Below are 57,671 nucleotides of genomic sequence, written 5' to 3' on the forward strand. Positions count from 1 at the left end.
ATAATCTGTTCTTCCGTGAACCTTGATCGTTTCATTCGTCCGTCCCTTTCATCGGGCGGACTCTAGCTATTTCTGGAGGAGTTTCAGGGGGTCACGTCAAAAGGCTTAGTTTACCACAGCGACCGAGGCGTCCAATAGGTCTCGATCCGCTACACCGAACGCCTCGCCGAGGCCGGCGTGCTTCCCTCGATCGGCGGTGTCGGAGATTCCTACGACACCGCACTCGCGGAGACGATCAACGGCCTCTACAAAGCCGGCGCGGTTCAGTTCCGGCGGCTGCGCCAGGCTGGCGTGTTCGAGCTGTTCTTCGAAACCCTGGCATCCCTGAGCCGAACGGCATATCTGGCCCAGATGTTCGATTCCACCGTGGTGCGCGCCTATGTCTCCGCCGCCGGGGCAAAAGGGGGGCAGCAGGGCCAGGTCCGCAGAGCCGTCATCAGGACACTCTCCTCGGCATCACCTGCACGAACATGCCCCCACTATCGAACGACAATCTGGAGACCGCCAATCTGATCCTGCCAAAGTAGTGCTAGGGTCGGTTGGACCGATGTGCGGCGGTCACGGCACTATGGTTCGCTGGGGCATTCCGTTATATGAAGAGATTCTATAGTGATTTTAGAAATCTCCGGACGAGCAGGTCCGCCTCTCGCGGGGAGGCGGAGGCCGGCACGGTGACAAACGGTGAAAAATCCCCCCAATGACGCGAGAGAACCGCTCCCAGGCCACGATCCGCATCAGTCGCACCACATTCGACTGGGGCGAGCGGCGTCTTGTGGTCGAAGGTATTGCCGTTGCGCCGGTGGCGATCTGCGAGGTGATCGTGAGCGTGCCCCAGCCCGAGCTGGACGTCGCCTATGTGGCACAGCGCAACGAGGAAAGCGTGGTCGATCTCGGCGACGGACGAAATTCTTGGGCGTGGCGCATCGAGGCGATTCTTGCGGGGCAGGCATTACCGCAGAGCGTCCGGGTCAGTTTTCAAGGGGAAAGCGGCCAAGGTGAGCACCTAGAAAGGGTGTCGACCGCTGCCGACGTGGTGGAGGTGACGTCGCCACGTGTTTTCCTGAGTTCGGCGGTGTTCGACCGCGAGACGCGCAATGTTCGCGTTCTCGGCTGGGCGGTGGGCGTCTCAGGCAATGATAAATTGTCGCTATTCCTCAACGGGCAGCCCTTCGGACAACCGAGATGGCGCGAGCGGCGGGACGTAGAGCAACGTTTCCCTTGGCTCGCGGGTACCCGCCCGGGCTTCGAGGCGCAGGAGATGGTTTCTGGTAGCGCCGACGCCGATGGGGTGGTCGAAGCGCTCCTGGTGCGCAACAACAAATGGATCGGTTCCGCACGCTTGCCACTGAAGGCCGTTGGAGCCACGGTCGCCAACGCGGCGAAGCTCCCGCGCCACCCGTGGCTTGGTGCCGTTTTGAGCCGAGATGCGTCCGGAGCGGATATCAAAGGCCTCGCCAAGCGCATGACCCCAAGAGGCCGCCGTCGCCTGCTGGCCAGCCGGGCCTTTCAGGCACTCTGGTGCGCACCGTCCAATCCGGCGGCCATCATGAGACGGGCCATTGTGGAAACGATGATCGACAATGACGAAATCGGCGGCCTCCTTGATATCCGCTTGTCCACCGGCCACATTGTAGCTGCCAATCCGAACGAAGATCAGGTGATCGCCCGGCGCTTCCTGCTTGATGGAGGCTATGAGAATGGGGTGATCGACATTTTGCGCCGGCTGCTGCCCCGAGGCGGCACGGCCCTGGACGTCGGGTCGTGTTATGGCCACATCGCCATGGCCATGGCGCAGGCGGTCGGGCGCGATGGCCAGGTGGTGGCGGTAGAGGGCAATCCGGCGATGTCGGCACGCCTAGCGGGAACCTTTGGTCGCAACTGCATCGATAACATTGAAATCATCCCGGCGGCGGTCGGTGCGCAATCGGGTGAAGGCTTCTTTTACCCGTTAACGCAAAACAATGTCGGCGGAAGTCGCGTGATTTCAGCGGAAGGGGCTGCTAACACCGATATCATTGATGAACAATTAAAAAAGATCACTGTGGTGTCTCTGGATCACGCCGAACGTGGATCTTCGGTGCCGTTCGTGAGCGACTGCGGACATCTGTCGACACCCATCCGTGTTCCGATGACCACCCTAGACGAGATCATCGGGCGCACAGAAAAGGTGCCAGATGTTATGAAGATGGACATCGAGGGGTCGGAGCTTCTCGCGCTCCGTGGAGCAAAGAAGCTCATTTCCGGAGCCTTTGGAAAGCAGCCGGCCATCATCGTCGAGTATTCGCTGCTGCTTCCCATGCTGGGAGGAACGCGAGAAGACCTTTACATCATGCTTGAAGGCAACGGCTATCGGGCTCATCGGATGAGTCTGGGCAAGGGTCGCGGCGGCGAACTGACTGAATTGAAATCGATGGATGAGGCCCCCGAACACGACGACCTGGTTTTCCTGCCGCTGTCGCTGCGGACGGAGTGAGCAAGCCCAGAGGGAATAGCGCTTGCTCGTGGCCATATGGTCTTCATGCATCGCCGCCAATGTTTCGCGCACTCCTGCAGGAAAGTGGCACCGGTGCGCGGTGAGCTTGGAGCGGGATGACGTATTCCCGTTCACAGCACTGTGCCACTGCTCAGGCGAGGATGGCGTTGGAGGTGAACGCGCTGCCGTTGTCGCTGACGATCATCTTTGGCCAGTTGCGCTCGACCATCAGCAGATCCAACTCGCGTGCGACACGCGCGCGGGACAGCGATGTGTCCGCAGCCAGGGTGAGGCAATCCCGAGTGCGGTCATCCACCACTGTGGCTGTCAATGGGTACGGAAACCTGACCTCATATCGGCGCCGAATATTGAGCCCGGTCCGGAGCATTGACCCCACTGCCGCGGAGCGTTGGTGTGGCGCAGCGGCAGTGGGGTCAATGGTGGCGGCGGTCAGGCCCGGTTCTTGAAACGCGCGCTCTCGTTTCCGGTCTCGACGACGTCGCAGTGGTGGGTGAGGCGATCGAGGAGCGCCGTGGTCATCTTGGTGGCACTGAAGACGCTCCGCCACTCGCCGAAGGCAAGGTTGGTGGTGACGATGACCGAGGTCTGTTCGGAGAGCCGGCTGATGAGGTGGAACAGAAGCTGGCCGCCGGACGGGGCGAAGGGCAGGTAGCCGAGCTCGTCGAGGACGATGAAGCCCTTGCGGGAGAGATAATCGGCCAATTATTGCGTTCCTTGCGGGCCCTGGCGGCCGGAACGGGCCTCGGCCTCCAGCTTGTTGACGAGGTCGACCAGGTTGAAGAAGCGCCCCCCGACGGGGGGGGGGCTACAATGCCCATCAGGTGAAGGACGCGGTCGCTGCCGTGTCGGCCCTGCGCATGGGAATCGTGAAGCGGACCGACCACGTGTCCGGCTTTGTCGTTCTGTCGCGCCGCTGGGTGGTCGAGCGTACCTTCTCGTGGTTTGGCCGCAACCGCCGGCTCGCCAAGGACTGGGAGAACCTCGCCGAGACGCTGCACGCTTTCGTCGCCCTCGCCCGCGATCCAGCTCAGCATCAGGCGCCCCGCCTGAAGGCCGGCCTTTGAGTCAGGCTCTCACAGTGCAAGCAGGCGAAGGCATTTCGGTGAGCAGTGACCGGGCGAAGTCCGATAGACTATATTTGAAGAGGCCGGGGTCACTGAATTCAGGCGAGATCACATAAAATTTCAGCAAGCGGGCAATATGCTCTAGAAGGCGGCGCTGATTGGGCTTGCGGCTGCCGTCGGCGATCGATTTCTTGACCGCGGATTCCAGCTGCGCGTTGAACAGGGCTTCTCGAACAAGTCCTGATCCGCTCAATTGCATCTTGCCCATGATGACCGTGGGGCGCTCATGCATCACGGACATATAAGCGCTTTGCGACACAATGGTTGTTAAGACGTTAATCAGGGGTAGAAGGTCAAGGAGGTCAATCCTCTTGTCGATGAGCGTCAAATACTCCTCATGTTCGGCGACCGCGGTGATTGCGTGCGTTGTGGAGGGGTGGGGCTTGTAAAGGATATACCAATTGTTTCGCCGTGCCACCCGCAGGAGCGCCTGAAGGCCTTGTTCGGTGCTGATGAAGTCGGCGGCATGAAGGGGAGTGCGCGTGGTGGTGTAGGGTTGCAGGCCGGTCTTGTAATCATTGATTCCGGCATAGAGGATCTTGGGTCGTGGATCGGCGGCCAGTATTTGGCTCAAATCCGATTCGGAGACGGCGGTCATGTCGGTCTTGCGGCTCAGGCGATTGCGACGCGCGTGCTCCAGATAGGCTTGGGCATGGGCGATGTCGGTGCCGTCGATGGGAAGGGCCGCGAACCTGCTCGGCTCGCGTGCGATCCAGCTTTCGGCCATCTGGCCACCGAACTCGAAACACCATGAGCCGGGGAGAACTCCATTTTCTCCGTAGATCACGGGTACATTGTTTCGGCGGCACCAAGCCGCGATGATGTAGTGGTATGCATTAAACTGATGCCACAGGATCACGAGATCCGGCTCAAAACGACTGAGCTCCTCCTCAATGTAGCATTTGTAAAGATAGGCGGAGGCGTAGCAATCGGCCGCCCCCCGTTTGGGGACATCGTAGTTCAGCGTCTGGCCCGCGATCCGAAGAAGCTGATTCTTTGGATCGGCATTCTGTCCGAGCGTAAGGCCTTGTTTTGACGTCGATTGCCGCAGAAAATTTGGAAGTGGCAAAGTGAGTGCGACGCTCTCTATGGGGTGGCGGCTCGTGCGACACACGGCGGCGCCGTTGTCCTTGAGGTGCCTCAGAAGCGCTTCGATGCGTTGGAGCCGAGAGGGCTCCGCGCCGTAATCACTGTAGAAGATGCGTTTCATCGGGCAGCCTCCGGACGCGCGCGCATCGCCGAAAGGGCATCGTCGACCACTTGGACATAGGTTTGATAGCGCTCGGAAATATTCTTGAGCTCGGTTCCGCTCAAGGCGCTGTAGGAGAGATGTGGCTCATGGCAGCCATCCAGATAAACCTGTCGCGCGAGTTCGAATTTTTTAGCCGAAAAGCCCTTGACCGCCCGCGTTCCGGGATCGTCCTTGAAGATCTCCTCCAGCCGCTGGGCGAAGGCGTCGAGGGTGACGGTCTCGCGCACTTTCGGGTGGTCGGTGCGGACGCGGGATTCCACTGGCGTCTGCAAGACCTTTGCGATCAGAGCCCGCATGGCGTCAACGTCGCCCCAGGGTGCGAAATACGCGTGGTCGAGGTTGAACTCCTGCAACACCGGGAGGTCATAGGCAATGCAGGGCGTTCCCATGTAGCCGGCTTCGACGGGTGGATAGCCGAAGCCCTCGAACAACGACGGAAAGATCATCAGTTCGGAGCGTGCAATTTCCTCGAACTTGCGCCGATCTGAGATCATGTACAGGAGCTTAAGGCTGAGCCCCATGTCGTCGAGGCGCGCGCGGAATCTGGCCAGAGTATCCATATCCGGCAAGTCGGCCGTTCCGGCGATCAGGGCGAGGGTATATCCCGCCATCTGCGGTGTCACGAGGTCGAAGATGGCGTCGATGTTTTTGTGTGCGCTCGCGTTGCCAAAGCGGCTGATGAGGATGATCTGCTTTTCACGCGGGTGGTGCTGTTGCCGCACGAGGTCGGCAATGGGACTATTGATGGAGGGTGGCGCGGCGGCAAAGACCGGCTCGTGGAATAAGGTCTTGTAGAAGCTCCGCGCGAACGGGATCGCGGTCTCGGCGGAAGACAGGATGACATCGGAGAAGCAGGCGGAGGCGAACCAATGATCGGCGTCCGCGAGCTTTTTCGGGTCCGGGGAGAGGCCATTGAACCAGTTCGGGCTTTCGAAATTCACGAAGGCGGTTCGCGCACCGCACCGCTGGGCGATCTCGTAGGTCTGTATGTTAAGGCGAGTCAGCCGCGCGCCGTCTGGCACCACCACGACGTAATCGAAATGACCTTCGGGAGCATCGATCCAATCGTTGATGCAATAGCGGACCTTGCCGTGGTAGGGGCTGTACCCGAGATCTCCCGACCAAGGAGGCATGTTGTTGGTCCAGACCACAACGTCGTCGCAGAAGCGGGCGAGCGCTTCCGCCAACATGGTGACGTGATAGCGTCCGCCGGAGAAATGCCGGCGCGTGGTCTGGCTGACCACCAGGGCGCGGCGGCCGGTGCGCGCGGGGGACGTCGCTGCGGGCGTCTTGGCCGCCTGGAGCTTGCGGGGGGAGCCATTGCCGCCCGGTGCGAAGCAATGGGCGGGCGCCGGGCGAGCATGGACCGCCGGTGTATAGGAATCCGCGAGGGCGTAGAAGGACTTGCCCACGACCTCTCCAGCCAGGAAGGCGTCCTCGACGGAGGCGATGAAGCGATCCTCGGTGGACTGTGCGCGATTGACTACGAAGGTTGGATGGGCGAGGTGCCCGGAATCGACAAGGTCGTGGTATTGCGCGTCCTTGGAATGGCCCCAGAAGTCCTCGTTGGCGTCAGGGTCCGGCGCCCGGCCGTCGAGGCCGAGCATGTAGACCGTGTCGCTGAAGGTCGCCGCGATCGGAAGCATGTGGATGTTCAGCGTGCTGTCGAAGCGGGGCAGCGCCCAGATGTTTTCGAGGTTTGTGTTGAGCCCCGTGAGGCGCTGTTCGCACATGATGACCCGGTCGCGGATTTCCGGGTGCTTTTGGATGAGGAAAAAGCCGACCTTGGCCGATGTGAAAAAATGAATGTCACGCGTCGTAATGGCGCGAATAAGATCAGCACGGAAGGTTTCGGCATAGGTGGAAACGCCGAAGTGACTGACTGCATCGCCGGCGCAGATGATGGCGGGTTGGATGTGATCCAGCAACGCATCGTTGGCGACAATGGAGTTGCAGGCTACGGCCAGGCAGTCACTAAAATCGAAGGCGAAGGCATCGTCGATTGAAGGACCTGTTCCAAAAACGGCGCTGCAGGTCTTTCCGGCGGCCCTGTTCCGTTGCAGAAGGCGACGGAAACGTTCCTGGCTTTCGTTCAGGATTTCGGTCCGTTGTTGTTCCGGAGCCAGCAGCCAGGGGATGTTGCAGTAATGACCATATTCAACCGCGCTTGGATCATCCGTGGCGACGGGGACAATATGGGCGCGGGGAAGGATGCGCCTGATGTAATTCAGTAGTCCATGTGGAAGGGGGCGCCAAACCAGAATGACTTCGGCGCGCACCAGCGCGCCGAAGTAAGACGCTCCAGACGACATGAGCTCTAGTGTTGTATCATTGGTGCTTTTGCGCCCGAAATACTCAGGCGGGGGAGGGATGGTGAGGTCCCGTGAATTGATCTCGTCGCCGAGGGCAAATGTGACGCAGGTGATCGGAGAGCCGGTGCCAGTAAGATACCAGCTCGCACGGTGATAGTGGTTCGAAAGGGCTTCCAGTGTGTCGAACGCGGGAAAATAGCAGACTTCCCCCTCCGTCGCCGCGGCCCCAGACGAGGCGTCCACATGCTGTTTCAGGGCGACGATGTCGGCGAGTTGCAGGCTGCCGGGTAGCGGCGCCTCGTTGCGCTGCACCGACTGGCGCATCGCGGCGAGCCGGCGCGGCGAATCCTGGCCGGGTGTGACGTCTTTGGAGGCTTGAAGGCGGCCGAAATGGACGGTGAGGATTTCCCTGTCGTGCAGGCCCGCGAGCGGAATGTTGATTGACCATTGGCGCTTGCCGTCGGTGTCGGTGTCTTCGAGTAAGCTGTAGACGGGTTTGATTTCCGCGCCGGAAGAGGTTGTGACGCGAAATTCGGGTGCCTCCGGCTCTTCACTGCTGATCGTGCCCTCGATCGAGCAGAGGTTGCGCAGCATGCTGTAGGTGCATTTCGCAATTTTGAGTCTGTCGCTTGACATCGGGACGTCAGCGGCCTCGGCGATTGTGATCGGCCAGTCGTGAATGCGGAGCTGCCGGCCCGAGACATAGGTCACGCGGGCGCTGGCGCGCTCGGGCAATTGGTCGAGCTTGAATTGAACCCGCCAGCCGGACTTGACCTGATTGTATTGCGGGTATTTGTCGAAGATGTCGCGGCGGTCTTCGGTCCGAGGGTCGATGGGGGCAACGATGGTGGTGCCCTCGACTTCCAGGAACAAATCGTGGGAGGGCTCGGAGGTCAGGCACCAGCCGTTGACCTCGAGAATGCCCTTGGCGGGGCTGTAGGCGGCGCGGGAAATGCGCAGCTCGGTGTTCAGTTGCGGACGATAGCTCTGAGGCGCATTGGCGGCGGCTTCGGCGCCCAGGGCCAACACGAGACCGAAGCCTGCGCCACCGCCCGGCCCCTCTTGTTCCTGGGCTACGGGCAGGGGCAGCAGCCCGCCCAGGGCGGCAACGGGCGCGCCGGCTCGAAATAGGTAGGCGGTGATGCCGTTGGCCTGCGCTTTTGCCGCGTCGATCTCGACGATGGCACATCCCCGTTTGTCCGGCGTCGCCTCGATCCAGGTCGAACCGTCGGCGCTCACCGCGATCTGATCCGCCGCTTTCGTCGGGTCCAACTCCAGCTCAATGGAAGCGTGGTTCTGCTTTGTACCCAATAGTTTGGCGGTGACCCAGGCGGGCATTGCCGTGTCGGCACCGGTGATCCGCAGGCGGAGCGTGTCGATCGGCGCGCTACTGGAGTCCGCCAGGGTGAGAGACACATTCCCTTCGCTCGTGTCCGGCAGCAGCACCGTCACCCGGGACACGATCCAAGGGCCGAGGGCGTCCAGCGTCCGAACGTGCGGCGCAAGGAGGGGAGCGTCGGCGCCCTCCAGGGCGATGGCCTTGATTGGCCGTGGCGTGGAGCAGATGAAGGAGACGAGGAGGTCGCCACCTGCTGTTTTCGCCACCGAGCGGAGCAGGGCGGGGATGGGCGCCCCTTGGAGCACGCGGCCGTCCGGGATTTCGCCCTCGAACGGGCCCCATTGGGTCTGGGGGAAGGCGCGTGGGAACGTCGCCAGCCCGTCGGAGGCCTGGCGCAGGAGGTCGATCAGACGCGCGCCGACTGTGTCCACCTGAACCAGCGCACGCGCTACCTCGTGCAGCTCCTGACTGCGGGCCGGCTGAGCAAGAGCAGAGGCTAGGGCGGTATTTAAGTCCGTGACATTGCCGCGCTTGGCGAAATGTGCGATGCCGCCCACGGTCTCCTTCAGGACCGGAAGATCATAGCAGGCGCATTCCGTGCCCACATAAGCGGCTTCCGCCGGGAGGTCGCCAAAGCCTTGGAAATAGCTCGGGAACAGCAGTGCCTGGGCCGCCGACAGCAGGGACAGCCGCTCGGCGTCGGTGAGTGCGGTGTGCAGCGTCACGGTGGCACCGAAGCGCAGCCGGAGCAGGGCCGCGAAGGTTTCGTCTGCCGGTTCTGCCGAGACCACGTGGAGGGCGCGCCCTGCGAACAGATGCGGATCCATGTGCAAGAGATCCTGCCCGTCCTGTCCGGTGCCGGAGCCGTTGCAGAACGCGATGACAGATCCATCCTTGGCGACTTCGCGCGCCGCGTCGGCCGCGAGTGAATTGATGGCAGGCGGGCACACTGCAAAGCGCGGCTCGGCGCCCCCCACACCGTGATAGAAGGTTTTGGCATAGCGGTTGGATTCGTCCGTGCTCGACAGAACGAGCCCGCCCGTGGCCACCGCGCGCCGCCAATAGTCCCATACGCGCAGGTCCAGGGGCTCCGGCGAGAATACGTTGAACCAGTTGCCGGAGGCGAAGTTGATGAGCACCATCCGCGCGTTCGCCCTGGCTGCGAATTCGAACGCGGCTTCGTAAAAATCGGGCAGGAAGATGCGGACCGGCGCCAGCACGACGAAGTCAAAGGAGGTCGACGGCACGCCGCTGCGGAAATCAGCGGACACAAGGTAGTCCACCCGTCCCGGAGCAAGGGGATCTAGCCCTCGGCTGAACAGCGGCCGTTCATCGGTGATGACGGTCACATCCGCACCGGCGCGGGCGAGCGCATAGGCCATTATCAGACCATGATACCTGCTTCCGGCGTAAAACTCATGATCCTTGGCTGCAAAGATTGCAACGCGCAGACGCGACGTTTGGGAGTTCATGGCATCCACTTATCTAATTCTGCAAAGAGCTTGCGGGGCGGAGCGTCTTTGGGTGTTGCGGCCTAAGGATGGGGTGAGCCGAATGGCTTCGTGTGATCGCTGCTGGACGGCGTTTTGCGCCAAGTTGACCTGAGGCTAAGAATCAACGAGGAGCGTCGGCTGGCTGGCTCTATCGCCGGCCGTTCTCTGGCTAGGCGCAGGGCGACCAGGACGCGGCTCCCTCGGGGCGCATATTTAAGGACCACGGCGGCCCTCCAGGCAGGACATCAAAAGCCATCCCCTCCATGGAGGCGTCAGCGCCGGATGGCGGAAACTAGCCGACCTGCAGGGCGCTAGACAAGAACCCGCTGGCCGGAGTTCCCGGCATTTGTGGGTGTGTTTGTCGTTTGGGATGTCGGGAAGGGCACCGGTGGGTGCGCGCTACCGCACCGGTGGCGCGGGGGATTTGGAAAACCTAGCCCGGGACGCAACGAAAAGGGGCGCGATCGGGCCCCTTTCGCTGGGGCAGGAGGGGCGGGCGCGGTTGCGCGCGCATCCGCGGTGCTCCGATGTATCCGCATGGCGGCCGGCCGTGGCATATGGGGACTGGGGCAGGTGTTGCCCAATTGTTCCAGTCGGAGGGGACCAAGAAAATGACGGTGCGTCCCATCGTGCAATTTCCCGATCCGCGCCTGCGGGCCGTGGCCGAGCCTGTCATCCGGTTCGATGACAACCTCCGGCTCCTCGCCGCTGACCTGCTCGAGACCTTGCGGGCGGCGCCCGGCATCGGCATCACCGCCCCGCACATTGGTGTCGCAAAGCGGCTGGTGGTGCTGGAGCTGTCCGCGGATGACGGGGTGCGGACCTACGTCAATCCTCGGGTCATCTGGGTTTCCCCTGAGGTTTTAAAATACCGCGAAGGCAGTGTCTCCATGCCCGGCGTGGCGGAGGAGGTCGAGCGCGCGGCGCGGGTTCGCGTCTCGTTCCAGGATCTGGACGGAGCCGAGCGGGCCGAGGAGGCCGATGGGTTGCTCGCCATTTGCCTCCAACATGAGATCGATCAGCTTGATGGGATCTTCTGGCTTCAGCGCTTGTCGCGCTTGAAGCGGGAGCGGGCGATTCGCAGAAGCGCGAAGCAGCGGTCGGTCGTGTCGGGCACCTGACCGGGTTGTCATCGCGGCCGAGCCGGATCAGCGCGCGGGGCCTTGCTCCGGGCTTGTCGGAGGGCCGCGGGCCGGACCGGCGCGATCGCGGCCCGCGACGGCGCCCGGCGGACGTGTGCGGTGTGGCGCAAATGCACGACGTGAGTTTATTTCCTCCCGTTGCGCAATCTCGATGGGCCTCTGCGCAATCCTGGTAGCGGCCCACCCACGTCCTCAGCGAAACCCGAAGCCAGAACGCGAACTCCGCAGGCGATTCCGCGGGGTGATGGCGCGTCGGGCGGCATTCGGGGGGCGGCACCGGAACATGGACCGCCGGACTGCAGACCAATTGGATCAACGCCTCGGGAACCATCTCCAAGGCTTGGAACAGCGGGTTCGCGGTGTTCCAGGGCACGGCCGGCACGGTCACGGTGGACAACAGCGCGGGGCAGGTCTCCACCATCGGCATGCAGTTCGTCGACAGCGGCTATGTGGTGACGGGCGGCGACATTCTGCTGAGCGGCCTGTCGCCGGCTCCCATCCGGGTGGGCGACGGCACAGTCGCCGGCGCGGCGACGGTCGCCACCATCGCCAGTGCCTTCACGGGGACCACCGGTATCGAGAAGAGCGACTACGGCACGCTGATCCTGACGGGTACGAACACCTACACCGGGGACACCACCATTTCCGGCGGCACGTTGCAGCTCGGCAATGGCACCACCACGGGTTCGATCGTGGGCGACGTGGTGGACAACGGCACCCTCTCGTTCAACCGGGCGAACAGCTACACCTTCTCCGGCGACATCTCGGGCAGCGGGGCGCTGGTCCAGGCGGGCAGCGGCACGCTGACCTTGACCGGGGCGAATACCTTCTCCGGCGGGCTGAGCGTCACCTCGGGCACGGTGCGGGTGACGTCGGCCGGGGCACTCGGCACCGGGGGCCTGTCGCTGCGCGGGCCGAGCGCCTTGCAGGCGAGCGGCACCTTCAGCTACGGCGGCGCGGTGGCGCTGGCGCAGGTGAACGGGGCCGGCGGGGGCACCTTCACGGTGGATTCCGGGGCGGCGCTGAGCCTGTCGGGCGTGGTGTAGGGCAACGGCACCCTGACTAAGTCCGGCACCGGCACGCTGATCCTGACGGGTACGAACACCTACACCGGGGGCACCACCATTTCCTCCGGCACGTTGCAGCTCGGCAATGGCGGCACCACGGGCTCGATCGTGGGCGACGTGGTGAACAATGCGACGTTGGTGTTCAACCGGTCGGACACCTACGACTTCACCGGTTCCATCAGCGGCACCGGTCTCGTGACCTTCACCGGTGACGGCAAGGTCAACTTCTCGTCGCCCTATGAAGGGCCGGTGGCGGTCGATCAGGCTCAGGTCGCCTTGGAGAAGGGCACGGTGTCGTCATCACCATTCACCGTCAATGACGGGGGGCGCCTCGGCGGCACCGCCACCATCGGCGGGCTGACGGTGAATGAGGGCGGCATCGCCGCGCCTGGGTATTCTCCGGGAACCTTCACGGTGAAGGGCGCCGTCGCCTTCAATGCCGGGGCGGTCTATCAGGTGGACGTGACGCCGGAGGGTGCTCACGATCTCATCACCGCCACCGGCCCCGTCACCATCTCCAGGACGGCGACGGTCGAGGTGCAGGCGCAGCCGGGGCGCTATCCCGGATCGAGCGCGATGACCATCCTCTCGACGACGGGGACCTTGACCGGCGCCTTCGGGGGCGTGACCTCCGACTATGCCTTCCTTGACCCGACGCTCACCTATGACGCGCAGAATGTTTATCTGTCGCTTCTCTACAGTGGCGTGGACTTCGTGACCTATGCCCGGACCTCGAACGAGGCCGGCGTCGCCGTGGCGGCGCAGGCCCTGGGCGCGGGGAGCTCGATCTACGACACCATTCTCGGCTTGCCGGAAGGAGCGGTGGCCTCGGCGTTCAACGCCCTTTCGGGCGAGGTCTACGCCTCCGTGGACACGGTGCTCCAGCAGGAGTCCATTTATGTCCGCGAGGCGGTCGGGGCGCGCTTGCGGCAGGCCGCTGCGGGGCCCGACGCCCTGGCGCGGGCGGCGCAGGGGAGCGGCCCCGCCACCGCCCGCCTGAGCCAGGACCTCGACGTGACGTTGTGGGCCCATGGCTACGGCGGCTGGGGCAAGAGCTTCGGCGACGGGAACGCGGCGAGCATTGCCAACAGCCTCGGCGGTTTCCTCATCGGCGCGGATGCGGCGATCGGGGCCAATGCGTGGGCCGGCGTGTTCGGCGGGTTCAGTCAGTCCAGCATCGATGTCAACGCGCGGTCGTCGAGTGCCACCAGCGACAATTACGACGTGGGCTTCTATGTCGGCGGGCAGTTCGACGCTGTGGCGCTGCGGGGCGGCTTCGCCTACGGCTGGCATGATGTGTCGGTCAGCCGTTCCGTCGCCTTCTCCGGCTTCAACGAGACGGCGAATGGTGGCTACACCCTGGGCACTACGCAGCTGTTCGGCGAGGTGGGCTACGACCTGTCGCTGGGCGGCTACGCCTTCGAGCCGTTCGCGGGCCTGGCTTATGTGAATGTTGGCGGAGCGTCCTTCTCCGAAGGGTTCAAGGCCGCGGCGCTGTCGGTGGACATGGCGTCCATGGACACGCTCTACAGCACGCTGGGTGTCCGCGCCGCCGCCGCGGTCGAGCTGTTCGGACGCACGCTGACGCCGCGCATGACGCTGGGTTGGCAGCATGCCTTCGGGGACATCACGTCTTCAGCGGCCATGCGCTTCCTGGGGGGCGACACGCCGTTCCAGGTGACGGGCGCGCCGGTCGCGGTCGATGCGCTGCTTCTTGATGCCGGCGTCAGCTACGGCTTGTCCGATACCGCGACGCTGGGGGTGGTCTACACCGGCCAGTTCGCGCCCTCGGCCTCGCAGAACGCCTTCACCGCCCAGTTCTCGCTGAGGTTCTGATTTGCTGAAGGCTCGGTCGGGTGTGATCGAGCCTTCCGGACGCCCTCTGACAAGGACCATGTGAAAAGATGAAACACTTTGTTTGGGTTCTGGCTGGTGCGGTCGGCCTCCTATCCATCGCCGCGGTGCCGACGTCGGCGCAGCAGAAGCCTGCGGCGCCGCCCGCCGCCGGCGCCGCGGCGGTGGGCGCCCAGCCGGGGGCCACCACGGCCACCTACCAGGATTGGATTTTGCGCTGCGTGGTTCAGGAGGAGGCCGGCCGGGTCTGCGAGATCGCGCAGAACCTTCAGGTGTAAGGGCAGGGCATGGTGGCCAGCATCGCCGTGGGTCGCGCCGATGCCAAGGGGCCGGTCAGCCTCGTCGTTCAGCTCCCGCCGGGGGTCTGGCTTCCGGCCGGGGTGAAGGTTCATGTCGATGACAAGGCCAAGCCGCTCCAGCTCGAATTCAAGACGTGTCTTCAGAGCTGCTTCGCCGAAGTGACCTTGGATCAGGCGGCGCTCCAGCAAATGCGCTCGGCCGGCGAGGCGGGAAGCTTTACGTTCGAGAACGGTGCGCGGCGCACCGTGACGCTGCCGATTTCGTTCAAGGGGTTCGCGCCGGCGCTTGACGCCAGCCTGAAGTCCTGAGATCCCAACCGCCACCATTTCGCGTTCAAGCAAAAGGCATCTCCGATGGCCGACACCTCTTCCAGCGTCGCCGCTCCCCATCCCTTGTTCTATCGCGCGCCCACGCTGCTGCGTTTCAATGAGCACAAGCAGTTCGGCTTGCGCCCGCAGGTCAGCTACCGGTTTGCGGCCGAGGCTGCGGCGATCCCGCTGGTGGGGGCCGAGTTCGCGCAGGCCCAGCGCCACTATCCCATCGTCTTCGCAAGCAATGACGAGGCGATGCCGCTTGCCGTGACGGGCTTGACCACCGGTCGCAACCTGTTCGTGGATGCGGATGGCGCCTGGGCGAGCGGCAGCTATGTGCCGGGCTATGTGCGTCGCTATCCCTTCATCAGCATCGCGCCCGAAGCCGGCGGCACCACCATGCTGGGCCTCGACACCACAAGCGCGCGGGTGAGCCCCGATGCCGCGCGCGACGGCGCCGACCCGTTGTTTACCTCGGACGGCAAGCCGACCCAGGTGGGCAGCACCGCCATGGCCTTCTGCGATGCCTATGCCCTGGAATATGAGCGCACCCGCGCCTTCACCGCCGCCCTGAGGGCGCAGGATCTGCTGGTGGAGCGCGCCGCGCGGATCAATCGACCCGATGGCGGGGAACAGGTGGTCCAGGGCTTCCGTCTCATCGACGAGGCGGTGTTCCGTGCTCTGCCGAAAGACGTGGTGGCCGACTTCCATGCCAAGGGCTGGCTGGATCTGATCGTGCTCCACCTCGCGTCGCAGACGAGCTGGCTGGCGCTCCTGGAGCGGGCGGAAGCGCAGGCCAAGACGGCATCGGCCTTGAACTGAGCAGAGAGCGGAGCGCCCTCGCATGATGCACATCTGCGAGACGCACATCAGCGATGTGTGAGGGCGCTCCGGCTCACGGCCTCATCCGGAGCATGTGCGCCATCCGCTTTTGTCGCGGGCGTGCGCTCGGTTTGGATTGAAAACACTCTAGTTTTTCATTCTCGCCGTGCTCAGCGTCTGCGACGGGTATTCGCCAAACTTGTCCAGATAGTATTTTGAGAAATTACCCAGGTTGGTGAAGCTGAAGGCCAGCGCGACATTGGTGACGGTCGTGTCTTCGTTGGCGGCCATCAGCCGATCGCGGGCGGCATTCAGCCTCTCATTCCGGATCCAGGTGATGGGCGTGCAGCCGAAGCGTTTTTGAAAGGCATATTGCAGCGATCGTGTCGACAAGCCGCTGATCTGCTCCAACTCTGTCATGCTGATGCGGTTGTCGAGGTGGGCGGCGATGTATTGGCAGGTCTGTTCCAGGCTCCCCATGATGCCGCTTGTCGCCGGCGTCTTCGCGGTCTCGGGAAAGAGACGCCCGCGGAGCATCATGGCGCAGATGGTGCGGTAGAAGAGGTCGTCGAGGCCCACGGCCGCCGCAGCCTGGCCATTCATCTGGCATGCATCCAAGGCCTTGCAGGCGCTGCGCAGCAGGAGGTCGAAATTCATCTCTCCCATGTCGAGGGACAGCACCGTCGGTCGCTCGAGATCCAGGCGCGCGTCGTCGGAGAGCATGGCGCGCGCGGTCTCCAGCACGCGCGCCTTGCCCCGCTTGGCGACGACGAGGGACCGGGATGAGCCGGTGCCAATCCGCTCTCCTTCCGGCGCCAGAAGCGCGTCGCGGGTGGGGTCGCGGCGGACATGCTCGCCATTCACGCGCGATTGGATGGCGCCACCGTCCACCGGCATGAAAAAGGTGAGCTCGTTCGCATCCACGCGGGTTCGGATCGGCGTGTGTGTCAGGGCCGTGATTTTGAGACCGTTGACCACCACCGAGGATTGCTGGGTCGTGAAAGCCGCACTGTCACCAATGGCGTTGTATTCGGCGTGCCACCCTAACGCGCGCTGCATCTGCTCCTGCATCTGGAGAACGGACCAGACTTGAACCTTGGTCCGGTTTCCGAAGAGCAGAGGATAAAGGGTGGTCTTGGCTTCAGACACCGCGTATCTCCGCCCGCTGGCACGGGTGTTCGGTTCACCTTTGCGGCCGGTGAACATCGGCTTCGCTGCGCGGCGGAGGTGTTGGCGGAATATCTCTTTTCGGCATCCCAAGCCTCGTCTTTGCCTTGATCGCCAGCCGTACTTGCGAGCCTGCCGCAGCTTCGAGAACGGTACCCCATGAAGGGATCTGCAAACAAGGGGTGCGTCGGTCCCTGGAACGCGACCCGCGACAGGCGGCGCGGGGAAAGGTCGCCTGTCGCGGGAGGAGGCCGGGGCTACAGGGTCGCCATGTCGATGACGAAGCGATACTTCACGTCGCTCTTCAGCATGCGCGCGAAGGCGGTCTCGATATCGCCCATGGCGATCATCTCGACATCGGCGGTGATGCCGCGGGCGGCGCAGAAGTCCAGCATCTCCTGGGTCTCGGCGATGCCGCCGATGAGCGAACCGCCGATGGAGCGGCGGCCGAAGATGAGGTTCGCGACCGCGGGCGAGGGGTGGGGCGAGGAGGGCACGCCCACCAGCGTCATGGCTCCGTCGCGCTTCAGCAGCGCCGTGAAGGCGTCCAGGTCGTGCGGCGCCGCCACCGTGTTCAGGATGAAGTCGAAGCTGCGGGCATGGGCCTTCATGTCTTCGGGATTGCGGGAGACCACCACCTCGTCGGCTCCCAGGTCGTGCGCGGCCTGGATTTTCGAGGCCGAGGTGGTGAATGCCACCACATGTGCGCCGAGCGCATGGGCGAGCTTCACGCCCATGTGGCCGAGACCGCCGATGCCGACGATGCCCACCTTCTTGCCGGGCCCGGCCTGCCAGTGGCGCAGCGGCGACCAGGTGGTGATGCCGGCGCACAGCAGGGGGGCGGTGGCGGCGAGGTCGGCCGCGTCATGGCTGATCTTGAGCGCGAAATGCTCGTCCACCGTCACGGCGCCGGAATAGCCGCCATAGGTGGTCTCTCCCGAACCGTCCAGCCAGCCGTTGTAGGTCTGGAGGAAGCCATGGGGTCCCTCGCAATATTGCTCGAGACCGTCATCGCAGGAGAAGCAGTGGCGGCAACTGCCCACCATGCAGCCGACCCCCACCGTGTCCCCCACCTTGAACTTGCTCACGGCGTCGCCGATAGCCGTGACCCGGCCGACGATCTCGTGGCCGGGCACCATCGGATAACGCATGCCAGGCCATTCCCCCCGGGCCGCGTGAAGGTCGGAGTGGCACACCCCGCAATAGAGGATCTCGATGGCGACATCCTTGGCGCCGGGCTGGGCACGCTCGATCATGATCGGCGCCAGGGGAGAGGTGGCCGACTGCGCGGCGAAAGCTTTCGTTTTCACGATTTTGGTCCTTTGCTGCATGTGTAACCCGTCGTGCCGGCTGGCGCATTGGGCCCGCGGCGAGACGCGGATCGGGTGAGGGCGTGGCTCCTGAAGCCTCAATATGACGTGGCGTCGAAGGGGTCCACGGTGTTCGTACCGTTCGCCTGCGGTGTTGCTGGAGACAGGGGAATGGGGGCCGTGTGAGCCGAATGGGAATGGCCCTCAATCTGGCGCGGCGCGCGCCGCCGCACTATCGCGATGGTGCCAATCTTTTGTACGATCCTGCCAATGTGCAGTGCACCGGCTGTTGCAGCGGGAGGCATCGTGCGATCACGGCGCAACGGAGGGCTGCGATGCGCGAGCGTCTTGCAACCATGTGCGACATTGTGGAACGGCACGCCGTTGAGGAGCGGCAGCCGACGCCTGTGGAGGGCCTGACGCTGTTCCGGATGCGGACCAGCCTCCACCCGCTGCATGTTCTCTATTATCCGCGCCTTTGCATCATTCTGCACGGCAGCAAGAGCGTGAGCCTCGGTGACGCGGCGTTCGACATCGATCCGCGCACCTTCTTCCTGGTCGCGGCCGATCTTCCCGTTGCCTCGCGGGTGTTCGTCGCGTCGGATGGGCGGCCACACCTGGCGCTGACCCTTGATCTCGACCGGGTCGTGTTGGCGCAGGTGCTCAGACATCTGCCGGCGCGGGCAGTGCCGGGCCTGCCGCCCGCCGGGCTCGTCACCGCGCCCATGCGGCTTGAGCTGCTGGAGCCGCTCGGCCGCCTGCTGGCGCTGCTCGATCGCCCGGACGCGTTGGATTTCCTGCGCCCTTTGATCCTGCAGGAGCTTTACTTCCACCTGCTGCGCAGCCCGCTGGGCGATACCCTCGTGCAGTTCGCCATGGGCGGCTCGCGCCTGTCTCAGATCGGCCGGGCGACGGATTGGATCAAAGCCCGCTATGCCGAGCCCGTGAGCATCGAGGCGCTGGCGGAGCTGGCGGGAATGAGCGTGACCTCGTTCCACCGCCACTTCAAGGCTGTCACGCTGATGACGCCGCTTCAATACCGCACGCAGATCCGCCTGCAGGAGGCCCGGCGGCTGCTGCTCGCCGAGCGCCTGAGCGCGGGCGCGGCGGGACTGGCCGTCGGCTATGACAGCCAGTCCCAGTTCAGCCGCGACTACAAGCGCATGTTCGGCACCCCGCCCGCCAGCGACACGGCGCGCCTCGTCGCCGCACAGGCTTGAGCAAAGACCCGTGAGTCAAGTTCACGGGCCTTTGGTATGAGGCGAAGGGGCGCCTGCGGCGTCAGTAGACGCTGTCGTAGATGCGTTCGATGTCGGCGCGGGTCATGTCGCGTGGATTGCAGGCGATCAGCCGGCGGATGCCGGTGTCCACCTCCTCCGCCATGGAGGGGATGGCATCGCGCGGGACGCCGAGGTCGCGCATGCGGATCTCGAGCCCCATGGCCGGAACCAGGGCTTCGACATTCGCCACCAGGGCTTCCGCCGCCTCGGCGTCGGAGGCGAAGCTGCGCCCCGGCAGGGTCTGGCGGGCGAGTTCCGCATAGAGCGGACCAGCCTCGGCCAAGTTGAAGCGCATGATGGGCGCCATGACGATGGCGTTGGAGTGGCCGTGCGGAACGTGATAGCGCGCGCCGAGCGGATAGGCGAGGGCGTGGATGGCGGCCACCGAGGCATTCACGAACGCCATGCCCGCCAGCAAAGAGCCCTGGAGCATGGCGGCGCGGGCCTCCACGTTCCGGCCGTCCGCCACCACCGTGCGGATGTTGGCGGAGAGGAGTTGCAGCGCCTTCACAGCCAGCGCGTCCGCCAGCAGGTTCTTGGCGGTGCGGCTGGTATAGGCCTCAATGGCGTGCACCATGGCATCAAGGCCGGTGGCGGCGGTGATGCGCGGGGGCAGGCCGAGGGTCAGCTCGGGGTCGAGCAGCGCGACGTCGGGCAGGAGCTGCGGGGCATAGATGGCCTTCTTGCGGCCCTCGGCGTCGGTCACCACCGACACCCAGGTGACCTCGGAGCCGGTGCCGGCCGTGGTGGGCACCTGGATCAGGGGCGCGCGGGTGCCCGTGGCGAGGTTGGTGCCGTACATCTCGGCGATGGGCTGCTCGCTCTTGATCATCAGCGCCACCAGCTTCGCCGTGTCCAGCGAGGAGCCGCCGCCAATGCCGATGATGCCATCGGCCGCGAACGCCCGCGCGCGCGCCACGGCGGCCAGCACCACCGCGACCGGCGGATCGGCTGCTACGTCCGAGAACACGTCGACGGCGATGCCGGCTTCGGCCAGGGACGCCTTGGCGGTGTCGGAAAAGCCCAGGGTGACGATGCCGGGATCGCAGACGATGAGCACCCGCGTGGTGCCCAGCTCCTTCATCAGGCCGCCGAGGCGCTTCAGGCCACCGGCCTCGCTGACGATGCGGCGCACGCTTCTGAACGTATAGTTCATGACACTATCCAGAGTTTTGAATGTTGTCGGGCCATCGAAAACAACCGTGCGTCAGTGGATGCCGCCAAGGCACATGTATTTGATCTCCACGAAATCATCGACGCCGTACTTGGAGCCTTCACGTCCGATGCCGGATTCCTTGACGCCGCCGAAGGGCGCCACCTCGGTGGAAATGATGCCTTCGTTGATGCCGAGGATGCCGTATTCCAGCGCTTCCGCCACGCGCCAGATGCGGCCGATGTCGCGGGCATAGAAATAGGCGGCGAGGCCGTATTGGGTATCATTGGCCATGCGGATGGCCTCGTCTTCGGTCTCGAACTTGAAGAGCGGTGCCACGGGGCCGAAGATCTCCTCGGAGAACAGTTCCATGTCCCGCGAGACCTCGGTGAGGATGGTGGGCGCGTAGAAATTGCCGCCGAGGGCGTGGGGCTTGCCGCCCACCAGAACCTTGGCGCCCTTCTCCACGGCGTCCTTCACCAGCCGGTCCACCTTGGCGAAGCCCTTGGCGTTGATGAGCGGGCCGGTGGTGACGCCGGCCTCGACGCCCGGGCCGACCTTCATGGCGGAGACCGCCGCGGCGAGCTTCTCGGCAAAGGCGTCGTAAACGCCCGCCTGCACCACGATGCGGTTGGCGCACACGCAGGTTTGCCCGGCGTTGCGATACTTGGACATCATGGCCCCGGCCACCGCCGCGTCGAGGTCGGCGTCGTCGAACACGATGAAGGGCGCGTTGCCGCCCAGCTCCAGGCTCACCTTCTTCACGGTGCCGGCGCACTGGGACATGAGCAGCTTGCCGACCGGCGTGGAGCCGGTGAAGGAAAGTTTGCGCACGATGGGGTTGGCGGTCATCTCCCCGCCCACTGCGGCGCCCTGCTGGGCCGTCACCACATTGAAGACGCCGGCCGGCATGCCGGCCCGCTCGGCCAGCTCAGCCAGGGCGAGGGCGGACAAGGGGGTGTCCTCGCCGGGCTTCACCACCGTGGTGCAGCCGGCGGCGAGCGCGGGCGCCACCTTGCGGGTGATCATGGCATTGGGGAAGTTCCAAGGGGTGATGGCCGCGACCACGCCGATGGGCTGCTTGATGACGATGATGCGCTTGTCGGCGCCGTGGCTCGGGATCACGTCGCCATAGATGCGCTTTCCCTCTTCCGCGAACCATTCGATGAACGAGGCGCCATAGGCCACCTCGCCCCGCGCCTCGGTGAGCGGCTTGCCCTGCTCGGCGGTCATGATCTGCGCCAGGTCGTCCTGGGCGGCCATGATGAGCTCGAACCACCGGCGCAGGATGGCGGCGCGCTCCTTGGCGGTCTTGGCGCGCCAGGCGGGAAGCGCCTTGTCGGCGGCGGCGATGGCGCGGCGGGTTTCAGCAGCCCCCATGTCCGGCACCTGGGCGAGCTCCGATCCGTCGGCCGGGTTGGTCACGGCGAAGGTCTTGGCCGTGTCGGCTGCGGTCCAGGCGCCGTCGATATAGGCTTTGTCGCGCAGCAGGGCGGCGTCGGCGAGGGTGGGAAGGGACATGGCGTTCAAGCCTCCTCGGCGGATCAAAGGGAAATCGCGGCGACGGCGGAATGCTCTGTCGCGGCGTGTGTCTTCACCATGGCCCGGCGGCGTGCCGCCGGGCCATGTGTCGCGCGGCGCTCAGAGCACCGATTGGTAGATGGCGAAGGCGTCGGCCTGGGTGACGGGGCGCGGGTTGTTCATCAAGAGCCGCTCCACCTTCATGGCGTCCACGGCGAGGCGCTCCAGGTCGGCTTCCGTCACGCCCACCTCGGCGAGGCGCTGGGCGAACGGCATGCGCGCCACCATCTCCTGCATGAAAGCGATGAAGGCATCGGCTGCGGCATATGCGCTGGCGAAGCGCTGGCCCGGCAGCACCACGCCCGCCAGTTCCGCATAGAGCGTGGTCGCCGCTGGCTTGTTGAAGTGCAGCACGGGGGTCAGCACCAGCGCGTTGCTGAGGCCGTGGGGCACATGAAAATGCCCGCCCAGCGGATAGGCCAGCGCGTGCACCGCCGCCACCGGCGCGTTGGCGAAGGCCATGCCCGCCAGCATGGACCCCTGGAGCATGGCGGATCGGGCGTCCACATCGGTTCCGTCGGCGATCACGCGGTCCATGTTGCCGGCAAGCAGGCGCAGCGCCTGGAGCGCGAGCGCGTCGGAGACGGCGTTCTTCTTATGCTTGCTGGTGTAGGCCTCGATGGCGTGCACCATGGCGTCGATGCCGGTGGCCGCCGTCACCGGCGCGGGGAGGCCGAGGGTGAGGCTCGCATCCAGCAGCGCGATGTCCGGATAGAGCAGGGGGCTCACCACGCCCTTCTTCTCATGGGTTGGCGTGGTGACGATGGAAATGGGTGTGACTTCCGATCCGGTGCCGGCGGTGGTGGGCACCTGGATCAGGGGCAGGCGCGGCCCATGGGCGAGACCGATGCCGTAGATGTCCGGCAGGGCCTGGGGCGCGCCGACCAGCAGCGCCACCAGCTTGGCCGTATCCATGGAGCTGCCGCCGCCGATGCCGATGATGACGTCGGCGCCTGCCGCGCGCGCCGCGTCCACGGTGGCGAGCACCACCGCTTCCGGCGGGTCTGCCTGAACGTCGGTGAAGACCTCGACCGGCTGGCCGGCGGCGGCGAAGGCCGCCAGCACCGGCGCCAGCACACCGGACTTCACGAGGCCCGCATCGGTGACGATCATGGGCGCCTTGGCGCCGAGCCCGGCGGCCAGCGCCGGCAGGCGGCTGGCGCCACCGGTTTCTTGGATCACATGGGGCGTGGTTTCAAAGGAGAAGTTCAGGGTCATTTCGGATGCCATGGATGCAGGGGCGGGAACCGGTCAGTGGGCAGTGACCACGCCGCGCTCGATGTGGAATACCTGATCGACGAGATCGGACGAATGGGTCGCGTCGGATTCCGAGAGAAGCACGCACAGGCCCTCGTTGCGCAACGTGCCGATCACCTCGGTGAGGCGGCGCGAGAGCACCGGCGCCACGCCCTCGAACGGCTCATCGAGCAGCAGCAGGCGCCGGCCCGGCATCAGCGCGCGGCCGAGCGCCACCAGCTTCTGCTGGCCGCCGGACAGTTGGAGCGCCTTGCGGTCGCGATACTGGGCGATTTCCGGCATCAGCGAATAGATCCAGTCGAGCCGCGCCGGCGCGTCCTTCAGCTTGTTGGCCCAGGCCGGCATCAGAATGTTCTCTTCCACCGTGAGGGTGGGGATCAGGCGCCGGTCTTCCGGCAGGTAGCTGATGCCCATGCGGGCCCGGTGATGGGCCTCCTTGTCGCCGATGGAGGCGCCGTCGAACACGATCTTTCCGGAAAGGGAGGTGAGCCCCATGATGGAGCGGATCAAGGTGGTCTTGCCGGCGCCGTTGCGGCCGATGAGGCCCACCATCCGGCCCGAGGGAACCTCCATGGAGACATCCCGCAAGATCGGGATGCCGGCGATGGATACGTCGAGATTGGAGATGGCGAGGGTCATGCCACGGAACTCCCCTGCTGGGCGGCCGCGTGTTCGGCACTCTTGTGGTCGGCGCCCTTCTGTTCGGCGCCTTTGTGATCGGAATGCCCGGTGACGAGTTCGCGCACGCGGGCATCCGCGAGCACCGCGTCGGGCGGGCCGTCGGCGATGATCTCGCCGCTGTAGAAAGCAAGGATGCGCGAGACATAGCGGCGCACCACGTCCATGTCGTGCTCCACGAACAGCACGGTCAGGCCATGGTGGTGCACCGCGGCCATCACGGTGTCCATCAGGTCGCCCTTCTCGTCGACGCTGACGCCCGACGTGGGCTCGTCCAGCAGCAGCATCTTGGGGTTGCCGATCATCGCCATGGCGATGTCGATCAGCTTGCGCGAGCCCTGGGGCACGGCGGTGACACGGGCATCGCGATAGGCGCCGACCTTGAACTCGCCGAGGATCTCCTCCGCCTTGGCCACCCGCGCCTTGGTGTGCAGCGGCTTCAGGAAGGAGGGGTGCGGGCTCTCGGCGGCGGCGAGCGCGATGACGAGGTTGTCCAGCACCGTCAACTCGGGAAAGAGCTGGGCCACCTGGAACGAGCGGGCGAGCCCCGAGCGGGTGATGGCGCGCGGGGCGAGGCCCAGGATGGGGCGCCCATCCATCAGGATCTCGCCGGAGGTGGGGGGCAGATAGCCGGTCACCATGTTGATGAAGGTGGTCTTGCCGGCGCCGTTGGCGCCGATGACCCCGACGATCTCGCCCTTCCCGATCTTGACGTTGAGATCCTTGGCGGCGGTGACGGCGCCAAACGATTTGTTCAGCTTGCGGGTTTCGAGAATGGGGGTCATGCGCGGACGCCTCCGGTGCGGGCGTTCGTGGGGGAGGACGAGGGCACGGGCGCAACCGCTCGGCGGGTGAACAGGCTCCACAGGCCCTTGGGCAGGAACACGACGATGCCGAGCAGGGTGAAGCCCAGGATCATCTGCCAGGCGTTGGGCAGGAACTCGATGGCATAGGTGCGCACCAGCGCGAACACGATGGCTGCCAGGAATGGCGCGAACACGCTGCCCGTGCCGCCCAGCAGGGCGATGAACACGAACTCGCCGGAGGTGGTCCAATAGGCCATGTCCGGGTCCACATGGCCGGTGGCGAGCGCCGTCAGCCCGCCGCCCAGGGCCGACACCGCCGCCGCCGCCACATAGTTGGCATAGTTGATCCAGCGCGGGGAGAGGCCGAGGAACTCCACCCGCACCTCATTCTCGCGGATGGCCTCACAGGTCATGCCCATGGCCGAGCGATAGAAGCGATGGAGAATGAAGGCCACCGTCGCCGCCGTGAGCACGGTGAGGATGAACACGGTATGCGTCGCCTGCTCGCCGCCCTCGATGGTGCGGCCCAGCAGGGTCCAGGCCTTGACGTTGAAGCCGTCCGTGGAACCGAGCTCCTGGCTTTTCACCAGCACGCCGTAGAGGATCATGGAGAAGGCCAGCGACAGCATCGCGAAGAAGATCTCGCGATAGCGCGTCAGCAGCAGGCCGAGCACCATGGCGAGCACGACGGCGGCGATGACACCGAGCGCCAGCAGCACGAGGCCGGCATTGAGCCCCAGGAACTGGCCGCCCATGCCCACCGCATAGCCGCCCACGCAATAGAAGAGGCCTTGGCCGAAGGAGACGAGGCCGGCCTTCATCTGCATCACCACGCCCTGCACCACGAGCGCCTTGGCGAGGGCGACGGTGATGAGGAAGATCAGCCAGCCGGGCGCCGCCAGCGTGCCGGCGAGCATCAGAACGACCGCAAGGCCGACCAATGCGAGTTCAGTCTTGTCGAGGCGCATGTCAGATCTTCCTTACGAGCGTGCGGCCGAACAGGCCCTGCGGCCGGATGGCCAGCACCAGGGACATGACGCCGTAGATCACGAACAGCTCGAATTGCGGGGCGAAGTGCACCGCGGCGGCGCGGGAGAGGCCCAGCAGCAGGGCGCCCACGGCGGCGCCCTCGATGGAGCCCATGCCGCCCACCACCACCACGGCGAAGGCGAGCACGATCACTTCCACGCCGATGCCCGGCACGACGGAGATGGAGGGCGCCGTCAGCGCGCCGGCCAGCGCTCCAAGGGTGGTGCCGATCAGGAAGGTCAGCGTGAACATGCGGCGCACGTTCACGCCCATGGCGCGGGCCACCTCCCGGTCATGGATGACGGCGCGCAGGATCTTGCCGAGGTTGGTGCGCTCCAGCCAGCCCCACAGGGCGAGCCCCACCGCCACCGCGATGCCGATCAGCACCAGATCGTAGTTCGAGACCTTGAGGCCGGCGATGGTGGAGCGGCCGAGCGCGGTATAGGGCTGGTAGGCGAAATAGGGATTGACGCCGAAGACGATCTTCATGGCGTCCTCGAGGATCAGCAGCAACGCGTAGGTGATGATGACCATCAAGGTCTCATCGCGCCCGTACATGAACCGCAGCAGGCCGCGCTCCACCAGCGTGCCCACCACCAGGCCGGCGACCAAGGCGGCTCCGATGAGGATCAGGAAGCTCACGCCCGCCGATCCGGTGCCGTCGGCGAAATACCAGCCGATGGCGGAGGCGGCCGCATAGGCACCGATGGCGTAGAAGGAGCCATGGGCCATGTTGAGGATGCGCATGACGCCATAGATCACCGTCAGGCCGGCGGCGACCAGAAACAGCCAGGACGCATAGATGGTGCCGTCGATCAATACGGCGAGGAAGCTCAGCATAGGACCGCATCCGTCAGTGGGGCGAACGGGCCGGCGGCGGGGCGGCCGCCGGCCCTAGGGTCTCGGGGTCAATGCCGGTCAGGCGACCCCGAGAAGCTGCGCGGGATCGCGCCCCCGCTCGGTTGCGGGCGCGCGATCGCCGGCGTTCAGTTGCACTTGGCGCCGGGGAAGCCGGCCTTGATCCAGGCGTCGGAGGCGGTGCCGTCCGGCGGGGTCACGCACTCGCCCGAGAAGGTGATGACATTCTCGATGGTGGCTTTGCCGGTCTTCGGATCGTATTTGTAGGTGCCGTAGGAAATGGGCTGCAGCGCCTGGTGGCCATCGGCGCGGTCCATCTTCACGGTGCCGCTGACGGATTCGAAGGTGGAGCCCTTGAAGGCGTCGGCGATGGCGTCCATGACCGGCACGGTGCCGGCACTGGCGCCGGCCTTCTCCGCGGCGGCCTTCAGACCGAGGATGGCCTGCGCCATCTTGGTGGCCGGATAGGTGGGCGCCATGGAATAGGTGTCGGTATAGGCCTTGACGAACCAGGTGTTCAGGGCGTTCTGCGGCGCGAATGCGCCGAACGGGCCACGGCCGCCGATGATGGTGCCGTTGGGGGCCTGGTCCTTGAAGCGGTCGAGGGCGGATTCACCGCAGGTGAGCACCACGGTGGCGTCGTCCAGCAGGCCGCGGGCATTGGCCTGGAGCACGAAGGCTTCCATGTCGCCACCCCAGAAGCTGGAATGCACCACTTCCGGCTTCTTCACCGACAGCGCCGAGATTTCCGCGCCGTATTGGCCCTGGAACACCTTCGGCATCTGGTTCTCGACCACCTTCACCTTGGGCATGGTCTGGGCCAGGGCGAGGGTGAAATCGCTCCAGGAATCCTGACCCCAGGCATAGTTCTGCTGGATGCCGGCGATCTTGGTGATGTTGGGCTTGGTGGCCGCGAGGTAGCGGGCCGCGCCGATGTTGTCCACCGCGGCGTCGAGGCCGGTGCGGAAGGCGTACTTCGGCTTGCTGTCATCGTTGAACAGGCGCGAGGTGCCGCAATCGTAGAACACCGTGAGAGCCTTCAGCTCCTCGGCGACGGGCGCGATGGCGAGGCAGTCGCCGGAGGAGATGTAGCCGACCACGGCGTCCACCTTCTGGCGCTGCACCAGGTTGCGGAACTCTTCCACCTGCTTGGTGGCGCCGCCAGCCTCGTCGATGATGACGGCCTCGATCTCGGCGCCGTTGATGCCCTTGGTGTTGTAGGGGGCGGGCAGGGCGCCCTTGTTGAGGCCTTCCACGATCGCCTTCGCCGCATTGGCGGAGGGAATGCCGAAGGGACCGGCGGCCGGGCCGGACAGGAAGGTCACGATGCCAATGCGGAACTTGCCGTTCTCGGCGGCCCCGGCGGCACCCGTCAGCATGGTGGAGGCGAGGGCGACGGCGGCGACGCCCGCCGCAAGGCGACCGGGCCGGGGCGTGGTCATGGAGCGCACTGTCTTCACTTGAGGTTCTCCCTTCGTGGACCTGTTTGTCATTGGGTGGGTTGGGCGGCGGCGCGCCGGGCCCGCACGAGGTCCGGCGGCGGACGCAGATCTTCCGCGTCGTAGGCGCGGATGTTGCCGAGCATGGCCTTGGCCGGCGGAAAGCGATCGTTGGCGACCGGTGTCCCCACCGCCTGGGCCTGCATGATCTGGTGGGTGACCGGATCGATGATGGAGGCGAAGCCCTGCGGATCCTCCGGCAGCGACAGGCGCATCCCTTCCAGGACCGCGATCAGGGCCTTGTCGTCGGTGGCGTTGCCCACCTCGGCCACCGCTTTGGCTATGGCGACAATGCCGCTGTATGCTCCTTCCGCCGCATAGGTCGGGTAGCGCCCGGTCATGGCGTGGAAGTCGTCGACGAAGCGGCGGTTTCCGGGGGTGTCGGGCCAGTTGTTGTGATGGCGGGCGGAGAGAATGAGGCCGGGCGGTGGCGATGCGCCAAGCTGCACCAGCACGTCATAATTGGCGCCGGTATCGAAATTGGCCACCCGCATCTGCGAGAACAGGTCTACCGCCGCGGCCTGCTTCAGGAACGCGAGGAAATCCCCGCCCCACAGCGCCGTGACCACGATGTCCGGCTTCAGCTCCTTCAGGGCCTGGATGTAGGTCGAGTAATCGGGCTCGTAGAGCTTGGGCCAGAGCTCCGCCACCACCTCGTATTTCATGCCGAGGCCGTCCATCGCCGTGAGCAGGTCGTCGCGCGAGACGTGGCCGTATTCGTAGTCGGGATTGAGGATGGCGATGCGCTGCCACGGCTGGCTCGCCCGGATGTCGCGCAGGTAGCGCGCTCCGGCGGCGTTGGAGGTCCAGCTGTCGTTCGAAAGGCGGAAGTAGTGGGGGTGCCCGGCCTCGATGGTCAGTCGCGAGGACGCATGGTCCGTGCCGATCAGGATGATGGAGCGGCGGCGGGCGAGGTCGCTCACCGCCTGGGCGACGCCGGAGGAGACCATGCCGCACAGGACGCGCGCATGGTCCTTATCGATGAAGTCCTCCGCGAGCCGCAGGCCGTAGGAGGCCTTGGAGAGGTCGTCATCCACCACCACCCGCAGCCGTGGGCCGGGCGTCCCGGTCACCTTGCCGGAAGCGATGTCGCGCAGGGCAAGGCGGATGCCCTCGACGCTGTCCTCGCCATAAATGGCGGCGCGTCCGGTCATGGGATAGATGCAGCCGACCACCACCTCGGCCGCCTCGGGCGCGGCGCCGAGCACGATGCGTTCGGCGCGGGCCGCAAGGCTGGTGCTCGCCAGTATACCGGCGGCGACCGCGATGCCCCTCAGCGCAGGGCGCAACCCTGGTGTCCTCATGGCGTCTGCCTCCCAGGCGAGCGTTCGCTCGCTTCATTCTTGTTGTCACCCTTTGAGCAAGGGGCGTGCCAGGAGCGCGGGCGGACGTGGAGCCTTGAGGAGTCGGCCGTTTTTTGCAGGGGTGATGAGCGATCAGCGCGGGGCTGAGCGGAAAGCGCTCCTTTGAGCGGCGCGCATGAGCGCTTTCCGCTCAATGGCGCGCGTGTCTCAGAGGCCGAGGCGCTGGAGCCGGCGCTTGAGGGCGTGGCGGGAGATGCCAAGGGTCTCGGCCGCCCGCCCCTTGTGGCCGCTGGAGCGGCTGAGCGCGGCGAGCAGCATCTGCCGCTCGGCCTGGTCCATGTGGTGGTCGATGGTGGCGGGCATGACGGGCGCTGCGCCCGCGCCCGTCGCCGTGCCGGGCTGCGGCGGCACGGCGGCCCCGCGCAATTCCTGGGGCAGGACCGCGGGAGAAATGACCTCTCCCGGATAGAGGATGGTCAGGCGCTCGATCAGGTTCTTCAGCTCGCGCACGTTGCCCGGCCAAAGATGGGCCTGGAGCAGCGCCACGGTTTCCGGCGTGAGCGTGATGGGCGCGCAGGCTTCCTGATGGGCGTAGCGGGCGGCGAAGTGTTCGGCCAGCACCAGCGCATCCCCCGCGCGTTCACGCAACGCGGGCACGGCGACGCTGATGACGTTGAGACGGTAATACAGATCCTCGCGGAATTGTCCCTCGCGCACCAGAGCCGCCAGATCCCGGTTGGTGGCCGCCACCACCCGCACGTTGCCGGCGTGGACGGTTGCCGCGCCCACCGGCCGATAGGTTCCATCCTCCAGGAAATGCAGCAGCTTGGCTTGCAGCGCCAACGGCACCTCGCCGATCTCATCGAGGAACAACGTGCCCCCCTCGGCCACCGCCACGAGGCCGGTGCGTTTCTGGTGGGCGCCGGTGTAGGCGCCTTTTTCGGCGCCGAACAGCTCGGCCTCGATGAGCTGTTCCGGCAGGGCCGCGCAGTTCACTTCCACGAACGGCTGGTCGGCCCGGCGGCTGCCGGCATGGATGGCGCGGGCGACCAGCGCCTTGCCGGTTCCCGATTCTCCATGGATGAGGATGCGCGAGGTGCCGCTGCCCGCCACCCGCTCCACCGCCTCGCGCAATGCGGCCATGGCCGGGCTCGCGCCGATGAGGCTCGCGGTCGAGAGCTGGCGGCTGCGGTGGTATTCGATCTCCTTGTGCATCCGACGCCGGTCGAGGGCCTGGTGAATGCAGTGGATGAGATCGTCAAGCTCGAACGGCTTGGTCAGGTAGTCCACCGCTCCGGCCTTCACCGCCTGCACCGCCGCGCGGGTGTCCCCATGGGCCGAGATCATGATGACCGGAAGATCCGGGGCGAGGGCCTTCAGCCGCGCCAAGGTCTCCATGCCATCCACTTCGGGCATGCGCAGATCCACGAGAGCAAGGTCGATCTCGGTGCCGCGCAGCACCTCCAAGGCGGCGGCGCAGGAGTTGACGCCGGTGGGCTTCAGGCCCTCCTTCTTCAGGGCGTAGACGAGGGACCGCACGAAGGGGGCTTCGTCGTCCACCACCAGGATGGATGCCGGATTCATGACGTGGCCGTGCCTCCTCTGGTTCCGTCCAAGGTCGGATCCGATGCCGGAAAGCTCGATGCCGGAAAGCTCACGGCGATGAGGGTTCCGACGCCGCGGGCGCTCTCTATTCGCATGGTGCCCTCGTTGGCCTCGACCATCTGCTGGCTGATGGTGAGGCCGAGTCCGGATCCGGCGGGCTTGGTGGTGAAGAACGGGTCGGTCACGCGCTGCAGATCCTCTTTCGCAATGCCGTGTCCGTCGTCGGCGATCTCGATCACGGTGCGCTCCCCCTCGCGGCGCGACCGGAACGTGACTGTTCCACCCCGGCCGCAGGCCTGCAACGCGTTGAGCCCCAGGTTGACGAGGATCTGCTGCATGTGATCCGCGTCGCCCAGCAGGCCGACGCTGGAATCGCCGGTGGAGGCAAGGTGCACGCCGCGTTCCGCGGCCACCGGCTTCAGCAGCGTGGCGGTGCGGCGCAACAGCTCGCGCACGGCCAGGGGGCCGCGCGCGGCCGGGTGCGGGCGGCCATAGGTGAGCAGATCGTTGACCACCCGGTTCAGGCGATCCACTTCCGCCTCCAGGTCGATCAGGAGCTCCCGGCGGTCCTGGTCCGGCTCGTCGCGACTGAGGCTCTGCACCGTGGTCTTCATGGTGGCCAGCGGGTTGCGCACCTCATGGGCGACGCCGGTGGCGAACTGGCCGAGCACCGCCATCTTCTCGGTGCGCACCGTGCGGTCGATCATGTCCTTCACCCGCTCGGCCATGGTGTTGAAGGCGGCGGACAGGGCATTGATCTCGTCCGCCTTGCGCGTGAGGGGGAGGCGATAGGTGAGGTTGCCGCTCGCCACCGCGTTCGCGCCCTCCACCAGCAGGTCCACCCGCCGCCGCATGCGCAGGCCGAGATGGACGAACAGCGCGACCACCACCAGCATGATGAGCGCGCCGCCGCTGTAGAGCCAGCCGCGCGCCGACCTCAAGGACGACAGGACATCGGGCGAGCGGCGATCGCGCATCAGCCGCCAGCCGGGCAGAACCTCCGGCCCCGGCGCCAGCTCGCGCGCGCCCTCGATTGGGCGGCCGGTGGCGTCGAGGATGGCGCCGGAAGGAGTGGCGAGCAACATGCGTATGATGCCGCTGGTGTTGGACTTGTCGAGCTGCTCGGTCATCGAGGCAAGGCGGATATGGAGGGCGACGGTGCCGCCGGTGCCGCTGCCGCTCTCGCGCATGGGGCGGCGCAGCAGGATCCAGCCGGCCCGTCCCGGCTGCGGCAGGGCCGGGCCGATGATCTCGACCCCGTCCTTCACCACCACCGGCATGCCGGCGATGGACCAGCCCTTGGCGGTCCAGTAGGGCGGCCCGGAGGCGGCCTGCCCGGCGACCGCATATCTGAGCTTGTCGTCCCCATCGAAGAACAGGATGCCGTAAAGGTCCGGCACGTCCGCTTCGAGCCGCAGCAGGGCGCCGATGTCCGCCGTGGCCGGCGCACCGGGGTCCGAGAGGAAGGCGTTGAGGCCCGGATAGTTGGAGATCTTCGCGAGCTGATACTGCATGGTTTCCAGAAACGCAGCCATGCGATTGGCGGTCGCCGCCTCCTGCGCCGACTGGCGCTCGCCCACGAGGGTGGTTTCCAGTTCCTTGGTGAAGCGGTCGTAGAGCGCGCCCACGCTCACCAGCGCGACCGCGAAGATGGTCACCGTCACCACCACATAGCGGCCGACGACGCTGGACAGGCGCAGGTTCCGGCCGCGCAGCAGACGGATCAGGCGTCGATGGCCGCCGGGGGTGGGATCGGCTGGCATGCGGATCGGATCTTCTTGTCTCAAGATGGCGTGCACCTAACCACAGGTGCGGGGCGGACCGGAAGCGCCGAAATGCGCCGGCGTCCGTCCCCGCCGTGGTGACCTTGCGTCGCGTTCGGTGGGCAATGTCGTCGGCTGCCCCATTGGCGCCGTGTTCGCGCGGTGGTGTCGGCCCGTCCGCGGACGGCGCGGACGGCTCGGTTCGAGGTTCACGATGCGCTTGCCCCTTCCTGTCGCCGCCGCCTTCGCTTTCGTCTGCCTTGCCGCGCCGGCGGCGCTTGGCGCCACCATCACGGTGGCGGGTGAGGCGCGGGTCACCGCCGCTCCCGATTCGGCGCTTGTGTCCACCGGCGTGGTCACCTCGGCCAAGACCGCCGACGAGGCGCTGGGGGCCAATTCCAAGGCGGTGGCGGCCTTGATCGAGAGCATCAAGGCCGCGGGGGTGGCGCAGACAGACATCGCCACCGCCAATTTCTTCCTGCAACCGCAATATGCGGCGACGCAAGGGTCGCAGAAGGAGGCGCCGCGGGTGGTGGGGTTCGAGGTGCGCAACACCGTGCGCATCACCGTGCGTGATCTCGCAGCTCTCGGGCCGTTGCTCGACAAGATGGTGCAGGCCGGCGCCAATCAGGCGTCGGGTCTCGCGTTCACCCTCTCCAATCGGGCGAAGCTGGAGCAGGAAGCGCGCGTGGCCGCCGTGAATGATGCCATGGAGCAGGCCAAGGTGGTGGCGGGCGCCGCCGGGCTGCGGCTGGTGCGCATCGTCTCCATCACGCCGGACGTGGATGGTAGTGGTCCGATCATGCCGACGCCCATGCTGATGAAGGCCGATGCGGCGCGCATGGCGGTTCCGATCGAGGCGGGAGAGGTGGAGGTGCGCGGCCGCGCCACCATCGTTTATGACGCCGAGGCGCAATGAGTGGCGGCGACGGCTTTTCCTCGGGCGTGGCTGTGATAGATCAGCATCATTGACTCGTCGTTGCTCCCAAGCGGGATGTTCGCCCGCAGGGACCGGCGCGAGGCTTGAGGCGGATCGCTCATGCCTGTGACTGGCAACGGACACCCGGGGCGGCGGGTGCAATATGCGGCATTGCCCTATCGCGTGCGCAGCGACGGGGAGGTGCAGGTGCGCCTCATCACGTCGCGGGAAACGCGCCGTTGGGTGATCCCCAAGGGTTGGCCCATCAAGGGGTTGTCACCCGCCAAGACCGCTGCCCGCGAAGCCTATGAGGAAGCCGGCCTTATGGGTGCCATCGCCCGCGATGCGGTCGGCATCTACACCTACGAGAAGAACCTCGGCATCCGCTCGGTACTGTGCGATGTCATGGTGTTTCCGCTGAAGGTGAAGCGGCACCTGCAAAAATGGCCCGAGCGCTCGCAGCGCTATGGCTTCTGGTTCTCCATCGACACGGCCGCCGCGGCTGTGCAGGAGGAGGATCTGAAGGGGCTCATCCTCTCGTTTGGAGAATTCATGGCCGTGCGCCTCGCGGCCAAGCGCGAGGCCGAGGCCGCTGCGGCGGCCAAGAAGAAGGACGTGAAGCCGGCGTCCAAATCCGCCGACAAGTCCGCGGCGAAACGGGCCCCCGCCACCGCTCTCCCCACCGAGACGGGGACGGACCACGCCGCGCCTCCGGCCGAAGGTGGCAGCAACCGCGCCGCCACGTTGTCGCGCAAGGGGGCGCAGCGGCACAGCGCCCGCCAACAGCCGGGCGTCTCAGGGGAACCCGCGGCGGTGTCTTCCATGGCGGGTGCGTCCAAGGCAGCGGGCGGGACGGCGGGCAAGGCGGAACCACGGGGCATGCACCCGGCAACGCCAGAGGAGGTCGGTCCGGACCTGTCGAAGCCGGGCACCAAGTCGAAGAAGGCGCAGGCCAAGGCCAAGAAGGCTCCGAGCAAGGCTAAGAAGGGTCCGCCGGTGGAGGCGGAACCGCCCGTCGCCGCGCGGGACGCCTCCGGCGTGGAACCTCCGGACCCCGTCGCCAGCACCTCCAGCACCGCGAGATCCGGCACAACGGCGCGGGCGGCCGACCCCGCGCGCAAGCGCCCCGTCACGAAGCCGGTGCCGGCGGCCAAGGCTGGAGCGGCTCCGGTTGCGAAAGCCGCCGTTTCGCGCGCGGTCAAATCATCACCAAAGCCGGCGTCGCGCGCGGCGGCGCAGCTTGCCGCAGGGCCCGCCAAGACGGCGGTGCGGGCCGACAAGGGCGTGAAGGCCACCCTGCCCCTCGCCGGGCTCCGGGCCGAGCAGGAGAGTGCTCCCGTCCCCGAGGGGGGCTTGCCCGTCGCCAAGAAGCTGCCGAAAAAAGTGATCGCGAAAGGCAAGCGAACGTCTGCCCTTGCCAAGGCCCCTCGTGCCGAGGGGCCGAGCCAGCCATCGGGGAGAGGCAGGGGCGGCAAGCGTTAGAGCATGTTCGGACGCAAAGCCGCTTCACGCTTGTGCTGAAACTGCTCTGGATTTTCGTCCGCATCGGCGCGCGCCGGGGCACTGCATCAACGCGTGCCTTTCACGAGAGCCGTCCGCAACTCCGCTCGCGCTGCGGGAGGGGCGCGGCCTGTCGATGTTGGGTGAGAGGGCGGGATCGTGGGGTGCTGATCTTTGCGTTCTTCTTGTCTTGTCAAAGCGCCGTAGAAATATGCTGTAATTCCAGCTGCTCAATTTGATCTAAGCAAAGGCAAATGGTAAATCCAGGTTCAGCGCGGGCGCGGCATTGCCGGACTCGGCATGTTGTTGCAATCCTCATCTCGCGTCCGAAGCTTTCGGGACGGTCCGCGACGACCAGGGCCACCAGGGTGAAACTCTCCGTCCACCGATGGTGATGAACCGCTTTGTCATTCGCGCGGCAGCATGATAAGGCTTCGAAAGCATGCGCGGCGCTTCCTGAATCACGGTCGGAGGCGTCCGGTTTCGATGGCCCCGAACCGGTCTTGCCGGGGAGGCGCGCGGGCGGAAGCCATGAGCCGGGGCCGTGATCGTCGGCGCAAGGGACGATGGGGCAACCATGCGGAAGTTCAACACTTGGGCCCGTGGTCTGGATGCGAAATATCAGGTCCAGGGCCATGCGCCGCATGACGCCGTCACGCGTCTGACGACCAATGAGTTCTTGAAACTGGAGCAAGCGCCGAAGTTCAAATTGTCCGGCGACATGGGCTTTTACATGATTGGCTCCTGCTTCGCGCGGGAGATCGAGAAAGCCTTCATGAAGGTGAACCGCTCGGTTTTGTCGCGGATCGTCTCCCTGCCTGCGGTCTGCGCGGAGCAGTTGAACGGCGATAATTCCGCGATCATGACGAAGTTCACGACGCATTCGATGCTGACGGAGTTGGAGCAGTGTCTGAACGATGTCGAGCTGCCTGGTAAGGGGCTGATTGAAACCGCGCCCGGACAATTCTTCAATCCGCAGCTGCACCGCTTGAAAACGCTGAGCTATGACGACGCTGTCGCGGTCCAGGGGACTGTGCGCAAGACCGTGAAGCTCATTCAGGACGCGGACGTGGTCTTCATCACCCTGGGCTTGACTGAGGTGTGGTGGGACGACGAACTGGATGTTCCCATGAACGTCCCCCCGATCCATTGGAAGTTCGCGCGGGAGACCAAGCGATTCCGTTTCATCAATACGGATTTTGCCGAAAACCTCTCCTCCGTCCGTAAAATGGTGGAGCTTATTCGCGCCAAGAGCCGGAAGGACGTGAAGATCATTTTGACGGTCTCTCCGGTTCCGCTCAATCATACATTTACGGACCAGGATATCATCGTCGCCAATACCTATTCAAAGGCGGTGCTGCGTGCGGTCGCGCAGGAAGTTTATGTGAATTACGATTTCGTCGATTACTATCCAAGCTATGAGCTTGTGGTCAACAGCCCGCGGGATCTGGCCTGGCGCCATGATCGCCGGCATGTGACGAATGCCATGGTGGATCACGTCATCTCCACCTTCCTGCAGAGCTATCTTCCCGCGGAGTGACCGGATTGACGAGGCGCGGCAAACGCGTCTCGTCCGCTTCGGTGGCGTGTGTTCGATCCGCGACGCCACCGGTTCCGCCCCGCGCGGGCTTTGACGGGGCGCGGGCTGCCCGGCATCATGTTTTTCTGGTCGCCGCGCCACGCTCCTCCGCGTTGGGCGATGAGTGCCGCTCCGTCTTGACGTCGCGACGAGTCGAGACCTTTAAAAATTCGGTTGTTGATTTCGCGCTGTGCAGTCCCTGAATTGCATTCAGCGACCCACCATCCCACGACATTTCAACGACTTCCCGTGGCTCACATCCGAGACGATGCCCCATTGCGCGTCTTGTGTCGTTTTTTCCCGGCAAAGAAAAACGCGCGCAGTTTTCGCATATTGCGGGGGTAACTCCATCCGCTGTATTCACCGTCTCAACAAAACAACAAGACGCGGAAATCAGGAAAGGAACTCCTCATGGCCAACACGACGGCGGAGCTCGAAATGCTCCTTACTCAACGATCGCTGACCGACCCGGAATTGCTGTCGGCTGCGGAGGCCGCTGCGGATGTCCGCATTCTGCCTGACGCGACCGTCATCAAGGTCGGTGGGCAGAGCATCATGGATCGCGGCCGCGCAGCGGTCTATCCCCTCGTGGATGAGATCGTGGCCGCCCGCAAGGCGCACAAGCTGCTGATCGGTACCGGTGCCGGAACCCGGGCGCGGCATCTTTACTCCATCGCCGCCGAGCTGAACCTGCCGGCGGGCGTGCTGGCCCAGCTCGGTGCCTCTGTCGCCAACCAGAATGCCGAGATGCTCGGCCAGCTTCTGGCCAAGTACGGCATCTGCTCGGTGAGCGGCGCGGGCATGTCCACGGTCCCGCTGACCCTTGCCGAGGTGCATGCGGTCGTCTTCAGCGGCATGCCGCCTTACTCCTTGTGGACGCGTCCCGCTGCGGAAGGCGTCATCCCGCCCTATCGCACCGATGCCGGCTGTTTCCTGCTCGCGGAGCAGTTCGGCTGCAAGGCGATGATTTTCGTGAAGGACGAGAACGGTCTTTATACCGCCAATCCGAAGACCTCGAAGGATGCCACGTTCATCCCGAAGATCTCGGTGGACGAGATGAAGGCCCGTGGCCTGCACGATTCGATCCTGGAGTTCCCGATGCTCGACCTGCTCAAGTCGGCGCGTCACGTCCGTGAGGTTCAGGTGGTGAACGGCCTCATTCCCGGCAATCTGACCCGCGCGCTCAATGGCGAGCACGTCGGCACCATCATCACCGCGAGCTGAAGGGACATCGCCATGACTGAAACGACCAACGGCATCAAGCACGTTGCCTCGCCGCTCGCGCACCAGACCCTGCTCGACGGCCAGCTCACCAAGCCGGTCGCCGGTGTGCGCCCCATCCGCCTTCTGCCCTGGCTGCAGGTGGTGAAGATCGGCGGCCGCTCCATCATGGATCGCGGCCCGGAAGCGATCCTTCCGATCGTGGACGAGATCCGCAAGCTGCTGCCCGAGCATCGGCTGCTGATCCTGACCGGCGCCGGCATCCGTGCCCGCCATCTCTATGGGGTCGGTCTCGATCTCGGCCTGCCGGTGGGTTCGCTCGCGCCGCTCGCCGCCAGCGAGGCGGGCCAGAATGGACACATTCTCGCGTCGCTCCTGGCACCGGAAGGGGTCTCCTATGTGGAGCACGCGACCATCGCCAGTCAGCTGGCGATCCACCTCTCGGCGGCGCGTGCGGTCGTGGGTAGCGCGTTCCCGCCCTACCACCACCATGAGTTCCCTGGTGCGCGCATCCCCGCCCATCGGGCCGACGCCGGTGCCTTCCTGCTGGCCGATGCGCTCGGTGCAGCCGGCCTCACCATCGTGGAGGATGTGGACGGGGTGTACACGGCCGATCCCAAGGGCCCCGAGGGTGACAAGGCGCAGCTGATGTCGGAGACGAGCTATGCGGACCTCGCGAAGGTCACGGGTCCGCTGCCGTTCGACCGCGTGCTCGTGGAAATCATGGGCACCGCGCGGCAGATCGATCGGGTGCAGGTGGTGAATGGCCTCGTGCCCGGTCGCCTGACCGCCGCCCTGCGCGGCGAGCATGTGGGCACGATCATCCACACGGCCGCTCGCCAGGCCTGATCAGCCGCCTCTTGCCTGAGGTAATGAAAAGCCCTCTCCCGGATCCGGGAGAGGGCTTTTTTGATCCCAGGGGCCGCCCCACCATGCGTCACAGGCCACACCGCCACACCGCCACACGGCCGGCGCGTCTGGACATGACCAGCTTCTCTGGCCCGCGCTCCAAAAGCGGTCAATCGGTCCTCGGCCGAGCGGAACCGCTTGAAAGGCGGCGAACATGGCCATCGTCAGGCCCAGATCGCGGTCCATCAGCAGCCCGAGACAGATGGCGGACAGCGGGAGCATCGCCAGCGCAACCCTATTGGTCTGTGGCGAAAGAGTCCGGGCCGTCCGTGACCAGCGCCTCGGGCCGCTCCGCGGCGGAGGGAGGGAGGGCGTCGAACACGAGACCGCAGGCGGGAGTTCGGCGAACCTCGGCGTGGCCCGCATCGCGCCGCAACGACATCCGAAAACGCGATCCGACAAACGTGCGGAGCGCGCGTCACGGCCGCCGGGTGGCAGACGTCCGGCGTTCTTGCCTCCCTGGAGACACTTCCTATTTTCTGCGAGGTGTGGGATCGAGCAGTCCCCTTGCGAAGGGCCTGCCGTGCGGGGGGTGTTCGTGTCCTGGGTGTCGCGGTGGCGGCGCCCGATGATGTGTCGCAACGGGGGACGGGATCATTGACCGTGAAGGCTGATGTCAAATACCGCGACAGGTTGAAGGGCGTCTCGCGACGGGTTGCCCTGCTGGCGGTCATGGTTGTCGCTCTTGCCATGCCGCAGGAGCTCTATGCTCAGGACCCCATCGCCACCTTGGCCGCCACCGGGCGGCCGGGCATTGGCACTCTGGAGGTGGTCAGCGGAACGGTGACCCTCGAGCGGGACGGAAAGGCCGGGCCCGCGACAACGGGGGACGCCGTGACCGTCGGGGATACCATACTGACCGACGACAAAGGGCGGGCCGTATTGAGCCTCGGTGCGTCCACGCAGGTGAGCATCGGATCCGACACCCGCTTCCGGGTGGACCATTTCGCGCCGGGCGAGGACGGCGCGTTCACCTTGGGCGAGGGGGCCATGCTCTACACGCGCTCGGCGCGCGGTCAGCAGCCGCCGGTGAGCTTCGCCGCGCCGTTCGGCGCGGTGGAGGGCCGGGCCGGACGCTTCTTCATCGGTCGGGTCGAGGGACAATATGGTGTCGCGGTCATGCGCGGCCGGGTGAAGGTGGTGGTCGGCGGCGGAGCGGTCAATCTCGAGCCGGGCGATGCCGCGGACATTCCGCGCAATGGCTCGGCGCCCACCGCCGCGCAGCCCTGGAGCGAGGCGCGTCTGCGTTTGGCACTGTCGCTGGTGGAATAGGTCCCCTGCCCCCGGCGGGCACCCATCGGGGCCGGGCTTCTCAGCCGGTGAGCATCTCGATGCGTGCGGTGGCGCGGCGGATGCGACCGGAGAGCAGCACGGCGAGGTTGCGAATGATGCGCTCCGCCGCTCGGGGATGGGTCTCCTGGAAGCGGCGGAACTGGTCCATCGGCAGTTCCATGCAGACCGCGGCGCCGTCGCCGTCGCTGCGCACGCGCGCGGTGCGGGGCTGGTCGATGAGGGCCAGCTCACCGAAGGACATGCCCGGAATGAGCGTGTCGATGCGGATGTCGCGGGAATCGCAGGCGCTCACCACGCCGCGAAGCAGGAAATAGACCTTCGTCGGCGGCTCATCCAGGGCCATGATCTCGGTGCCGGCAGGATAGGTCGCGCGGCTGCACAGCCGCGCCAGCTCCGCCAGCTCCTGCGGCGACAGCCCCATGAGAAGCGCCTGCCGGCCGAGGTCGGATTCGGCGCTGCGCGCGGGAAAGCCGCCGTGGCGGTAGATGATCTGGTCCTCCGCCCATTCCACCGCCGCCTCATAGGTGGGGAAGATGCGCACCCGGGCACCTTCGCCTTTGAGTGCCCAGACCCTGGGTTCCACCGGTGCGCGGGCGTCAACGCCCGCCATCACGGTGGTGGTGGTCGCGGGAAGCTGGCTCCGCAGCATGTCGAGCAGGAGCGCCATGCCGGCATCGGTGATGGTGGTGACCCGATGCAGGTTGAGGATGAGAAACTCCGGAACCGCCGCCGGATCAGCAAGCTTGCGGCTGACATAATCCATGCTGGCGAAGGAGAGGCGGCCCGCCAGTTCCAGCACGCGAATGGCGCCGGGGCGCGCGTGCAGGATCTCCTCTTCCAGGATCTGGCGACCGGGCTTGGCGGGCACGGACCGGAAGTCGTAGTCGGCGAGCACGCAGGCGTGCACGTCGTCGCGGCGTGAGAGCATATGCAGGTCGAAGGCTTCCGACATCAGCTCGCAGGTGCGGATGCCGCGCACGCTGTTGCCGTGGGCGTCGAGGCGCGGGGAGAAGGTGCCGAGCCCGAGCTGCGCCGGCAGGGCGGCGAGGATGCCGCCGCCGACCCCGCTCTTCGCCGGCACGCCCACCCGGTAGATCCATTCGCCGGCGAAGTCGTACATGCCGGAGGAACTCATCACCGCCAGGGTGCGGGCGATGGCGTAGGGCGAGGCCACCACCTCGCCCGTTACCGGATTGACCCCGTGGTTGGCGAAGGTGGCGCCCATGACGGCGAGGTCGCGGGCAGTGACAAGCAGCGAGCACTGGCGGAAGTAGATGTCCAGCACCTCATCGACGGTGCCGCGGATGCCGCCATAGTTGCGCAGGAGATAGGCGATGGCGCGATTGCGGTCGCCGGTGCTGCGCTCGGAGACGAAGACCGCCTCATCCGCATCGAGGGTGCGTCCGGCGAAACGCCCGAGGGTCGCCGCGATCAAGGGGAAGGCCTCCGCGCCCAACGCGTCGGCAATGAGACCGCAGCAGGCGATGGCACCCGAGTTCACCATCGCGTTGAAGGGCCGATTGTCGGGGGTGAGGCGGATGGAATTGAAGGCGTCGCCGGAGGGCTCCACGCCGATGGCCGTCTCCACCCGCTCGGCCCCGATGGTGTCGAGCGCCAAAGCGAATACTACCGCCTTCGAAATGGATTGAATGGTGAAGGGCACCTGTGTGTCGCCGACCTCGTAGACATGGCCGTCGATGGTGGCGAGGGCGATGCCGAACTGGTCGGGGTCCGCTTTGGCCAGCTCGGGGATGTAGCTGGGGACCTCGCCATCGCGGAGCGCGATGAGGGCATCGTGTGTCTGGCTCAGGAATCGGAGGAGGGGCGTTTCGAGCACGGCGATCCGGGCATGGTGAGGCGGCGGTGGACAGGCCGTGGATGATCCGGCCTTATGCGCGCGGTCCGCAACCGGTAGCATGACGAAAGACTAGAGCATTTCGCGAGCGGGTTGAAACCGGAAAATGTTTCGCGGCCCAGCGCTTGCGGCATGCGGGGCGGGGTGACGGGGCCTCCGGCGCGCCTTCCGCGGCGCGAACGTGGGTTGACCTTAAACTGCGAAAGCGGTGAAACACCCGGAGGCAGACGGCGCGGAAGCTGCGCAGGCCGCCTGCGGGTCCAGGGTGCCAGGCCCGGCGTTCTTCGGTGAGAGGCTCGATGACGGACACTCCGATCGTACCGATTGTCATGGCGGGTGGGGCGGGGACGCGGCTGTGGCCGCTGTCGCGCGAGACAATGCCGAAGCAGTTCATTCCCCTGCTGGACGAGGGGCTTTCCACCTTCCAGGCCACGCTCCTGCGGATCCGCGACGCACGCTTCGCGCGGCCCGTGATCATCACCAACCACGGGTTTCGGTTCGTGGTGGCGGAACAGATGCAGATGGTGGGGGTCGAAGGCGACATCATCTTGGAGCCGGAGCGTCGCGACAGCGCGGCGGCGGTGGCGGTGGGCGCGCTGCTGGCCAAGGCGCGCGGTCCCCAGGCGGTGGGCATCGCTTTGGCGGCCGACCATGTGGTGGGCGACGTGGCGCGCTTCCGCGAAGATTGCATGATCGCGGCGCAGATGGCGGCCGAGGGGCGCATCATGACCCTTGGCATCGTGCCGACCGGCCCCTCCACCGCTTATGGATACATCGAGGCCGGCGCGCCGCTGGGGGCGCCGGGCGCCCATCGGCTCGAGCGCTTCGTGGAGAAGCCGGACCGTGCGACGGCGGAGCGCTATTGCGCCCAGGGCTTCCTGTGGAACAGCGGAAACTTCGTGTTCTGCGTCGAAACCATGTTGGGCGAGCTCGCGGCCTTCGCGCCGGAGGTGCTGGCCGGGGCCGAGGCCGCGCAGCAGGAGGCGCAGACCGATCTCGACTTTCTGCGCCTGGACGCCACCGCCTTTGGGCGGATCCCGCGCATTTCCATCGACTATGCGGTGATGGAGAAGACCCGGCACGCGGGTGTGCTGGCGGCGCGGTTCGACTGGTCGGATGTCGGGGCGTGGGATGCCATCTACGACATGAAGCCGAAGGACGAGAACGACAATGTGCTCGAAGGCAACGTGCTGGCGTTGGACAGCCGTGGCTCCCTGGTGCGCAGCGAGGAGATCCTGACCACCGTCATTGGCCTCGACGAGGTGGTGGTGGTGTCCACCCGCGATGCGGTCCTGGTGGCAAGCAAGGCCGCGGCGGGCAAGGTCAAGGGGCTCGTGGAGGCGCTGAAGCGCGGCCACCATCGGGAGGCGGAGGAGCATCTGCGGATCTATCGGCCCTGGGGCTGGTACCAGCGGATCGATATCGGCACCCGGTTCCAGGTGAAGCGCATCAATGTGAAGCCGGGTCGCAAGCTGAGCCTGCAGAAGCACTTCCACCGGGCGGAGCACTGGGTCGTGGTCTCCGGGACGGCCGAGGTGACTTTAGACGGCACCGTGTCCCACATTCACGAGAACGAATCCATCTATCTGCCCATCGGCTGCGTTCACCGTCTGCACAATCCTGGACGGATCGATCTGGAACTGATCGAGGTGCAGGTGGGCAGCTACACCGGCGAGGACGACATCGTCCGCATCGAAGACATCTACGCCCGCACCTGACCAAACCGGAGGCGCGGGCGTTCCGGCGCGCGCCTCTCACGGCACCTGCCGTCTGCTCCCTTTTGCGGCACCTGCCGCTTGCCCCCTCTCACGGCACCTGCCGTTTGGCGAGTTTGCGGGCCAGCGTGCGGCGGTGCATGCCGAGGCGCCGGGCCGTTTCCGAAACATTGAAGCCGGTTTCCGCCAAGGTTTCGTGGATGCGCTCCCATTCCAGCGTCTTCAGGGAGCTTTGGCGGACACTGAGGGCGACGGCGGGATCCCCCTCCACCCGTCCGAAGGCGGCCTCGATATCGTCGGCGTTGGAGGGTTTCGCGAGATAGTGGCAGGCGCCGAGCTTGATCGCCTCGACCGCGGTGGCGATGCTCGCGAAACCGGTGAGCACCACGATCCGCATGCTCGCGTCGTAGTCATGCAGGCGCCGCACGCAATCGAGCCCGGATGCTCCCGAAGCGCCGGTGAGCTTCAGGTCCACCACGGCAAAGCCCGGATGGAAGCTGGCCAAGAGCGGCTCGAGGTCTTCGGCGCGCAGGCAGACACGCACCTTGTAGCCGCGCCGCTCCAGCGAGCGCTGCAGGGCGCGGGCGAAGGCGCCGTCGTCCTCCACGATCAGCAGGTTCTTGGCGCAATCCGCACTGCCCTTGCCATCGGTCTCAGGCGACATGGCTGGCCTCGTCGCTGGTTCCGGCCGGGTGCGGATGATGCGTCCCAGGGGCGGCGTCCACCGCCAGGGCGCGAATCGGCAGTCTCAGCTCCACTCGGGCCCCGCCCTCGGCGCGGTTGCCCGCGGCGATGGCGCCACCGAGCTTGCGCAGCACGTTGACGGCGAGGAACAGGCCGAGCCCCCGGCCGGCGCCCGCCTTGCTCGATTGGTAGGGGGTACCGAAGTGGAGAAGGGCCTCTGGGGAGAAGCCAGGTCCATCGTCGGTGACGCGCACCAGGAGGTCATCCCCCAGCACCTCGGCCGCGATGCTCACCTGCGTCCGGGAGGCCTCCAGCGCATTGTCGAACACGTTGAACAGGGCCTGTTCGATGACGCTGTCGCTGGCAATCTCCACCCGCGTGTCAATGCCGTTGCGGTAGTCGAGGGCTGTCGGGCGGCGGCTGTCGGTCCAGCGGCCGACCATGTCATTCAGGAACGTGGAAAGAGTGGTCCGCCGCGCCCGCTCGCCGCGGGTCTCTCCGGCGGCGATGAGGATGTGGGACACGATGGCCTTGCAGCGTGCCAGCGCCGCTTGCATTTCGTCCAGCTCCTCGACCAGCTCCGCGTCGTCGTGGAACTTAGGCATGTGCCGCCAGTCGTTGAGGATGACCGCCAGGGTGGACAGCGGCGTGCCCAGCTCATGCGCCGCGCCGGAGGCGAGCAGGCCCATGCGGACCACATGCTCCTCCTCGACCGCGCGCTGGCGCAGCTCGGCGAGGCGCGCATCGCGGCGGCGCAGGTTCTCATTGATGCGGGTGACGAACAGCACCACCAGGGCCGAGGCCAGCAGAAAGCACAGGAACATGCCCTGGGTGTGGAGGTCCATCGCCGGCAGGTGATGGCTGAAGCCCGCCATATCCAGGGGGCGATACACCCGCATCAGGACGATGAAGCACGCGCTCGACACCCCCACGATGACCCAGGTGGCGCCCGGCGAGAGCAGCACCGCGCCCAGGATGACCTGAAGCAAATAGAGCGAAATGAAGGGGTTGGTGGCGCCGCCGCTGAGGTAAAGCTGGATGGTGAGAGCGGCGACATCCGCCAGTAGCTCCGCGCAAAGCTCGACGTCGCTGACCGTCCGCGGGCGGGTACAGCGGCGGATGCTGAGCAGGTTGAGGCCCATGAGCAACAAGATCACCAGCCCCATTTCGGTGATGGGCAGCGGGATCTTCAGCCAGAGTTGCACGATGGCGATGGCGAACACCTGCCCCGCCACCGCCACCCAGCGCAGGGCGATCAGCAGCCGGAGATTGCGGCAGCTGGCATCGGCATCGGTCGACAGGTCGGTCATCGGCAGGCCCCTGTTGCTCCGCCCCTGACGCGGACGGGTGACGCGGTCCCGGCGGGGGCTCGTGTCCTCCCGCTGCGCGCCGGGCCACCGGGTGAGGGTTGCACCTGCGTTGCCATGGGGCGGGGATGGTGGCGGAAAATGGTATCAAGGGTCAAGATCGCATGACCTGATTGGCGACCTGTCTGCGCGGGCGCGGCGTCGCGGCCTGCCGGGCGGCACGGGACATCCGGGGGGGCGCCGTCCGGCCGCGGGCGGGTGGGTCTCACAGCGCTCGGCTGCGCTTCCCGACCCGCGCCATGCCGCCGTCATGCCGCTGCGCGCGCAAGACGTTCGCACGATGTGACGCGTGGCGGCCGGCGCGGCGGTCCGGATTTTCAGGGGGAGGGATCAGGCCTTCGTCCGCATCCACAAGGACTGGTGCAGCGACAGCATGGGGAACGGCCCATGAGGCATCCTCATGGGCCGTTGGTCCTATTTTTGTTGGTCGGCCTCGGCACGGGCGCGATCGTCCATCAATTCGTACCACATGGCGTTGAGTACGGCGAAGGCAGCGGCGAGAGGCAGGCCGAGCAGCCAGGCGAAATACCACATCGGATTTTTCCTCCTCAGTAGGCGTGGCCGGAGCCGTCGGAGATGGAGCGTTCGTCCACCTTCCCCCACAGCACCTTGTAGACGAAGCTCGTGTAGGCCACGACGATGGGCACGAACACCAGGGCGACGATCAGCATGATGAACAGCGTCATGTGGCTGGAGGACGAGTCCCAAACCGTCAGGCTGGAGCGCGGATCGACCGTCGAGGGCAGGATGATGGGGAACATGGACAACCCCACCGTCGAGATGATGCCGAAGATGGACAGCGAGCTCATGAGCAGCGCGCCGACCTCGGAGCGGACCCGGAACAGCAGGGAAGCCAGGGCCGCGCCGATGAGGCCCAGCGCCGGGCCGGCCAGCATCCAGGGGTGCGCCGCATAGTTGGCGAACCAGATGCGCGGCGCCACTTCCACCGTCTTCGCGAGCGGGTTGGACGGGCCGTCCACCACGAACGCGCTGGTGATGCGGTAGCCGTCGACGCCGTAATAGAGCCAAAGGCCGCCGAGCACGAACAGCACGATGGTGACAAGCGCCGCCACCGAGCCTACAGCGCGCGAGCGCTCGGCCACCGGCCCTTCGGTCTTCAGCACCAGCCATGCGGCGCCATGCATGACCAGCATGGCCACCGACACGAGCCCGGCCAGGATGCCATAGGGGTTCAGAAGCTCGAACAGCGTGGTGCCGTCATAGAAGATGCGCAGTTCGCCGTTGAAGTGGAAGGGCACGCCCTGGAGCACATTGCCCACGGCGACGCCCATCACCAGCGCCGGCACGAAGCCGCCGATGAACAGCGCCCAGTCCCAGGCCGAGCGCCACGCCGCGTTCTCCCGCTTCGAGCGATACTTGAAGCCCACGGGCCGCAGGATCAGCGCGAACAGGATGGCGAACATGGCAAGGTAGAAGCCGGAGAAGGAGACGGAGTAAAGCGCTGGCCAGGCGGCGAAGATGGCGCCGCCGCCGGTGACCAGCCACACCTGATTGCCTTCCCAGACCGGGCCGACGGCGTTGATGACCACTCTCCGCTCGATGTCGGTCCTGGCCACGAAGGGCAGGAGCATGCCGGTGCCGAGATCGAACCCGTCCATCACCGCGAAGCCGATGAGCAGGACGCCAAGCAGCAGCCACCAGATGACGCGGAGCGTGTCGTAATCGATGAGTGTGTGAAGGATCATGAGACTACTCCGCACCAGCGAAAGCGTGGGGGATGAGCACCGCTTCCGGCGCATCGTCCGGTTCCGGGCCCTTGCGGATGGCGCGGACCATCAGCGTCATCTCGATGACGAACAGCACCGAGTAGATGGTCACGAAGCCGATGAGGGTCGCCAGCACCGTGGTGGCCCCAAGGCTGGAGACGCCGGCCACGGTGGGCAGTACGCCTTCGATGTTCCAGGGCTGGCGCCCCACCTCGGCCACCACCCAGCCGAGCTCGGCCGCAAGCCACGGCAGCGGGATCGCCAGCACCGCCAGCTTCAGCAGCAGCGGGTAGTGGTCGAGCTTCCGGCGGGCGGAGAGAACGAAGAAGGTGGCGAGGAACAGGATAAAGAAGAAGCCCAGCCCCACCATGATGCGGAACGACCAGAACAGGGTCGGCACGCTTGGAACCGTGTCCCAGGCCGCTTGGCTGATCTGTGCCGCGGTCGCCTGCCGCGGATCATCCACATAGCGCTTCAGCAGCAGCGCGTAGCCGAGGTCGTGGCCGTTGGCTTCGAACACCTGCTTGGCGGCCGGCGGGATGGCGGCGGTGCTGCCGGCGGCGCGGATCGCCTGCAACGCATCGAATGCCTTGATGCCGCTCTGGATGCGGCGCTCGGCCTGCGCCACCAGCTCCTCGATGCCGGGGATCTGCGTGTCGAGGGAGCGGGTGGCGATGAGCCCCATCACCCACGGGATGCGCACGGCGAACTGGGTCTCGCGCGCGCTTTGGCTGGGGAAGCCGATGAGGGTGAACGCCGCCGGCGCCGGCTCGGTCTCCCACATGGCCTCGATGGCGGCGAGCTTCATCTTCTGGTGTTCGGTGGCCAGATATCCGCTCTCGTCGCCCAGAACCACCACCGAGAGGGAGGCGGCAAGGCCGAACGAGGCCGCAACCGTCATGGAGCGCCGGGCAAGATCCGTGTGCCGGCCCTTCAGCAGGTACCACGCGGAGACACCGAGCACGAAGATGGAGGCGGTGACATAGCCCGCCGACACGGTGTGCACGAACTTGGCCTGCGCCACCGGGTTCATCACCACGTCGAAGAAGTTCGCCACTTCCATGCGCATGGTCTGCGGATTGAAGACGGCGCCCACCGGGTTCTGCATCCAGCCGTTGGCGACCAGGATCCACAGCGCCGACAGGTTGGAGCCGATGGCGACGCACCAGGTGGCGATGAGATGGCCCACCTTGGAGAGCTTGTCCCAGCCAAAGAAGAACAGGCCGACGAAGGTCGCCTCCAGGAAGAAGGCCATCAGGCCTTCAATGGCAAGCGGAGCGCCAAAGATATCACCCACATAAAGGCTATAATAGCTCCAGTTCATGCCGAACTGAAACTCCATGACCAAGCCGGTGGCGACACCGACGACGAAATTGATGCCGAACAGGGCGCCCCAGAACTTGGTCATCTGCCGCCATATGGTGCGGCCGGTCATCACATAGACCGTCTCCATGATGGCGAGCAGCACGGAGAGGCCGAGCGTCAAGGGGACGAACAGGAAGTGGTAGAGGGCGGTCATCGCGAACTGGAGTCGCGAGAGATCAAGAACATCAAGTGACATGAGCTCTATCGGGCGGATCCCGCCTCCTTGCGGTGCGTGGCGCGCCGGGAGACGACGCGGGAGAAGGCGACGTGGTGCCGTTCAGGGCGCCCCATCGCGATGAGGTTGGAGGCCGGCCTTCGGTGCGCATGGGGACGGCTGGGGTCCGGCGCGTGAGGGCGCGGCGTGGTCAAGGCGTGGTGTTGTCCTGGCAAAGGGACGAACGCGGTGTGTGGTGAACCGGTTCGTGTCATGGAATGGTCCCTTGGGCTGTCCTTAAAGGGTGCTGAACGCAGGCGATGAGGCGTTGTCGCGCCGGCCCCCGGCGGGACGCGAGTGGACAAACTGTCCAAGCCGGTCCTGCGCGTCCGGTCCCGGCGCCGGTCGCAGCGGACGCAATGCGCTGCGTTGCAACGATTCCAACTCCAAGGTTCGGCGCGGCCGGGTCCCGGTTTGGACGAAACGCCGCGCATCGCGCCGCGCAGGTGGTGCGCCGCGCGGACGGGCATCTGTCGTCGGGTGTGGGGCTAGTCAGGGGCCCGGAAACGGGACCGGCGCTCTCGCGCTTCGGCCACGGGGCGAATCGCAGCGCACGTGCGTGGGAAAGGGGCGGTCATCGGGGCCGCCCAGCGTGGGGGGAGAGCGCCTTCCCTTCGGCTGACCTGTTTTTTGTCGCGCAAGAGGCCCGGCGCGCCCCGCTTGATCACGGTCTCAGCGCGAACGGGAGCCGCTCGGCTAGAGCGCTGTCCGTTCGCCCTGGCTCAGGTCATCCGCTCTAAAGGATTGAATTTACGCATTTTTACGCGAACCGGAGACCCTTTCACTAAAAAATGCCCTCATGCGAGGACGTGGGGCTAACCGGCGCTGGGGCGGCAGGCGAGGGGGGAGCCGGGGCGGCGACCGCTTCTGTGGGCGCGCCGGCCGCGGGAGCCACCTCATCGGGCTTCGGCGGAGGATTGTCGCAGAACGACTTTGCGCTCGGCGTCCACTCGCCGACCCCGGCTTCGATGAGATTCTTCATCACCCGGCAGACATAGCGATGCTGGCCCACCGTGTTCTTTGGCCCCGCATTGTAGCGGGCAAGAGCCATGGTCCAACTGCCGTGGCGCTGGCGCAATTCCTGGAGGAAGCGCGCCGCCTGCTCCACATTGAGCCTCGGATTGAACATCTCCTCCAGAGACCTGAACTCTTCCTTATGCCAATAATAGTTCACTTGCATGCAGCCGATGTCGATAAGCTGCACGCCGCGGGCATTCGCCTCGCGGAATAGCTTCAACGCATCCTGGAGATTGTTGGAGATGTAGTCCTTGCCTTCGATGTAGAGCGTATAAGGCTGAAGGAAGCCGTCGTATCCGCTCTCGGTGAGGCCCACGGCATACAGAATTTCCAGCGGTACATTGTATTTTTTCGACGCGCGGGCCAGCTCGCGCTCGCAGATATTCGGCGGGCCGCCCTTCCGCACCGGCTTTGCGGCCCTGGGAGCGGAGGGCCGCGCACCCGCGCCCTTGCCTGCGTCGCTGCCCGGTTGGGGCGCGCCCCTGGTGGCGTCCTTCGGAGCCTCCTTCGGCGCCAGCGGGGTCTCCCGCATGGGGATGGTGCCGAAGGAGGTGGCGCCGGCGGCGTTAGCTGTCAGAAGCGTCAGAAGAACGCTGAGAGCGAGATTGCGCGTCGTCATCCGCGTTGTTCCTACCGGATTGATCGCCGTTTCTCCCCTGTTCGCGACGCTGCGGGCTGTCCTGATCGGCGCTCGACGACGAGGATTGGGAGGGCGACCATGATGCCGTCCGTACCGAGGCTTCCACCGGACTCGAAATGCTCTTTACGATGTCGAGGCTGTCCACCTTGGTGCCGTTGCTCTCGATGATCCGCACCAGGGTGTCGTGATCCTGGGTGAGCATCTGGGCGGTGGCGGCCTCGGTGGCCCGCACCCGGACCTCTAGGCCATTGGAGGTCAGGCGCATGTGGATCACCACGCGTCCGAGGCTTTCGGGGGTCACCGTCATTTCCAGAATGCGCACGGGACCCTGGGTGGTCGTGTTCTCTCCGGCCGGTAGGCCACGCTGCATGCGCGCTGCCTCTTCGGTGATGGCGCGGCTCACCTGCGCGGCTGTGGCGAAGGGCAGGCTGCTGATCGCGCTGAAGCTGCCGGTGGGCGTGGTCAGGGTCGTGCTCGCGCTCGCGCTCGTCGAACCGCCGACGGACACCGAGGAGCCCTGTTCGCCGGCCGCGGCCCGCCGTGTCGTGGTGGTCTCGACCTCGGGAGAGTCCTCCCCATCGGTCCGCGCCTTGGCCGTGTCGTTCTGAGCGTCGGTCTCCGGCGCAACGGCGCTTTGATCGGCGCTCGCCCGATCGATGGTCGCCTGGAGTGGGCTTGCCGCGCGGGTGCCCGTCTCCTGGGCCGCTGCGGTCGGGTTCGCTTCGGCCTTTGTCGCTGTGCCCGCGCCCGTGTCCGATGCGACCTGGGCGGCGGACCGCTGCGCGGTGCCGGCCGCGCGGGTGCCGGTTGCAAGGGTTGGGATCGCCCGCGCGGCCATTTCTTGCGTGACAGATGTCTGTGCCGTGGCAGGTGCTGAGGCAGGTTCCGTGCTGTCGCCGTCCTGGGTTGCCGTGGTCGGCAACGCTTCGGTCTGGACCGAGGCCGCTTGTGATGCGGCTACCGGCGCCGTGGTCGCGTGCGCCGCGGCCCCTCGGCTCGTGAACGTCCGTGTCGATGCCTCTTGCGCTGGCTTCGTCTGCGCCGAAGCCTCCTGCGCCGGGGCGTCTTGCGCCGACGCGGTGCCACCGGCCGCTGCTGCCGCCTGTCGCTCGGTGAGACCAAGCACCGGCGCGAAGTGGGTTTCGCGCCGCGTGACATTCACCTGGATGCGGGTGACCTGATCGCTGCCGGAGGAAGCGGTCTGCCGCGATCCGGTAGTCGCCTCCGCGCCATCGCCGTTTCCGGCCGTCGTCTGCTCCTTGTCGCCGTCAGCCGTGGCCGCCTGGGGGGTCGCCTGCGGCTGGAGTGTGGCGAGCGTCGCGCTGGTCAAGCCGGCGGGCGTGGTGGTGGGCACCGCGGTGGCATCGGACGATGCGGAGCTCGGGAGATCGTCCGCCGCCTTCGGTTTGGCGGCGTCCGTCTTGTCGGAGCCATTGGTCGTGTGCTGGTCGGTACCGGTTGAGACGCCGCTGTCGGTCTTGGTCGGCTCCGGCGCCGTGTCGTCCTGTGCCGTTACGGTCTGGGGGGAGAGTTCTTGCTTCCGTGCCTCCACCGCCCGCGAGGCCGTGGTCGTGCTGGTTCGAGCCGTCTTCGGCGGGGCGGATGACGGGTCAGCCTCGGCCTGGTCTGCGTCGTCGCCGATTTCGGCGGCGTTCGGCTCCCGTCCGACGCTTGCGGCATCTTGCGTTTCGCGGGCCAGGCGCGCAAGGCGGCGTTCGGTCGTCGCGGCGTGCCGGTCGGTGCCAACGTTGGCCGCGGCATCGCCGTCCGGCGCGGCCAGTTCAGCGCTGGCCTTGGCATCCTCGGCGCCCGTGTCACCGTCGGTCGCAGCACTTTCGCCGTCGGCCTCCGCGTTGCCCAAAGTCGCGGCGGATGTCGCCTCTTCTCCGCTGGCCCACCGCTGCAGCAGGCGACCGAACGCCGCCGCGTCGCGCGCGGGTGTGCGCTTGTCCTCGACCTTCGTGTCCGCCGTCTCACCCTTGGCCTTCTCGGCCTTCTCAGATGACGCGGCGCCATCGGCAGACGTCTCGGCCAAGTTGGAGAAAATCTCCGCAAATGGGTCGCCGCCGGCCGAGGTCTTCGCGGCATCGGCGTGGCTGGTGCTGGTGGCCGTGGTTGCGGCAGTGGTGAAAGAGAAGTCGATGGGAGCGGTCATCGGGGCGCAGCCTTCAATAGCGCGTCGATCTTAGTCAGTGCATCGCGGGCCCGCGACATGGCGGGCGAGGGTTTTATGTCGTCGGCGGTGCTCGGAGGGGACGGGGCACGTTTGTCCGGCAGCGGAAGCTGATCGGCCTGACGCACGCTGTTCGCGGTTGACAGCGCCGCATCGACGAGCGCCGAGTCGGCCGGTTCCAGCCGGCTGCGGTCTACCCGCTTCAAGGCTTCGGCCGCGGCCTGAAAGCGATTGGGCATGACCGCCTCGGCGGCGCCCAGATAGACTTGCGCGCGCTCAGCGTCCCGGCTCGCGGTGGCGGCCAGTTCGCGGGCACGCAGGGCGGCTCCGGCGGCAAGCGTCGTCTTGCCCTCCATCAGTGCGGCGCGGGCGACGAGAAGGTACATTTCGCGGCGTCCCTCGTCATCCAGCACGGTCAGCAGATCCTTCAGGCGTGCGAGCCCGTCCGGGGAATCGGCCACCTGCATCCGCACCATGGCGCTGGCGAAGCGCTGGCGGAAGTTGTCCGCATAGGCGGAACGGTTGAAGCGGTACAGATAATGCCGCGATAAACGCTCGAACGCGGCCACGTCGCCGCGCTGCGCGGCGACCAGGATCTCGCGGCGCAGGGCTGCTTCCTCGACCAGGGTGCCGGGCGCGAGCAGGCGCGCCAGATCGAGCAATTCCGACGCCTTCTGTGGATCCTGGCGCACCGTCAGCGTCGCCTGGGCGAGTGCAATCTGCGCGCCGAGCAGGTTGGGGAGCTTGCGCGCGTCCACTTCGCCGAGCTCACGCAGGGCGGCGTCCTCGCGCCCTTCCGTGTAGAGCAGGGTGCCGAGCAAGAGCTTCTCGTCAATGGCCGGGCGGGGGTCGCGGGTGATGATGGCGCGCAGCACTGGCGGCGACCCGCCCGAGAGGAAATAGCTGATGAGCGCCCGCGCATTGGCCGGATCCTGCCACACCGAAGGATCGGCCGAGGCGAATGCCTGGTCCATGTTGGCAATGACGGCGCGCTGGGTGGCGACGCCTTCCACCGATCCGGCCGCGATCCGGTCTTGCAGGTGCTGGAGGCGCCGCACCATCTCCACCGGCTTCAAGGTGTCGCCGGCGGTGGTGGTGGCGGCGGGAGCGGGCCGCGGCGCAACCGGTGCGCTGGGCACCTCGGGTGCGACCGTCGCTTGGGCATTCCGCGGCTCCACCGCCGGCGCGGCGATGGTGGGCGGCGCGGGCACCGCCTTCCCGCTCGCGTCGTCAGGCGGTCCGCCGTCCGCACGCAGCGGCGTCGCCGTGGCCGGAGTCTGGGCATTGGGCGGCGCTGGGGCGGGAGTGTCCGTCGGCGCGGCATCGGGCGCCGGGGCGGGTGGCGCGCCCTCAGGGCTCAATGGGCCGCGTGTTGGGGCGAATGCCGCGAGCGGGGCATCCGAGACCGGCGCTGCGGGAGGTGCGGCGGCCGCGACGGGCGGCGCGGGCGGGCCTCCCGCCAGAGGAATATCCGCGGGTGCGGGCGCCGGATCCACCACCGGAGCCGGAGCTGGAGCCGCGATCGCGACAGGGGCGTCCATGGCCGGGCGGCGCGGCGGCAGAGGCACCGACGCCAAGGGCCTTTCCGGCTGCGGGGCGGCCGCGTTCCTTGGGCTTGGCGCGAGCGCCCCCGCTACCGGCGCGCTCGCTGCCGGCGCTGGGCGTGGCGCCGCCGCCGCAGGCCGGGGCGGCCGCGTCGCTGGTGCCGGGCGGGAGGGTGCGGGCACCGCCGCTGGCGCGTCCTGCGGGACATCTCCGCGCGCGCGCATACCGCCCCAAGGGTCGCCGGATTGCGCCTGGGCAAGGGAGACCGTCGCAAGGCCCAAGGCGACGGCCGGCAACACGCGGAGGAAGGACCGGCGTTGCCTCATGGGGTCGGCGTCCGCAGCAGGATTTCAATGCGCCTGTTCTGCGGCGCATTGGCATCACCCGTATTCTTCAGGTCGCGGTCGGCGACGCCTTCGATCTTCACGACACGCTTTTCGTCGAGCCCACCCCGCACCAGCATGTAAAGCGCCATATGGGCGCGGGCCGAGGACAGGCGCCAGTTATCATAGGTTTCCGAACGGAAGGGACGGCCATCGGTGTGGCCGCGAATGGTGACGTTGCCGGGCCGCTTCTGAAGGGCGCGGGCGATCTGCTCCATGGCGCGCACGAGACGCCCGTCGGGAATGGCGGAGCCCACCGGGAACATCGAATAATCGATGTCGTCGGTGAGATCGATCACGAGGCCCTCGGACGTCGCCTTCACGCTGAGGTTCGGCGCATGTGGACCGTTGACAGAGCCCGCGAGGGCGCTCTTGAGCTCGCCCTCCAGCGCATTGGCGGCTTTATCCTGTGCCGGGGAGGGGGCCTTGTCGCCGGTGCGGGCGGCGGCGTCATGCGCCGGCTTGGCAGGTGCGCTGTCGCGCGCTGCCGTGCCCGCGGCTGCGGGCGCCGAGGCATCCGACGCGGCGGCATCACGATCCGCCCGCGCTTTTTGCCCCGCAGCCGCCTTCCAATAGCTGGGATCGAACGGATCCCGGCTCACGTCGCCGGCGCCGGTTCCCGGTGAGCCCGAGGTGCCGGCCGCGGGGGGAGGCGGGCCGCCGGGGCTCGGATCCGAATCATGGGCGAGCTGCTTGAGGACCGCATAGGGGTCCTGGAACGCCGCCCGTTCTTTGTCGCCTTGCTGGCGATCATCCCCGGCGCCGGTGTCGTGCCCGACGCTGTTCTTCAAGGCCGAAGGCTCCTTGCCCTCGGCGGAAGTGCCCTTCGGCGACGCATCTTGCGGGTCGTTGAGACCCTTCACGTCGCTCACGCTTGCGGCGAGGTCCACCGGATTGAAGTAGTTGGCGATGGCCTTGCGGGTTTCGCTGTCGGTGACATTGATGAGCCACATGATGAGGAAGAACGCCATCATCGCCGTCATGAAATCGGCGTGCGCCACCTTCCACGCGCTTGAATGATGCTCGTGTTCTTCTTCTTCGTGGCGTTTGATGATGATGAGGTCGCCGTGATCCTTACTCTCCGCCACGGTCCCCTCCTTCGTCCGCGCCATCTTCCACCGCGGCGCTGAGGAGGCGCGACCAAGGGGCGAGACGACTCTCGATCAGCGTATCGCCACAGGTGGCTTCAATCTCGGCCCCTGGCGCGCTCACGAAGACGATGCCTTCCGGCTCTCCCAGCCGCTCTTTCAGCACATCGAGCAGGTCTTCACTGCCGCGTATGGTGATGACGGGCTGGGGTGCATCTCCAGGAAAGGGCTGGCTCAGAAGCGCGGCGATGGCTTGGCGCACCTCGTCGATCGCCCGCGCGCGCATGGCGTCGTTGACGAAGGGACCGAGGATCCGCGCCAGCGCGCCGCTGATGCGCGATTCCAGCGCGCCATAGGCCTCGCCCATGGCCGCCGCCAGGCGGTCGCCTTCGGCCTCGCACCATTCGGCGCGTGCGGTCGCAATGCGCTCGCGCAAGGTGACCTCGAACCGCTCCGCATCCTCACGCCGCGCGGCTTCACTCGCGGCGAGCTCGGCCCGCGCCTTGGTCACCGCATCTCGCACCGCCTGGGAGACCGCGAGACCGACCTCCTCCTGGCTGTAAGTGGGGGCCGGCGGCGCGGAATGTGGTGGACCCCCAAGGCTGTCCGCCCCCGAGCGCGAGCCCTGGCCATCGCGACCCGAGGGGCGCAGCGAGCCGTCAGGGCTGAAATGCGGAAGGTAGCGCAACAGCGTCTGCATGGTCAGGTCCGGGCCTCCTGATGCAGCCACTGCCGCAGGATCGCGACGGCCTGATCCTCGTCATATTCGACGATCTGCTCGAGCCGCCTCTGCGGCGAGCGATTCTTGCGGTTGGTGAGGTCGCCGATCAGATTGACCGCCTCTTCGCCGCCGCCGCCCTCGAGGGCGGGCGCCATGGGCGGTCCGGCGATCGCGGGCGTGCCGGCGGGACCCTCGACGCCGGGGATCGGCGGCGCCGTGAGCATGGCGGTCTCGATATCCGCCACTTCGGACTCGATGGCGTCCTGGGGGCGCGACAGCACGGCCCGCACCGCCGGCCGCAGGCCGAACCAGATGAGGAGGGCGGCCACCGCGAGGAAGGTCAGGGCATTGATCATCGTTCCCGCCTGGCGCAGCAGAAGCTCGGTCCACGGCAGCGGCGGCACCGGGTCCATGGCATGGCCGCCGTCCGCGAAGGACACCGCGGCCACCTTCAGCTTGTCGCCGCGATCCTTGTCATAGCCGGCCGCGGAAGCCACGAGCTGTTCGACCTCGTAGATCTGCTGCTCGACGGGGATCACCTCCGAGCCGGAGCTCGTGGTTCCCGCGGGGGCCGCGAGCCGGTCGCGATTCACCAGAACGGCGATCGACAGGCCCTTCACCACATAAGCGTCACGCACGGTCTGCACCGTGCGGCTGGAGACCTCGAAATTGGTCAATTCCTCACGGCGCGAGGAACTCTCATTCGCGTCGGTGGTGGGCTGGCTGGTGGTCTGGTTATTGGGAATGTTCTGCTGAACGGTGGTGGTGGGCTGCTTCGTGCGATTCTGGCTCTCGCCGAGCTCCTTCACCACTCGAACGGAGCGCTCGACCCGCGACTGGGGATCGAAGGTGGTCTCCTGGGTGGTCACGCGATCGGTGTCGAGGCGCGAGGACACGCTGACCTCGAAATTGCCGAGACCCAGATAGGGCGTGAGCGTGCGCCGGATCTTTTCCTC

At 66.3% G+C, this 57,671-nt stretch carries 42 protein-coding genes and 4 pseudogenes (1 of these 46 running past the window's edge); 17 read left to right on the forward strand and 29 right to left on the reverse strand.

Features of this window, described 5'->3' with window-relative positions; translation table 11 throughout:
* Positions 1–102: 102 nt before the first annotated feature.
* Positions 103–513: pseudogene (locus HUW53_RS22055) on the forward strand (hypothetical protein); the annotation flags it as partial.
* Between the two features lie 184 nt (positions 514–697).
* Positions 698–2,473 carry an FkbM family methyltransferase gene (locus HUW53_RS08295; RefSeq protein ID WP_237345288.1) on the forward strand — a complete coding sequence of 592 codons (1,776 nt, stop codon included), beginning with the start codon at positions 698–700 and terminating at the stop codon, positions 2,471–2,473.
* Between the two features lie 157 nt (positions 2,474–2,630).
* Here the strand turns inward: HUW53_RS08295 and HUW53_RS08300 are convergent.
* Positions 2,631–2,795, reverse strand: a pseudogene (locus HUW53_RS08300) (IS3 family transposase); the annotation flags it as partial.
* 128 nt (positions 2,796–2,923) lie between these two features.
* A pseudogene (locus HUW53_RS08305) lies at positions 2,924–3,283 on the reverse strand (ATP-binding protein); the annotation flags it as partial.
* Between the two features lie 32 nt (positions 3,284–3,315).
* Here HUW53_RS08305 and HUW53_RS08310 point away from each other — a divergent pair.
* Positions 3,316–3,558: a transposase gene (locus HUW53_RS08310; protein ID WP_370877844.1), complete on the forward strand. Its 243-nt coding sequence runs from the start codon at positions 3,316–3,318 to the stop codon at positions 3,556–3,558.
* Position 3,559: 1 nt separating this feature from the next.
* Here HUW53_RS08310 and HUW53_RS08315 read toward each other — a convergent pair whose 3' ends face one another.
* Both HUW53_RS08315 and HUW53_RS08320 read right to left on the reverse strand, forming a co-directional pair.
* On the reverse strand, positions 3,560–4,828 hold the full coding sequence (locus tag HUW53_RS08315; RefSeq protein ID WP_237345289.1) for a hypothetical protein: 1,269 nt from the start codon (positions 4,826–4,828) through the stop codon (positions 3,560–3,562).
* Complete coding sequence (locus tag HUW53_RS08320; protein WP_237345290.1) at positions 4,825–9,903, reverse strand: glycosyltransferase; 5,079 nt, start codon at positions 9,901–9,903, stop codon at positions 4,825–4,827. The genes HUW53_RS08315 and HUW53_RS08320 overlap by 4 nt, the downstream gene beginning before the upstream one ends.
* 722 nt (positions 9,904–10,625) lie before the next feature.
* On the opposite strand from HUW53_RS08320, the gene HUW53_RS08325 reads away from it, so the two are divergent.
* The 6 genes and pseudogenes from HUW53_RS08325 (at position 10,626) to HUW53_RS08355 (ending at position 15,510) form a co-directional block, all read left to right on the forward strand.
* A complete protein-coding gene (locus HUW53_RS08325; RefSeq protein ID WP_237345291.1) occupies positions 10,626–11,135 on the forward strand; it encodes a peptide deformylase in 510 nt (169 codons plus the stop codon).
* 380 nt (positions 11,136–11,515) lie between these two features.
* A complete protein-coding gene (locus HUW53_RS08330; protein WP_237345292.1) occupies positions 11,516–12,202 on the forward strand; it encodes an autotransporter-associated beta strand repeat-containing protein in 687 nt (228 codons plus the stop codon).
* Positions 12,203–14,059: pseudogene (locus HUW53_RS08340) on the forward strand (autotransporter family protein); the annotation flags it as partial.
* A gap of 68 nt (positions 14,060–14,127) precedes the next feature.
* The gene (locus HUW53_RS08345; RefSeq protein WP_237345294.1) at positions 14,128–14,355 is read left to right on the forward strand and encodes an invasion associated locus B family protein; all 228 of its coding nucleotides are present in this window, start codon (positions 14,128–14,130) and stop codon (positions 14,353–14,355) included.
* 9 nt (positions 14,356–14,364) lie between these two features.
* A complete protein-coding gene (locus tag HUW53_RS08350; protein WP_237345295.1) occupies positions 14,365–14,685 on the forward strand; it encodes an invasion associated locus B family protein in 321 nt (106 codons plus the stop codon).
* A gap of 45 nt (positions 14,686–14,730) precedes the next feature.
* Positions 14,731–15,510, forward strand: a complete 780-nt coding sequence (locus HUW53_RS08355; RefSeq protein WP_237345296.1) for a SapC family protein — start codon at positions 14,731–14,733, stop codon at positions 15,508–15,510.
* Between the two features lie 147 nt (positions 15,511–15,657).
* Here HUW53_RS08355 and HUW53_RS08360 read toward each other — a convergent pair whose 3' ends face one another.
* Positions 15,658–16,659 carry a helix-turn-helix domain-containing protein gene (locus HUW53_RS08360; RefSeq protein ID WP_237345297.1) on the reverse strand — a complete coding sequence of 334 codons (1,002 nt, stop codon included), beginning with the start codon at positions 16,657–16,659 and terminating at the stop codon, positions 15,658–15,660.
* 275 nt (positions 16,660–16,934) lie between these two features.
* Positions 16,935–17,987: an NAD(P)-dependent alcohol dehydrogenase gene (locus tag HUW53_RS08365; protein ID WP_237345298.1), complete on the reverse strand. Its 1,053-nt coding sequence runs from the start codon at positions 17,985–17,987 to the stop codon at positions 16,935–16,937.
* A gap of 335 nt (positions 17,988–18,322) precedes the next feature.
* Between HUW53_RS08365 and HUW53_RS08370 the strand changes: the two genes are divergently transcribed.
* Entirely contained in the window at positions 18,323–19,207 is an 885-nt protein-coding gene (locus HUW53_RS08370) for an AraC family transcriptional regulator (protein ID WP_237345299.1), read from the forward strand.
* A 61-nt stretch (positions 19,208–19,268) separates the two neighbouring features.
* Here the strand turns inward: HUW53_RS08370 and HUW53_RS08375 are convergent, their stop codons facing one another.
* The 11 genes from HUW53_RS08375 to HUW53_RS08425 form a co-directional block, all read right to left on the reverse strand.
* A complete protein-coding gene (locus HUW53_RS08375) occupies positions 19,269–20,423 on the reverse strand; it encodes an iron-containing alcohol dehydrogenase (protein WP_237345300.1) in 1,155 nt (384 codons plus the stop codon).
* Positions 20,424–20,474: 51 nt separating this feature from the next.
* Positions 20,475–21,941: an NAD-dependent succinate-semialdehyde dehydrogenase gene (locus HUW53_RS08380; protein ID WP_237345301.1), complete on the reverse strand. Its 1,467-nt coding sequence runs from the start codon at positions 21,939–21,941 to the stop codon at positions 20,475–20,477.
* Between the two features lie 120 nt (positions 21,942–22,061).
* Complete coding sequence (locus HUW53_RS08385; protein ID WP_237345302.1) at positions 22,062–23,219, reverse strand: iron-containing alcohol dehydrogenase; 1,158 nt, start codon at positions 23,217–23,219, stop codon at positions 22,062–22,064.
* 33 nt (positions 23,220–23,252) lie between these two features.
* A complete protein-coding gene (locus tag HUW53_RS08390; RefSeq protein ID WP_237345303.1) occupies positions 23,253–23,897 on the reverse strand; it encodes a branched-chain amino acid ABC transporter ATP-binding protein in 645 nt (214 codons plus the stop codon).
* A complete protein-coding gene (locus HUW53_RS08395) occupies positions 23,894–24,721 on the reverse strand; it encodes an ABC transporter ATP-binding protein (protein ID WP_237345304.1) in 828 nt (275 codons plus the stop codon). The genes HUW53_RS08390 and HUW53_RS08395 overlap by 4 nt, the downstream gene beginning before the upstream one ends.
* A complete protein-coding gene (locus tag HUW53_RS08400) occupies positions 24,718–25,710 on the reverse strand; it encodes a branched-chain amino acid ABC transporter permease (RefSeq protein ID WP_237345305.1) in 993 nt (330 codons plus the stop codon). Before HUW53_RS08400 ends, HUW53_RS08395 begins: the two co-directional genes overlap by 4 nt.
* A 1-nt stretch (position 25,711) precedes the next feature.
* Positions 25,712–26,611: a branched-chain amino acid ABC transporter permease gene (locus HUW53_RS08405; RefSeq protein ID WP_237345306.1), complete on the reverse strand. Its 900-nt coding sequence runs from the start codon at positions 26,609–26,611 to the stop codon at positions 25,712–25,714.
* A 146-nt stretch (positions 26,612–26,757) separates the two neighbouring features.
* Positions 26,758–28,089, reverse strand: coding sequence for an ABC transporter substrate-binding protein (locus tag HUW53_RS08410; protein WP_237345307.1), 1,332 nt, complete (start codon positions 28,087–28,089; stop codon positions 26,758–26,760).
* Between the two features lie 29 nt (positions 28,090–28,118).
* Positions 28,119–29,432 carry an ABC transporter substrate-binding protein gene (locus tag HUW53_RS08415; RefSeq protein WP_237345308.1) on the reverse strand — a complete coding sequence of 438 codons (1,314 nt, stop codon included), beginning with the start codon at positions 29,430–29,432 and terminating at the stop codon, positions 28,119–28,121.
* A 207-nt stretch (positions 29,433–29,639) separates the two neighbouring features.
* Positions 29,640–31,016 carry a sigma-54-dependent transcriptional regulator gene (locus HUW53_RS08420; RefSeq protein ID WP_237345309.1) on the reverse strand — a complete coding sequence of 459 codons (1,377 nt, stop codon included), beginning with the start codon at positions 31,014–31,016 and terminating at the stop codon, positions 29,640–29,642.
* Positions 31,013–32,800: a sensor histidine kinase gene (locus HUW53_RS08425; RefSeq protein ID WP_237345310.1), complete on the reverse strand. Its 1,788-nt coding sequence runs from the start codon at positions 32,798–32,800 to the stop codon at positions 31,013–31,015. The genes HUW53_RS08420 and HUW53_RS08425 overlap by 4 nt, the downstream gene beginning before the upstream one ends.
* A 214-nt stretch (positions 32,801–33,014) precedes the next feature.
* Here HUW53_RS08425 and HUW53_RS08430 point away from each other — a divergent pair, with 214 nt between their 5' ends.
* The 6 genes from HUW53_RS08430 to HUW53_RS08455 all read left to right on the forward strand — a co-directional run bounded on the left by HUW53_RS08430 (position 33,015) and on the right by HUW53_RS08455 (position 40,200).
* Entirely contained in the window at positions 33,015–33,719 is a 705-nt protein-coding gene (locus HUW53_RS08430; protein ID WP_237345311.1) for an SIMPL domain-containing protein, read from the forward strand.
* A 120-nt stretch (positions 33,720–33,839) separates the two neighbouring features.
* Entirely contained in the window at positions 33,840–35,201 is a 1,362-nt protein-coding gene (locus HUW53_RS08435; protein WP_237345312.1) for an NUDIX hydrolase, read from the forward strand.
* Between the two features lie 562 nt (positions 35,202–35,763).
* On the forward strand, positions 35,764–36,759 hold the full coding sequence (locus HUW53_RS08440; protein WP_237345313.1) for a GSCFA domain-containing protein: 996 nt from the start codon (positions 35,764–35,766) through the stop codon (positions 36,757–36,759).
* 450 nt (positions 36,760–37,209) lie between these two features.
* Positions 37,210–38,022: an amino acid kinase family protein gene (locus HUW53_RS08445; RefSeq protein WP_237345314.1), complete on the forward strand. Its 813-nt coding sequence runs from the start codon at positions 37,210–37,212 to the stop codon at positions 38,020–38,022.
* 12 nt (positions 38,023–38,034) lie between these two features.
* On the forward strand, positions 38,035–38,868 hold the full coding sequence (locus tag HUW53_RS08450; RefSeq protein ID WP_237345315.1) for an amino acid kinase family protein: 834 nt from the start codon (positions 38,035–38,037) through the stop codon (positions 38,866–38,868).
* A gap of 663 nt (positions 38,869–39,531) precedes the next feature.
* Positions 39,532–40,200 (forward strand): FecR domain-containing protein, encoded by a 669-nt coding sequence (locus tag HUW53_RS08455; protein ID WP_237345316.1) that lies wholly within the window; start codon positions 39,532–39,534, stop codon positions 40,198–40,200.
* Between the two features lie 40 nt (positions 40,201–40,240).
* Here HUW53_RS08455 and glsA read toward each other — a convergent pair whose 3' ends face one another.
* Entirely contained in the window at positions 40,241–42,139 is a 1,899-nt protein-coding gene (gene glsA / locus HUW53_RS08460; RefSeq protein WP_370877845.1) for a glutaminase A, read from the reverse strand.
* Positions 42,140–42,375: 236 nt separating this feature from the next.
* Here glsA and HUW53_RS08465 point away from each other — a divergent pair, with 236 nt between their 5' ends.
* Positions 42,376–43,794 (forward strand): mannose-1-phosphate guanylyltransferase/mannose-6-phosphate isomerase, encoded by a 1,419-nt coding sequence (locus HUW53_RS08465; protein WP_237345318.1) that lies wholly within the window; start codon positions 42,376–42,378, stop codon positions 43,792–43,794.
* Positions 43,795–43,882: 88 nt separating this feature from the next.
* On the opposite strand, the gene HUW53_RS08470 is transcribed toward HUW53_RS08465, so the two are convergent.
* From HUW53_RS08470 to fliF, 11 genes are all read right to left on the reverse strand, one after another.
* Positions 43,883–44,455, reverse strand: coding sequence for a response regulator transcription factor (locus tag HUW53_RS08470; RefSeq protein WP_237345319.1), 573 nt, complete (start codon positions 44,453–44,455; stop codon positions 43,883–43,885).
* A complete protein-coding gene (locus HUW53_RS08475) occupies positions 44,445–45,785 on the reverse strand; it encodes an ATP-binding protein (RefSeq protein WP_237345320.1) in 1,341 nt (446 codons plus the stop codon). The genes HUW53_RS08470 and HUW53_RS08475 overlap by 11 nt, the downstream gene beginning before the upstream one ends.
* 471 nt (positions 45,786–46,256) lie before the next feature.
* The gene (gene cydX / locus HUW53_RS08480) at positions 46,257–46,376 is read right to left on the reverse strand and encodes a cytochrome bd-I oxidase subunit CydX (protein ID WP_237345321.1); all 120 of its coding nucleotides are present in this window, start codon (positions 46,374–46,376) and stop codon (positions 46,257–46,259) included.
* 14 nt (positions 46,377–46,390) lie between these two features.
* Positions 46,391–47,548 (reverse strand): cytochrome d ubiquinol oxidase subunit II, encoded by a 1,158-nt coding sequence (gene cydB / locus HUW53_RS08485; RefSeq protein ID WP_237345322.1) that lies wholly within the window; start codon positions 47,546–47,548, stop codon positions 46,391–46,393.
* A gap of 4 nt (positions 47,549–47,552) precedes the next feature.
* Complete coding sequence (locus HUW53_RS08490; RefSeq protein ID WP_237345323.1) at positions 47,553–49,130, reverse strand: cytochrome ubiquinol oxidase subunit I; 1,578 nt, start codon at positions 49,128–49,130, stop codon at positions 47,553–47,555.
* 802 nt (positions 49,131–49,932) lie between these two features.
* Positions 49,933–50,784, reverse strand: coding sequence for a lytic transglycosylase domain-containing protein (locus tag HUW53_RS08495; RefSeq protein WP_237345324.1), 852 nt, complete (start codon positions 50,782–50,784; stop codon positions 49,933–49,935).
* Entirely contained in the window at positions 50,732–52,960 is a 2,229-nt protein-coding gene (locus HUW53_RS08500; RefSeq protein WP_237345325.1) for a flagellar hook-length control protein FliK, read from the reverse strand. Before HUW53_RS08500 ends, HUW53_RS08495 begins: the two co-directional genes overlap by 53 nt.
* Entirely contained in the window at positions 52,957–54,054 is a 1,098-nt protein-coding gene (locus tag HUW53_RS08505; RefSeq protein ID WP_237345422.1) for a chemotaxis protein MotC, read from the reverse strand. Before HUW53_RS08505 ends, HUW53_RS08500 begins: the two co-directional genes overlap by 4 nt.
* A gap of 791 nt (positions 54,055–54,845) precedes the next feature.
* Positions 54,846–55,994 carry a flagellar motor protein MotB gene (locus HUW53_RS08515; protein WP_237345326.1) on the reverse strand — a complete coding sequence of 383 codons (1,149 nt, stop codon included), beginning with the start codon at positions 55,992–55,994 and terminating at the stop codon, positions 54,846–54,848.
* Positions 55,981–56,694 carry a hypothetical protein gene (locus tag HUW53_RS08520; RefSeq protein WP_237345327.1) on the reverse strand — a complete coding sequence of 238 codons (714 nt, stop codon included), beginning with the start codon at positions 56,692–56,694 and terminating at the stop codon, positions 55,981–55,983. Before HUW53_RS08520 ends, HUW53_RS08515 begins: the two co-directional genes overlap by 14 nt.
* 2 nt (positions 56,695–56,696) lie before the next feature.
* On the reverse strand, positions 56,697–57,671 hold the 3' portion of the coding sequence (fliF, locus tag HUW53_RS08525; RefSeq protein ID WP_237345328.1) for a flagellar basal-body MS-ring/collar protein FliF. It continues 723 nt past the right edge of the window; 975 of the gene's 1,698 nt are visible here — the last part of the coding sequence; its start codon lies off the right edge, out of view — the gene reads right to left on this strand; it ends in the stop codon at positions 56,697–56,699.

This window comes from Xanthobacter agilis (assembly GCF_021730435.1).
Taxonomy (GTDB): domain Bacteria; phylum Pseudomonadota; class Alphaproteobacteria; order Rhizobiales; family Xanthobacteraceae; genus Xanthobacter; species Xanthobacter agilis.

What these genes read in the sequence shown, in the direction of transcription:
- HUW53_RS08295 (WP_237345288.1), top strand. Translation starts at nt 698, where the DNA reads ATGACGCGAGAGAACCGCTCCCAGGCCACGATCCGCATCAGTCGCACC.
- HUW53_RS08315 (WP_237345289.1), bottom strand. Translation starts at nt 4,828, where the DNA reads ATGAAACGCATCTTCTACAGTGATTACGGCGCGGAGCCCTCTCGGCTC.
- HUW53_RS08320 (WP_237345290.1), bottom strand. Translation starts at nt 9,903, where the DNA reads ATGGCCTATGCGCTCGCCCGCGCCGGTGCGGATGTGACCGTCATCACC.
- HUW53_RS08325 (WP_237345291.1), top strand. Translation starts at nt 10,626, where the DNA reads ATGACGGTGCGTCCCATCGTGCAATTTCCCGATCCGCGCCTGCGGGCC.
- HUW53_RS08345 (WP_237345294.1), top strand. Translation starts at nt 14,128, where the DNA reads ATGAAACACTTTGTTTGGGTTCTGGCTGGTGCGGTCGGCCTCCTATCC.
- HUW53_RS08350 (WP_237345295.1), top strand. Translation starts at nt 14,365, where the DNA reads ATGGTGGCCAGCATCGCCGTGGGTCGCGCCGATGCCAAGGGGCCGGTC.
- HUW53_RS08355 (WP_237345296.1), top strand. Translation starts at nt 14,731, where the DNA reads ATGGCCGACACCTCTTCCAGCGTCGCCGCTCCCCATCCCTTGTTCTAT.
- HUW53_RS08370 (WP_237345299.1), top strand. Translation starts at nt 18,323, where the DNA reads ATGCGCGAGCGTCTTGCAACCATGTGCGACATTGTGGAACGGCACGCC.
- HUW53_RS08375 (WP_237345300.1), bottom strand. Translation starts at nt 20,423, where the DNA reads ATGAACTATACGTTCAGAAGCGTGCGCCGCATCGTCAGCGAGGCCGGT.
- HUW53_RS08380 (WP_237345301.1), bottom strand. Translation starts at nt 21,941, where the DNA reads ATGTCCCTTCCCACCCTCGCCGACGCCGCCCTGCTGCGCGACAAAGCC.
- HUW53_RS08385 (WP_237345302.1), bottom strand. Translation starts at nt 23,219, where the DNA reads ATGACCCTGAACTTCTCCTTTGAAACCACGCCCCATGTGATCCAAGAA.
- HUW53_RS08390 (WP_237345303.1), bottom strand. Translation starts at nt 23,897, where the DNA reads ATGACCCTCGCCATCTCCAATCTCGACGTATCCATCGCCGGCATCCCG.
- HUW53_RS08395 (WP_237345304.1), bottom strand. Translation starts at nt 24,721, where the DNA reads ATGACCCCCATTCTCGAAACCCGCAAGCTGAACAAATCGTTTGGCGCC.
- HUW53_RS08400 (WP_237345305.1), bottom strand. Translation starts at nt 25,710, where the DNA reads ATGCGCCTCGACAAGACTGAACTCGCATTGGTCGGCCTTGCGGTCGTT.
- HUW53_RS08405 (WP_237345306.1), bottom strand. Translation starts at nt 26,611, where the DNA reads ATGCTGAGCTTCCTCGCCGTATTGATCGACGGCACCATCTATGCGTCC.
- HUW53_RS08415 (WP_237345308.1), bottom strand. Translation starts at nt 29,432, where the DNA reads ATGAGGACACCAGGGTTGCGCCCTGCGCTGAGGGGCATCGCGGTCGCC.
- HUW53_RS08420 (WP_237345309.1), bottom strand. Translation starts at nt 31,016, where the DNA reads ATGAATCCGGCATCCATCCTGGTGGTGGACGACGAAGCCCCCTTCGTG.
- HUW53_RS08425 (WP_237345310.1), bottom strand. Translation starts at nt 32,800, where the DNA reads ATGCCAGCCGATCCCACCCCCGGCGGCCATCGACGCCTGATCCGTCTG.
- HUW53_RS08430 (WP_237345311.1), top strand. Translation starts at nt 33,015, where the DNA reads ATGCGCTTGCCCCTTCCTGTCGCCGCCGCCTTCGCTTTCGTCTGCCTT.
- HUW53_RS08435 (WP_237345312.1), top strand. Translation starts at nt 33,840, where the DNA reads ATGCCTGTGACTGGCAACGGACACCCGGGGCGGCGGGTGCAATATGCG.
- HUW53_RS08445 (WP_237345314.1), top strand. Translation starts at nt 37,210, where the DNA reads ATGGCCAACACGACGGCGGAGCTCGAAATGCTCCTTACTCAACGATCG.
- HUW53_RS08450 (WP_237345315.1), top strand. Translation starts at nt 38,035, where the DNA reads ATGACTGAAACGACCAACGGCATCAAGCACGTTGCCTCGCCGCTCGCG.
- glsA (WP_370877845.1), bottom strand. Translation starts at nt 42,139, where the DNA reads ATGCTACCGGTTGCGGACCGCGCGCATAAGGCCGGATCATCCACGGCC.
- HUW53_RS08465 (WP_237345318.1), top strand. Translation starts at nt 42,376, where the DNA reads ATGACGGACACTCCGATCGTACCGATTGTCATGGCGGGTGGGGCGGGG.
- HUW53_RS08470 (WP_237345319.1), bottom strand. Translation starts at nt 44,455, where the DNA reads ATGTCGCCTGAGACCGATGGCAAGGGCAGTGCGGATTGCGCCAAGAAC.
- HUW53_RS08475 (WP_237345320.1), bottom strand. Translation starts at nt 45,785, where the DNA reads ATGACCGACCTGTCGACCGATGCCGATGCCAGCTGCCGCAATCTCCGG.
- cydX (WP_237345321.1), bottom strand. Translation starts at nt 46,376, where the DNA reads ATGTGGTATTTCGCCTGGCTGCTCGGCCTGCCTCTCGCCGCTGCCTTC.
- cydB (WP_237345322.1), bottom strand. Translation starts at nt 47,548, where the DNA reads ATGATCCTTCACACACTCATCGATTACGACACGCTCCGCGTCATCTGG.
- HUW53_RS08490 (WP_237345323.1), bottom strand. Translation starts at nt 49,130, where the DNA reads ATGTCACTTGATGTTCTTGATCTCTCGCGACTCCAGTTCGCGATGACC.
- HUW53_RS08495 (WP_237345324.1), bottom strand. Translation starts at nt 50,784, where the DNA reads ATGACGACGCGCAATCTCGCTCTCAGCGTTCTTCTGACGCTTCTGACA.
- HUW53_RS08500 (WP_237345325.1), bottom strand. Translation starts at nt 52,960, where the DNA reads ATGACCGCTCCCATCGACTTCTCTTTCACCACTGCCGCAACCACGGCC.
- HUW53_RS08520 (WP_237345327.1), bottom strand. Translation starts at nt 56,694, where the DNA reads ATGCAGACGCTGTTGCGCTACCTTCCGCATTTCAGCCCTGACGGCTCG.